The following is a 57671-nucleotide window of genomic DNA, read 5'->3' as shown; positions in this document are numbered from 1 at the left end:
GGAGAAACGTCATGAAATACATGCTATTGGCCTACGGAAACGAAGAAAAATTCAACCAGATGAGCAAAGACGAACTGGCCGAGGTTGGAGAGAAATGCGAGCGCTTTGACGCCGAAATGCAGGCGGCGGGCGAGGTCACGTGGGGCGGGAGCCTGAGCTGGGACTCAAAGTCGATGCGCCTCAAGGATGGCAAACTGATAGTCACCGACGGGCCGTTCGCGGAAACCAAGGAGGTTGTGGGCGGAGTGGTGATCATCGAAGCGCCGGACTTCGACGCAGCGGTGAAGCTCGCCTCACTGCACCCGGCAGCGCGTATGGGCGAGGAACTGGGCTGGGGCATCGAGCTCCGCCCGATGGACCACTGCCCCGCGATCCACGAAGCGGAGGCTGCGTGCATCAGTTAGCAACCCAATGGATTGTGGGGTTACTTAGAGAGCAGCGGGACCCGGGTTCCACTCGACATAGATTTTTCTCGCTACGCGACCTTACCTTTGATGGGTCTTGCGCTTCCCCTTATGCTGAAGGACGATCTAGTCCAGTATAAATCTGCGCTATCACGTCCAGTGGATCTCGAGGATATTCGTGCCATATGTGAACTAGAGGGAACTTCAAATGACTATTGAAACATGGGCTCTGTATGTTGGCACCGTACTTCTGTTCATGTGTACACCGGGACCGAGCCATCTGCTCATGCTCTCTGTAAGCACGTCGAATGGGTTTAAGAGGTCGCTTGCCACGGCCGCAGGTGACTTAACAGCAAATGCTATTCAAATAGTCTTGGCGGGGCTTGGTTTAGCGGCGGCTTTGAACGCTTCCAAATACGGGTTCACCATTATCAAATGGCTCGGCGTGAGCTACTTGGTCTGGTTAGGCACTCGTCAGATCATTAACTCTTTCAAAGCTCATGGTTCAGCGACACCTGCCAAGAGGGCATCTTTGAAAGCTTTATGGGCTCGTGGTTTCATCACATCCGCTGCCAATCCCAAAGCGGTTGTATTCTTTGCCGCCCTGTTCCCACAATTTTTAAGCTCTACTCATAGCTTGTTCCCGCAAATTCTCGTGTTGGGTTTTACCTACATCGTGATCGACGGGATATTTCTCAGCGCTTACGGTAAAGGCGGGAGCTGGCTTGCGACCAAATTGAGCAACAAAACACAGGCATGGGTCGAGAAAGCTTCAGGGGCGGGAATGATTGGTGCAGCATTCTTACTTGGGCTCAAGTCCCAACGCTCGTAGCTTCTTACGCTCGTCTTCAGAAGTAAGGCTGATCCAGCTATGGCAGAATTAGTGGAATTTCAGACCGAACGACTACGCTTGCGCCAATGGCGCGACAGCGATCTCGAGCCGTTCGCCGCTCTGAACGCAGACCCAAAGGTAATGGAGTTCTTCCCTGAGCCGCTGATTGGGCATGCAAGCAACGAAATGGCAGATAAAATTCGTTCGCTCATCAAACAGCGCGGTTGGGGGTTCTGGGCGGTAGAGGTCAAGGGCGTCGAGCCCTTTATTGGTTTTTGCGGGCTACACATCCCAGTTGTGACGCTGCCTTTTTCTCCGTGTGTGGAAATTGGTTGGCGCCTATCGTTCGCCCACTGGGGAAATGGCTATGCGTCAGAAGCTGCTCGCGGTGCCTTAGCTGTCGGGTTTCAACAGCTGGGGCTTTCTGAAATCGTCTCCTTCACCACCGTTGGTAATCAGCGATCACGCGGTGTCATGGAGCGCATCGGCATGACGTACAGTGGCAAGTTTGAACATCCCGGTTTGCCCGAGGGTAGCCTGTTGCGGCCACATGTACTTTACCGGTTGCGACGAGAGCAGTGGGAAGTAGAAAAGCCTGACCATTAGCCCCGGTTTGTACTGGACTTACCCTGGAGCACGCCATGTCAGAAATCGCCAACACCCCCAAGCCCCCCTACTACGCTGTTATTTTCACCAGCCACCGCACTGACGGCGACAACGGCTACGGCGAAATGGCTGCGCGAATGGCTGAATTGGCGGCACAACAACCCGGCTACCTGGGTATGGAATCCGCCCGGGAGGGTCTGGGCATTACAGTGTCCTATTGGGAAAGCCTTGAGGCTATTCGCAACTGGAAGCAAAACGCGGAGCACCAGGAGGCCCAGCGGCTTGGCCATCAGCAATGGTATTCCAGTTTCCAGGTGCGGATTGCGAAGGTTGAGCGGGAATATGGTATCTAACCGCTGAAAGCTGCAAGGGTGACTCTCCGATGCCATGGCCATAATTCGCATGGCTGCTTGTCAGCAGGCCGCCCCCATGCTTCACTTTCCTGACTTCCATCCACCTCCCAACCGGAGATATGTGTTATGCCCCACTCAGTCACTGCCAGTTCAATAATGCCATCCATCGCCCGGCGGCTGTGGCTGGTGCTGCTCAGTGTCGCTCTGCTGGGTGGATGTTCCTCGCTGTACTACAACACCATGGAAAAATTCGGGTATGAGAAGCGCGATATCCTGGTAGATCGGGTGGAAAACGCGCGGGATAGCCAGAACGACGCCCAGGAGACGTTCCGCTCATCCCTGGAGCGCTTCCAGAGCGTGGTGGATACGCCGGATACAGAGCTCAAGGACCGTTACGCCGAGATCAGCGATGCTTACGAAGACAGTAAATCGAGCGCGGAAGACGTCCGCGACCGCATCGATAAAGTCGAAGAGGTGGCTGAGGCCCTTTTTGAGGAATGGGAGGATGAACTGGGTGAATACCAGAGCGACTCTCTGCGCCGTAGCAGTGAACAGCAGCTTGACGAAACTCGCGCGCAATACAGCCAGTTGATCCGCCGTATGCACGACGCCGAGGAGCGTATGGACCCTGTGTTGCAGGCGTTTCAGGACCAGGTGCTGTATCTCAAGCATAACCTGAACGCCCAGGCGATTGGCTCACTGGAAAACGAGTTGGTGGGCATCCGCGAGGACGTAGACGCACTGATTCGCAATATGGAGCAGTCGATTGAAGAGTCCGAAGCGTTTATCCGCCGTTTTCGTGAAGGTGGGTAACCGCGTCCAATGAAAAGCTCTAAGGAGTTCTGGGACAAGAGCGCACAGCGCTACGCCAAAAGTCGGGTACGGGATGAGGCAAGCTATCAGAAGAAACTGGCCATCACTCAGGGGTATTTCCAGCCCAACTGGTCGGTACTGGAATTTGGCTGCGGCACAGGCAGTACCGCCCTTGTACATGCGCCTCATGTAAAAGAGATTCTCGCGACCGACATTTCCGGCAAGATGCTGGAGATCGCCGCACAGAAAGCCCGCGATGCCGGCGTTGAGAACGTGCGCTTTCAGCAGGGTACGCTGGATAGTCTGGACTTGGAGGCGGAAAGCTTTGAGGCGGTGCTGGGACTGAATATCCTGCACCTGCTGGAGGATGCGGAAGCAGCGATTATCCGGGCTCACGAACTGCTGAAACCCGGTGGCGTTTTTGTTTCCAGCACCGCCCTGGTGGGCGAACTGATGGTGCTCTGGCGACTGTTGATTCCAGCCATGCAGGCGGTGGGATTGGCGCCGTTTGTGAACCGCTTTAGTCGGCAATCACTGGTGACGATGCTGACCAATGCAGGGTTCAGCATCGATTATGAGTGGCAACCGGATAAAGCATCGGTTTTCCTGATCGCCCGGAAGTGACTCGTTAACTTCAATCATTGCTCAAAGTGAAAATGACAATGTGATGTCGATTTCACATGCTCCGGTTCGACTTAATTAAGAACCCATCGAACAAACGGTGCCCACGCATCGGAGGAGCAGGAAATGCTGAAATTATACGGAACACCCCCAACCCGAGCCCTGCGCGTAATATGGTTACTCAATGAACTGGGCCTTGAATACGAACTACACCCGGTAGACCTCTTACAGGGTGAACACCTGCATCAAGACTTTCTCTCCCTCAACCCCGCCGCCAAGGTGCCCGTGCTGGTCGACGGCGATCTGGTTTTAACCGAGTCGGCCGCGATCCAGATTTACCTCGCCGAGAAACACCCTCAGGCGGGCTTTATCCCGGAATCCTTGGAAAACAGGGCCCAGATGTATCGCTGGATCTTCTTTCTGGTAACTGAGATTGAACAGCCTCTCTGGCGCATCGCGCGGCATACGTTCCTTTACCCGGAAGAAAACCAACTGCCGCAGGATGTGAAACTGGCGACGAAGGAATGCATAGACATGCTCGCCGTGCTGGAGAGGCACATGGCGGAGCGCGAGTTCATAGTTGGCGATCTTCTCAGTGTGGCTGACTTCAACGCCGCGTACACCCTCGACTGGGCGAGCGAAGAGAATATGTTGGCGGGCGCGCCCAGGTTGCGGGACTACCTCAAGGCAATGTATGCCCGGCCTACGGCTCCCATCACCATCCGTGAAGCGTTCGCCGCGATGGAGAGCGAAGCTGCCAATAGCCCCTTTACTGGGTGAATTCCATCAGGATGACGACAGCCGCGCTTCAATAGCACCATCGTGAATCAATTCCTGCTACTGTTGGTGATAGCTCACGAGGATTATGCATGAAAGAAGTACCCCAAAAGCAGTCTGGAACCAGCGGCTACTCATGGAAACTGTCTGCCGTGGCGGCCGTAGCGTCTGTCATTGGCGCGTTAGTCTCGTTCGGAGAGGTGTCACCAATCATCACCGGGTTGATTCTCCTTGCCGCCGTTGGCTGGGGCTTTACCGCACGGGACAACAGACGAGCGGCGGAACAGGCAAAAGACTCACAATAAACGACATTCCTGATAATTTTTCCTTCCCCTGTCGATTTCCACCCGCTCCGTGCGACTAACCAGTGAAACCACCAACAATCACTGGAGAACGACGACATGAAATACATGCTGATGCGCAAGGCCGATGCCGACACCGAGAATGGCGTAATGCCCACGGATGACCTCCTACAGGCAATGGCGGACTACAATGAGCGGATGACGCAGGCCGGCGTGTTTACCGGTGGCGACGGTCTGTGGCCCACCCGGGAAGGTTGCCGCATTCAGTTCCGCAACGGTGAGCCCACCGTTATCAACGGCCCCTTCGAGCAGACCAGCGAGCTGTTGGCCGGCTACAGTGTGCTTGAGGTGGATTCCTTCGAGGACGCCATCGCCTGGGCAAAACAGTGGCCAAAAGAAGATGCCGACGGCAACGTTACCCTTGAGTTACGCCGTTACTTCACGCTGGAGGATTTCGCGCCCAGCCCCGCACTTGAGAAGCATCGTTCGCAGGAAAAACTGCCACGAGAGATGAACGTGCACGTGGCGTTTGGCGGCAACTGCCGGGAAGCCATGGAATTTTATGCAGAGGTGACCGCCGGCACTCTGGAAGCCGTGATTACCTACGGCGAAACGCCAGCGGCAGAGGATGTGCCGAAAGAGATGCACGATCGAGTTATCCATTCCTCCCTTAATATTCGCGGCCGCCGGTTGATGGGGGCGGACATGTCGGGAGACGGTTATCAAGCGCCCCAGGGTACGCAGATCCACCTTGAATATGATGATACCGAGCAGGCGGAGAGGGTTTTCCAGGCGCTTTCCGAAGGGGGCGCAGAGATCATGCCGTTCGAACAGACCTTCTGGGCGCATCGGTTCGGAATGGCCAAGGACCGTTTTGGGGTCCAGTGGATGATCAGCAGCGGGCTCGAGCAGTGCCAGTAGGTCTTTAAATCGAACGCCGGAGGTAATCCCGGTAACGGGGGCGCCAGAAATGGCGTTCGATGGTCTGGTGAATGGTGTCGTCATCGGAGCGCAAGGCGACACCATCCGCCTGCGCTTGCCTGGCGACATCGAAGGCGATATTGCGACTGATTTCCTGAATACGGGCCAGGTCCGGCAATAGCCGCTCGCCGGTTTGCTGAACGATGGGCGCCTGTTTCGCCAACCCATTGGCGGCGGCCATCAGCATGGTATCGGTCACCCGGGAGGCGCCGGCGGCGATCACTCCCAGGCCAATGCCCGGGAAGATGTAGGCATTGTTGCATTGCGCGATGGGGTGGGCTTTGCCATTCAGCTCCACCGGTTTGAAGGGGCTACCGGCCGCCACCAGGGCTTCGCCGTGGGTCCAGGTCAGGATCTCTTCGGGCGTTGCCTCGACTTTGGAGGTGGGGTTCGACAGGGGCATCACCAGTGGCTGGGCACAGGTGGAGTGCATGGTTTTTATAACGTCTTCGCTGAACAGGCCGCGCTGGCCGGAGACGCCGATCAGTACCGTCGGCTTCGCCTGCTTCACCACATCGATCAATGCCCGGCCTGACCAGCCTTCGAGCCGGGCCGGGTCCTGGGCTAGCGACAACTGGAAATCCTGCAGGTCGGTCATGTCGCTGGTCAGCAGCCCGGGACGGTCAATCATATAAACCCGTTGGCGCGCCTCGGGTTCCGGCAACCCTTCGTTCGTCATCGCCACGATGATCTGTTCGGCAATGCCGCAGCCGGCGGAACCGGCGCCCACAAACGCAACTGTCTGGTCGCTGATCTTCTCATCCTTGGTTTTACACGCCGCCAGCAAGGTGGCCAGGCACACTGAGGCGGTGCCCTGGATGTCGTCGTTGAAGCAGCAGGCGTCGTCGCGGTATTTCTTCAGCAGGCGCATGGCGTTGTTCTGCGCGAAATCCTCGAACTGCACCAGCACCTTGGGCCAGCGGCGCTTCACCGCCGCCAGGAATTCAGCCACGAAGGCGTCGTACTCCTTCTGGCCTATGCGCTTGTGGCGCCACCCGATGTACATGGGGTCATCAAGCAGGGTCTGGTTGTTGGTGCCAACATCAAGCGTGATAGGCAGCGTATTGGCCGGGCTGATACCGCCGCATGCGGTGTAAAGCGACAGCTTTCCGATAGGAATGCCCATGCCGCCGATACCTTGATCACCCAATCCCAATATGCGCTCGCCGTCGGTAACTACAATGACCTTGACGTTTTCCTTGGTGGCGCTGCGCAGGAGGTAGTCCATGTGTTCCCGGTCGGGCCAGGACACGAACAGCCCGCGATGGTTGCGGTAGATGTTGGAAAACTCCTCGCACGCCTCGCCCACGGTGGGGGTGTAGATAATCGGAAGCATTTCTTCCAGGTGGTCTTCCAGCAGGTGGTAAAAAAGGGTTTCGTTGTCGTCCTGGATGGCGCGCAAGGTGATATGTCGGTCCAGGTCGGTCTGGCATAGCTGGTATTGCTTGTAAGCGCGTTCTGCCTGCTCCTCGATGGTTTCCACGTTCTGCGGCAGAAGGCCAATCAGGTTGAAGTCCAGGCGCTCCCTCTGCGTGAAGGCACTGCCCTTATTCAACAACGGCATCTCCAGCAAGGTGGGGCCGGCGTAGGGTATATACAGAGGGCGCTTTTTCGCGTTGCTCATAATCACCTCGTAAATCGGGCGGGCTACGAACCAAGCAGGATCCTGGCTACGGAACGATGGCAAACTACGTCTATAAAAAGAGTAGCTGATGTCGGGCTCGTTCGCAGGCCATGTCGATTTCCGGAAACGCTGAACGACTAACTACTATCCTGTAAACCAACAAATGGAGAAACGGTATGACGAAACGCGCAAAAAACACCATTTGCCTCTGGTACAACGGCGACGCCGAAGAGGCGGCGAACTTCTACGCCCGGACTTTTCCCGATTCATCGGTGGATGCCGTAAATCATGCACCGGCAGACTATCCATCAGGCTCGGAAGGGGATGTGCTGACGGTGGAGTTCACCGTACTGGGCGTTCCCTGCCTCGGGCTAAATGGCGGCCCCATCTTCACGCACAGCGAAGCGTTTTCGTTCCAGGTGGCCACCATGGATCAGGAGGAAACTGATCGCTACTGGAACGCGATTGTGGGCAACGGCGGCGAAGAAAGTGCCTGCGGCTGGTGCCGGGACAAGTGGGGCATTTCCTGGCAGATCACGCCGCAGATTCTGTCAGACGCCATTGCCGATCCGGACCGTGCAACCGCGAAACGGGTGTTCGAGGCGATGATGACGATGGGTAAAATCGATGTTGCGGCTATTGAGGCGGCACGTCGGGGATAATAGCGACGATCTCCGTGACGGAATTGTGATCGAAAGTTTCAGCTTCATTGAACCATTCGCTGGCATGCCTCTGACATGCTGGGACTGTGATTCATGACAACGATGCTCTGCGGAGACGCGGAGCGTCGGGAAACTGAGAACTGTCACCTGTGGAGATCGTTATGAGGCGCATGCTGATACCTGCGTTAGTTCTGTTCCCCCTGCTCGTCCACGCCGAACAGTGGCAAAGCAGTAACACGCAGACCGATGTGATTGAACTGTTTACGTCGGAGGGTTGCAGTAGTTGCCCACCGGCTGACGCCTTCCTCAGTTCCCTGAAAAACCGCGACGGCGTTTTCAGAACGTTCATCCCGATGGCCTTTCATGTTGACTACTGGAACTATATTGGCTGGAAAGACCGCTTTGCGAGCAGCGAGTACAGCCAGCGGCAGCGCCGATATGCCAGGGATGGCAACATCAGCCAAGTGTACACACCGGGTTTTGTCATTAACAGCCAGGAATGGCGGCCATGGTTCCGGGGCAAGCGCAACTGGGAAACGTCAAACGAACAGGTCGGCAACCTGACCGCTGACCTTCAGGGCAACCGGCTGAAAGTCAACTTTGCGGACAAGACCCGCAATCACCTTCACGTCGCTTACCTGGGCATGGGCATCGAGACTCAAGTGAAAGCGGGTGAGAACCGAGGCAAAACACTCACTCACGATTTTGTGGTGCTTGATGTCACAACCCTACCCGGTGAAGGCGAATGGCAACTAAAACTGCCGGCAGCACCGGACAAAGGCCAGCAGCGCACGGCATTGGCAATCTGGGTCTCCCCTACCGATTCACAGCAGGTGTTACAGGCGGTGGGGGGTTACCTTGAGTGACCGACCCGGCGCCTAAACCACGTCCGGTAAGGTCGATTGCAGATAATCCACCAATGCCCGCACCTTCGGCGTCACGAATTTCCGGGTGGGATAGACCGCGTATACGCCCAGTTCGTCGGAGCGGTAATCCGGCATCAGTTCCACCAGCCGGCCTGCGTCCAGGTCATCCTGCACCAGGAAACTGGGCTGGTGGATCACCCCCTGACCGGCCAGGGCGGCGGCACAGCAGGTTTCACCGTTGTTGGCATGCATCCAGGGGCGTATTCGCGTGCTCAATGGTCCATCCGGACCGTCAAAATGCCAGTCGTTACCCGTGGCCAGGTTGCTGTAGGCGACGATCTTGTGATGGATCAGGTCCCCGGGATGTTCTGGCGTGCCGTGGGCGCTGAGGTATTCGGGAGAGGCGCAGACAACAAGCCGCGTGGTGGTGAGACGCCGGCTCACCAGGGTGGAATTTCTCAAGCTGGCAATTCGGATCGCCAGATCAAAGCCTTCCTCAACAATATCCACAATGCGGTCGGACAGGTCGATGTTGAGTTCCACATTCGGATATTCACCATGAAATTGCCCCCACAGGGGCGCCAGGTGGCGAATGCCAAAACTCACCGGGGCATTAATGCGCAACACACCCTTGGCGACGCCGCTGCGTGAGGTCAGTTCAGCTTCGGCCTCTTCCACCCCCGCCAGCAACTCTCGACAACGTACGTAGAACACTTCCCCTTCTGCCGTCAGGGACAGTCGCCGGGTAGTGCGATGAAGAAGTCGCACCCCAAGCCGGGATTCGAGTTCACCAACATAGCGGGATACAGCGGCTTTCGACACCCCCATTGCCTCCGAGGCGGCCACAAAGCTGCTCTCATCCACAACGGTGCAGAAGGTCTGCATCTCCAGTAATCGATCCATTTAATTATTCCATTTTCCGAGACAGTCAATTCAGTAATCGCATGTTTATCCCAAAAAAAGATACTCGTAAAGTATCTTCATGCTCAACACACGACTCATACACAAGGAAACCCGATCATGAACAACGCATTCGTCAACAAACTGCTCAACACCAACGCTGGCTGGGGAGCCCTCGCGCTGCGTATTCCCGTTGGCATCATCTTCGTGGCTCACGGCGCCCAGAAGCTGTTCGGCTGGTTCGGCGGCTACGGCCTGGAAGGCACCGGGCAGTGGATGGACTCCATCGGTCTGAGCCCGGGTTACCTCATGGCCCTTCTGGCAGGCGGCACCGAGTTTCTGGGCGGCCTGGCATTGATCATCGGCCTGCTGGTTCGTCCCGCGAGCGCAGCGCTGGCCTTCGCCATGTTGATTGCCATCTTTAGCGTGCATATCCAGAATGGCCTGTTCATGAGCAACAACGGCTATGAATTCGGGTTGGCATTACTGGCGGCTTCGGTGTCCCTGCTGTTTAGCGGTGCCGGGCGCGCTTCCGTAGACCGTTTGGTAACGAAATAAACAGGAGTATCGCGCCATGACCAGTCTGTTCGTATCCCACGGCGCTCCCACCTTCGCACTGGAGCCGGGCCTTGCGGGCCCGGCTCTCTCGCAGCTCGGAGCGGAACTACCCCGACCGACTGCCGTGTTGGTGGTGTCACCTCACTGGATGACGCAAGAGGTACGGGTGGGTCTGTCAGAAGTACCGGCTACCGTCCATGACTTTCGAGGCTTTGAACCCGCCATGTACGAACTGAAATACCCGGCGCATGGTCATCCGTCGCTTGCCAAGAAGGCATTGTCTCTACTGGATAACGCCGGTTGGCAACCGGTCGCAGATGCCCAACGCGGCCTGGACCATGGTGCCTGGGTGCCACTGACGTACCTGTACCCGGACGCCTCGGTGCCGGTGTTCCAGGTGTCTCTGCCCGCAAACCTTGATAGCCAGTCCGCTTACCAACTGGGCCAGGTGTTGGCACCGCTGCAAGAGGAAGGCGTGCTGATCGTCGGTTCGGGCAGTCTGACCCACAACCTCTACGAGGTACGCTGGAGGGACAACAACAGTGCAGAGTACGCAAAGGTCTTTAGCCAGTGGGTTCGTGAAGCGGTTCTGGAAAACGACCAGGCACGCCTGATAAACACTCTGACTCTCGCGCCCCATGCCCAGCGCGCACATCCCACCACGGAGCATTTTCTACCGTTGCTGGTTGCACTGGGTGCCGCCGGCCCCGAGGCCCGTGGCTCAGTTATTGAGGGTGGTATTGAGCATGGCGTGCTGTCGATGGATTCCTTTATCTTTCGGAATGCCTGAAACCCGCAGCGTACTCATAAACATCTAACTCTCCCGGTCTGGCGCCACCAGCAGAAGAAACTGGCGACATCCAAATCAGTTGACAATCGCCTTCACTTTGTGATGTTATCACCAGTAACAATGTTACTGGTGATAACTTATGGCTGACAGCCCAACCCCGCTCAAAACCAATTACCACCACGGCGACCTGCCCCAACAGGCTCATGAACTGGCGCTGGAAGTCCTGCGTGAACATGGCGATGCGGCCATCAGTCTGCGAGCCCTGGCAAAGCAAATCGGGGTCAGTGCCCCTGCCCTGTACCGACATTTCATTGACCGGGACAGCCTGCTCGCAGAACTGGCCGTGACCGGATTCGAGGCTCTGCGGGAACGACTGCTCGCCGTCGATCAAAGTAACCCCAGGCGGGCACTGATTGATATCGGCCTGGTTTACGTATCATTCGCCCGGGACGAACCCAACCTGTACCGGCTGATGTTTGGCGGGCGGGTGCTGCCCAAAGGTATTCATCCGCGCCTGGACATAGCCGGCAAAGGGGCTTTCCAGGTCCTGGAAGACACCATTGCACAAGCGCAAGCGGCCGGTTACGTCAAACCCATTTCGTTATCACTGATGACCGCCGCCGCCTGGTCCCTGGTGCACGGCCTGTCCCAGCTGTCTATCGACGGGCACCTGCCCAGCACGAAAGCGGAACCTCACCTGACCGAAGGTGTTGTCACTCTCCTACTCGATGGCTCTATTGCTGAAAACAAACAACACAAAAAGGACACCACATCATGAGTAGCCCCAAACCCAGTACTATCCGTGTCGGGCGCCGCTATCGCGCCAATCGTCTTGACGGCCCCTACGACGCCATTGTTATCGGCTCCGGTATTGGCGGGCTGACCACAGCGGCCTGCATGAGCAAACTGGGCAAGAAAGTGGTGGTGTTCGAACAGCACTACACCGCCGGGGGCTTTACACACAGCTACGATCGCAACGGCTACGAATGGGATGTAGGTGTGCATTACATTGGGGATGTGGGTGCGGACCACACCCTGAGCAAACGCCTGTTCGACCACATTACCGACGGGCAGCTGAAGTGGGCGCCCATGGACAGCCACTTTGACCGCATCTTTATTGGTAATCGCCACGTGGATCTTGTCGCCGGCCCGGACGCATTCAAAGCGGAGTTGAAGAAGGAGTTTCCCGGCGAGGAGCAGGCCATAGACACCTACCTGGATTATCTGCGGCAAGTGGCCAAAGCCATGCCGGGGCTGGTGATCGGCAAAGTACTTCCGGACCTGGCCGCCGGGCCCCTGCGCAAGCTGGTCGACCGCACAGCACCCGCATTCCTCAACAAGCCCACACGAGAAGTTCTGGAAGACCTGACCAACAATCAGGAACTGATCGCGGTGCTTACCGGCCAATGGGGCGACAACGGCCTGCCACCCGAAGAATCCAGTTTCATCATCCACGCCCTGATTGCCCGCCACTACCTGTACGGCGGCTACTACCCCATCGGCGGTGCCTCGGAAATGGCAAAGACCATTATTCCAGTCATCCAGCAGAGCGGCGGAGAAGTGTTCACCTACGCCGACGTGAAAGAAATCCTGATCGAAAAAGGCAAGGCCGTGGGTGTGCGCATGGCAGACGGCGAGGATGTTCGTGCCCCGCTGGTGATCAGCAATGCCGGCGTGTTCAACACCTTCGACAAACTGCTGCCGGAAACCGCGCCCCACCGGGACTATTACCAGGAAAAGCTGAAAACCGTGGAACGCTCCATGGCCAGCAACTGCCTGTACATCGGCCTGGAAGATACCGCCGAGAACCTGAAGCTGCCAAAGACCAACTACTGGATCTATCCGGGTACCAACTATGAGAAACAGGTCAGCGACTTTGTGGCCTCGCCGGATGAACACGACATTCCGCTGACGTACATCTCGTTCCCGTCCGCCAAAGACCCAAGCTTTGCCGAGCGCTACCCAGGCCGCGCCACGATCGAGATCGTGGCCCCCGGGCCGTATGACTGGTACGAGGATTGGGCCGACGAGACCTGGGGCAAGCGTGGCGACGAGTACGAGGCGAAGAAAGAAGCCTATGCCCAGCGGCTACTGGCCAAGCTGTATGAGAAGTTCCCTCATCTGGAAGGCAAGGTGGATTACTCCGAGCTGTCCACGCCGCTGTCTACCGATTACTTCTGCCGCTACAGCAAGGGCGAGATCTACGGCCTGAACCACACTCCCAGCCGCTTTGAGCAGGACTGGCTGAAGCCCAAGACCCGCATTCCCGGCCTGTACCTGACCGGCCAGGACGTGATGACCTGCGGCGTGGCCGGGGCAATGATCGGTGGGTTACTGGCGACCGTGGCGGTCAGTGGCCTGAAGGGGTTGCCATTGGCGAAGAGGATGTTTGTGGGGTAAGTCCTCACTCACAACATTCCAGCAACCGCGTGGCATGCTCCCGTAACGCATCCTTGAGCCCATCCGGCTTGAGGATGGTAAATCGAAACGGAAGTTGCGCCAGCCACCAGGCAAACCACTCGAAACTGTCAGTCTGAGTGGTCAGCAGCAGGCCATCATCACGCTGTTCGAACCCCTCCGCACAGGAGGAATGAAAACCAAACACGGCTGAGGCCGATTCACGGTCCGTATGGAGCACCAGCGACACCTCGTGGGTGCGCCCCCAGGACAGGAAGCTCTCACTCAGGAAATCCGCCGCATCGAAATCCGGTGGCCGCTGAAAAGTGGCCGTTAACAGGTGGACATGGCTGATGCGGTCCAGCCGGAACGAGCGCATGGCCTGGCGGAGATGGCAAAAGCCAGTGAGGTACCAGCGCCCCTGACGGAACACCAGACCGTAGGGATCAACGCTGCGGTCGATCCCGCCATGATCCGGAGAGTGGTAGGTAAACCCCACCGAGCGCATCGCTTCCGTGGCAACGGTCAGGGTTTGCAGGGCACGGTCGTCCAGGTTGGGCTCGCCCCGCGGCAGGATCACCCGGGTGGTGTCGCTGACGCCGCGTACCCGTTTTTTCAGGTTGGCAGGCATCACCCGTTCCAGCTTCGCCTGTACGCTGGCAATGGCCGGCGCGGCATCCGCCAGCCCAAGCTGTCGGGCCGCCAGCAGCCCGAGGGAGATCGCCAGGGTTTCCTCATCGGTGAACATCATCGGCGGCAATTTGAAGCCGGCCACCAGCCGGTATCCACCATAACGCCCCTGCTCGGTCATCACCGGAATGCCCAGTTCTTCGAGCACCGTGATGTAGCGCCGGATAGTGCGCCGATCCACACCCAGCCGCTCCGCCAGCTCGGCTCCGCCGATCTGTCCGTGGGTTTGCAACAACTCCAGCACGGTTAACACGCGGGTCGTGGGACCAGACATCGTGACCATCCTCCTGGCAGTTTTTCCGATTTTTTACATTAAAAATGCATCTTCCCATTTATATAGGACAGATATTCACCTATTTCCACATTAATCTGATCTCGCAGTAACCCATCCCCTTGAAAACACAAGCTTGAAAAGGAGATCAGCATGTCGGAACTCACCTTTTACACCCACCCCATGTCACGCGGCCGTGTTGTGCGCTGGATGCTGGAAGAAGTTGGTATTCCCTACACCGTCGAGACGATGGACTTCGGCCCGGACATGAAAACCCCGGAATACCTGGCCATCAACCCGATGGGCAAGGTGCCCGCCATCAAACACGACGGTACCATCGTGACTGAAGTGGCGGCCATCTGCGCTTACCTCGCGGACCAGTTCCCGGACAGGAAGCTCGCCCCACCGTCAGGCTCTGCGGAACGCGGCGCCTACTATCGCTGGCTGTTTTTCATGGCGGGCCCCTTCGAGATGGCCACCAGTGCCCTGGCCCACGGCTGGAAGATCGACAGTAGCAACGCCCAGTCCGTCGGTTGCGGCCACGTGGAAAACAGCATCAATACTTTGGAGAAAGTGCTGGGCAGGACTCCGTACATCTGTGGCGATACGTTCAGTGCGGCGGATGTGCTGGTCAGCAGTTACCTGTGGTGGGAAACCATGCAGAAGAACATTCCGCCAAACAGGGTGTTCCAGGAGTACATCCAGCGCACGGAAAGCCGGCCAGCGGCCAAGCGTGCCAATGAGTTGGATGACGCACTGTTGGAGTCAATGAAATCCGCCATAGCCTGACCCTCAGGCGGTAGCAGTCGGCGATACTGAGCACAATCCACCGGGTACGTTCAGTACCCAATCGCGGATGGCCAGTATCGTCGGGTCCTGCCGGCGGCTTTCCGGGTACACCAGATAGAAAGGCTTACCTTCAAGCTCCGGGCCGAAGGGCTGCACCAGCCGCCCTTCGGCTAACTCATCCTCGATCAACGGCCGGCTCATCAGTGCCACGCCCTGGCCACCCACGGCAGCGGAGATCGCATGGGTTTCGTCTGAAAACACCAATCCAGCGCTGACATCCAGGCCGGATAGCTCCGCCAGCTTCTGCCAGCCGGCCCAATCCAATGGCGTTATCGACGCATGTTGGGGACGGAAATGAATCAATGGGTGGTTTCGCAGGTCTTCAGGCCGTTTCAGCCCAAGGTGGGGGCTGCAAGCTGGTATAAACGTGTTATCGAACAGTTTCTCCGCGACTAAACCCGGCCAATGGCCATCCCCATAGCGAATGGCAAGATCCGCCGTCACCCCGTCCAGAGCCACCGGTTCGTGGGAAGCGTGGATGCGCAGGTCAATGTCCGGATGGCTGTCCCGCAACATGCACACCCAGGACAGTAGCCAACGCACCGCTACAGCCGGCGTGGTCGACAGAGTAACTGCCTGGCGCGACGGCACTGCCTTCAATCGCTCGATGGCGTTGCCGATGTTGTCGAAGGCAGCTCCCAGAACCTCCTGCAATTCTCGCCCTTTAGGCGTCAGCAACAGTTGCCGGGGTTTGCGAACGAACAGTTCCACCCCAAGCGCTTCCTCAAGCCCACGAATCTGATGACTAATCGCCGTGGCGGTCACCGACAATTCTTGAGCAGCCTGCTTGGCACTCTCATGGCGGGCAGCCGCCTCGAAGGCTCGCAAGGCGGACAGCGAAGGCAGGCGCCGGGGATTCATGGATGAATACACCTCATCTATAGGCACAAAAAATCATCGTTTGTGAGCCTGAAAGTATGGATTTAGGCTTAATTATCTGTCAACCACAGATGAATTTATCTCACAACAGACTGGAGCCCGATATGACTCACATCCTGCAACTCGACGCCTCTGCCCGCCCTGGCCGCGCCGGCACCCACGAACACGGCTCCCACAGCCGCAGCCTGACCCACCGGTTCGTTTCCCGGTGGCAGGCCCGACGCCCCGGCGATACCGTGACCCACCGAGATATCGGTGACACACCGCCTTCCTTCATTGATCAGCGATGGATACAGGCGGCCTTTGCTCCACCCGAAAAGCACGAGCCCTGGATGAACGACACACTGGCGGAAAGCGACCAACTGATTGATGAACTGGTCGCCGCGGACATCCTGGTCATTGGTGCGCCGCTCTATAATTTTGGTATGCCCGCGGCTCTGAAGGCCTGGGTGGACCAGATCGTTCGCATGGGCCGGACCGTGGAGTACGACCCATCCACCCCCGAAGCCCCTTTCACAGCACTGCTGGCAGACCGCCCCCGCCATGCGGTTATCCTGTCTTCCCGCGGCGGGGTTGGATTTGAACCTGGGGGCGAGCTGGCACATATGAATCACCTGGAGCCAAGCCTGACCACCGTGCTTGAGTTTATCGGTATTACCAACCTGCACAGCATTGCTGTTGAAAATCAGGAGGAAGGCGGTGATGTGTTGGCGCAATCCGTTGCTGAGGCAGAACGGCGGGTGGATGAATTGGTGATGCAGTTGCAGGGGTCACTCACAAAGGCCGCACCTGCAATGACATCATCATCACTGGTAGGCTCTGTGTAATCGCCAACAAGGACATTCCATGCTCTGCTTCAGCTATGGCTCCAACATGTCGCAACGACGACTCAAGGCCAGGGTTCCATCGGCCCGGTTCATAGCTGTGGCAGAACTCCCCGCTCACCGGCTCCGCTTCCACAAATCCGCCGGGGACGGTTCTGCCAAATGCAACGCGTAGGAAACCGGCCCGTCGGGAAAACGGCCTTCCGGCAGACTACATTGCGCAGATTGAAGCCGTGGAGTCCATAGATGATCCGAAGCCCGAACGACACGCCCGGGAGCTGTCGATTTACAGCAACCCATAAGTTGCTGTTTGCTTATACCCCCTACCGATCCGGCAATGCGTAATACCAGGCCCAATCCAGCCTCTTCCACTGTAGTGCCCTGAATGTTCGAGGCAAAGATTCAACGTTCCTTTGTCGAGCTTTCCTGGCCATTTGACGAGACAGGCAAATACCGTATCAATTTTCGGAAGCTTCGTTTCTCGATCGAGGGGGACTACACTGGCCTCTATAACTGCCCTCGACGCGCCTGTTGTTAAATCCATTACCAGGCAGCGTATACGACGGAATCAGGGAAAACGGAAAAGGAGCTGACCATTGGATCTCGCCCAGGCTTCATTGCAACTTGATGCCGCCCTGGCAGACTTTGCCCGCGCCCGTAGTGCGTCGCCACAAGCCTCCAGCCTGGGGTTGTTGGAACGTGCGCGTCTTTTGATGACCCTGCCGGGGGGCTTCGATGTCCTGTACCGCCGGGTTCGCGCTCTGGAATCAGCTGGCATCTTCGGCGCCAGTGACTGGTCAAAACCCGCCATTCTACAACCCGCCCTGGCCAAGCACTCACTGCGTGAAGCCGGCGCCGTCACTACGGTTGTCGAGGCCATCAGTGAAATTCGCCTGCTGGCGGTGGTGCGCGGCGACTATTTTCACCCGGGTATTTCCTCAGAGCAGGCTCGGCATTTCCTCACCCAGGTGATGGCCCTGAACCTGGATCTGCTGTCTGGCAACCTCAATGAAGCGGACCGCGAACGGCCCAAACAACTCGGCCCCCTCGTTCTGGGGCTATACCAGTACCTGATATCCCACCTTGGCTACGAAAACCTGCTGGACAGCCTGGTGGCTGAGGTGTGGCGGCTGCTGGAACAAGGACCTGTGCAGGTGGACAGCATCTGCGACATGATTGGCCAGATCGCCAAATGCCTGTATGACCCGGAACTGAAAACCACAGGCACCGCCGACGCCACCCGCCTGGTGAGGGCGCTGTTTGCACCCACGCCCGGTAGCCGTGAAGATCCCGGATTGGACCTGTACCAGCTACGCCTGGCCAAAATGGACGACGTTGAGCTGTCCGCGGAAGCCAGCGAGTTTGCTCGCAACATGCACGATACCGGGCTGGCGTCGCCCTATCACGCGGTATTTTTGCGGTTTCTGCGCACCAGCGACGAGGAAGAGCTCATCCCCACCGCCCTGGGGCTGACGATGACCGGGCTGGATGATTTCTATTGTTACAACCAACTCGTGGATGCGCTGATTGATGAAGCCATCCATCCGGAAACCTGTCAGGCGGTCTACGGGCTGACCATGATGTTGGAGCGGGGTTCGTTGTTCACCCCACCCGTCGCTCAGGCCCTGTGGCGGCAGATCAAGCTCAAATTATCGGCGGAAACCGAGCAGGCGCTGTCAGAAACGTTCGGTGATGAGATTCCACCAAGAGTTTTCCTGTTGGCCGGCGTGCTCAACCTGTTGGGCCAGCCACTGGGCGTTGGGCAGGGCAACAACCCCAGTTGCCAGTCCGCCATCGGGCTATCCATGTGGGCCGCCAACGAGGCTGACTACCTGCTCCAGGTACTGACCTGGGCCGCCCGCGACAACGAGGTGCTGAGCCGATTTGAAGGGTGGGAAGTGTCGTCCAAGAATCTGGAACCGGGGTTGATCAAGGACACCCCCGTCGACGTAGACCCGGTATCACTGATCCTGATTCCCCACCTGGACCGGATCTATGGTGAGATGTGGCGGCGCTGTGAAGACCGGGACGATGACGCCCATCGCTGGATCAACCCGGAATTCTATGGCTGGTGGGTAAGCCATGGTTTCAAGGTGGTAGCGGACATCCATACCGGGGAGGTGCAGGACTACGAGGGCTTTGTTCGCCATTTCTACGCGAGCTACCATCCTTATTACAATGGCAACATACCCGTTATTCATCACCAGCCTGCCGGAATTGCCGTTACAGACAGCGCCGCCCGATTTGTGGGGCGACATGCCATCACCATCCTGCGGGTTGCGCTCAGCCCCAGCAACGAGATGCGGGTGTACTTCTTCAATCCCAACAACGATAGCGGGCAGGACTGGGGCCAGGGCATCACCTGCTCAACGCGAGGACACGGAGAAATCCGGGGTGAGGCATCCCTGCCCGTGGCAGAATTCACGTCCCGCCTTTACGCCTTTCACTACGACACCCTCGAACTTGGCGACCTGGCGGCCATACCCGAGACCGAAGTGGCCCGGGTCATGGAGCTGGGATATGGCAGTTGGGCGGCCAGTGACGACTAACTCATGTTCTTGCGCATGAAGTTCTGGATTTCCCCCACAATGCCCGAGCGGAAGGCCATCACCGTCAGCACGAAGATACCGCCAAGGATGGGGTCTACCCAGTCACCCAACGGCCCCTGGGCCAGCTGATATTCCAGGTTCACCACGAAGGTGGCACCGACCACCGGGCCCAGCAACGTGCCAGTGCCACCCAGAAGCGTCATCAGGATGACTTCGCCGGACATGTGCCAGTGGGCGTCGTTGAGGGACGCGAGCTGGAACACCACGGTTTTCACCGATCCGGCCAGGCCGGCCAGGCTTGCCGAAATCACGAAGGCGAGCAGCTTGTAGCGATCCACGTTGTAGCCAAGGGACACCGCCCGTGGCTCGTTCTGCTTGATCGCCTTGAGCACCTGCCCGAAGGGGGAACCGACGATGCGTTGCACCACCAGATAGCCTCCCAGGAAGACAGCCAGCACGAAGTAGTACATGGCGTAATTGTTACTCAGGTCAACGAGGCCGAAAAGATGACCGCGGGGTACGCCATGCATGCCGTCCTCGCCACCGGTAAAGGGCGCCTGCACGAAGAAGAAGTAGACCAGTTGCGCCAGCGCCAGGGTGATCATCGCGAAATAGATACCCTGACGGCGTATGGCTACAACTCCGAAGCCCAGCCCCAACACCGTCGCCGCGACTGTGCCCGCGATAATCCCCATTTCGGTTGTCAGACCGGAGAAATTCGAGAGCAGGTAACCGGTGGTGTATGAACCCGCAGCCAGGAACGCTGCGTGCCCGAATGACAGCAGGCCGGTGTAGCCCAACAGAAGGTTGAACGCCACTGCGAACAGGGCGAAGCACAGGATTTTCATCAGGAACACGGGGTACATCACCGCCGGTGCCAGCAGGAGCAGCACCAGCAGCACAAGATTCAGTATCTGTTTCTTGCGTTGCTCGGACTTCTGTTGCTGAACGATACTTTGCTGGATATCTGTCTGCGTGGTTGCGTTCGCCATGACTATGCCTCCTTACCAAACAGGCCCGACGGGCGAATCAACAGGACAACCACCATCACCAGGAAGATCACGGCTGCCGACCCTTCCGGGTAGAACACCTTAGTGAACCCTTCCACGACACCCATCATCAGGCCGGTAATTACCGCGCCGGCGATGGAGCCCATGCCGCCGATGACGACCACGGCAAACACCACAATGAGTATGTTGGAACCCATCACCGGCGACACCGAGTAAATGGGTGCGGCAAGCGCACCGGCGAACGCGGCGAGCATGACACCAAAACCGTAGGTGAGGCTGATCAGCAGTGGCACATTGATGCCAAACCCCTGCATCAGTTGGGAATCTTCCGTGCCTGCCCGCAGGTAGGAGCCAAGCCGGGTTTTCTCAATCATGAACCAGGTTGCGAAGCACACCAGCAAGGCTGCCACGATGACCCAGGCACGATAGTAGGGAAGGAACATGAACCCGAGGTTCATACCACCTCTGAACATCTCCGGCATGGAATAGCGCAGGCCGGAAACGCCATAAATATTGGTCAGAACACCTTGAAGGATCAGCGCAATCCCGAAGGTCAACAACAGGCTGTAGATGTGATCCTGGCCCGCGATGCGGCGCAACAGGAAGTATTCCAGCAGAATGCCGAAACAGCCCACGATCACGGGCGCGACGAAGAGCGCTACCCAGTAGTTGACGCCGAAGGCATCAAAAATCAGTACGGTACACATGGCACCGAGCATGTACATGGCGCCATGGGCGAAATTAATAATTTTTAGCAGGCCAAATATAACTGCCAGGCCGAGGCTCAGCAGAGCATAAAAGGCGCCATTGATCACCCCGAGCATCAACTGGCCAGACAGCACGGCCACGGGGACTCCCAAAATCTCGGTCATGTTACAAACTCCAAAAGCAGCGCAACGGATCGTATTCGCAAGTTGCGTGTCTGCAGGTCAGTGGCCGCCCCGCCGGTACTGCCGGATAGCGCGGGACGGCCCAGTCGGTCAGAACATCAGTTTTGGGTTACGAGCTTGCACTTGCTCTCAGACAGCGGGCGATACGCCTCGTCCCCTGGGATGGTGCGTACGATGTCATACAGGTCCCACTCGCTCTTGGACTCTTCGGGCGTTTTCACTTGCGCCAGGTACATGTCGTGAACCATGCGGCCGTCCTCACGAATGAAGCCGTTCTTGGCAAACATATCGTTGATCGGCGTATCCATCATCTGCTTGCGTACCGTTTGGGCGGCATCCGATCCGGTGGCCTTGACGGCGTTCAGGTACTGCATGGTGCTGGAGTAGATACCAGCGTGAACCATGGTGGGACGAACGCCGGTTTTCTCCATGAAACGGTCAGACCAGGCACGGGTTTCGTCGTTCATGTTCCAGTACCAGCCGGTGGTCAGCTGAATGCCCTGGGCAGACTGAGCACCCAGTGCGTGAACGTCGGTCAGGAACAACAGCAGCGCTGCCAGGGTCTGGCCGGACTGGGTCAGGCCGAATTCACCGGCGGTGGTGATGGCATTGGTGGTGTCTGCACCGGCGTTTGCCAGGGCCACCACGTCAGCACCTGAGGACTGCGCCTGCAGGATAAAGGACGAGAAGTCAGAGGTCGGGAACGGGTGACGTACCGCCTGCATCACTTCACCACCATTTTCTTCCACCACACGGGTTACGTCGCCTTCCAGCGCGTGACCGAAGGCGTAGTCAGCGGTCAGGATAAACCAGCTCTTGCCACCTTCTTTAACCACCGCGCTTGCGGTACCGTTGGCCAGCGGGTAGGTGTCGTACACGTAGTGGATATGGTTCGGCGTGCAGTGCTCGTTGGTAATGCTGGACGCGGCAGAACCGGAGACGATGCCCAGCTTGTCGTTTTCTTCCAGGATGTTGCTGACGGCAATGGTGACCGAAGAGGCAACCAGGCCGGCAATCAAGTCAACGTTCTCGTTCTCCACCCAGCGCCGGGCGGTGCTGGAAGCTGAGTCCGGGCTGTTCCGATCATCCGCGCTGACCACTTCGATCTTGGCGCCATTGACCGTGCCACCGAAGTCAGCGATAGCCATTTCGAGGGCGGTCTGGCCATTTGGTCCGGCCAGGTCACGGTAGGTGCCGGACATGTCGGCCAGGTAACCGATTTTGACGGTGTTGTCGGATATCTCAGCCTGGGCAGCACCCACAAACATGGCTGATGCAATCGCTGATGTCAGAAGCTTTTTGGTGATTGTCATTGTTGTTTCTCCGCTACTGTCGTTGCGTTGGTTTTCGGGTTTCGTTCTTATTGCTCTTGTTGCACTCTCGTTTTCACTCTCTGGCCTGAGCGTTATACACCCAGGTACTTGTCCAGCATCGACTGCTTGGCCTCAAGCTCGTCGGCGCCGATCTCCTCCACAATCTGGCCGTGTTCCATCACGTAGTGACGGTCCGCCAGGGGTGCGGCGAAATGGAAATTCTGCTCAACCAGAACAATCGTCAGGCCTTTCTCTTTCAGCTTGACCAACACCTCGCCCAGTGTTTCAACGATCACCGGTGCCAGGCCTTCGGTGATTTCGTCCAGCAACAGCATGTTGGCACCGGTTCTCAGGATCCGGGCCATCGCCAGCATCTGCTGCTCACCGCCAGAAAGTTTGGTGCCAGGGCTGGTACGGCGTTCGTACAGGTTGGGGAACATGGAGAAAATTTCCTCCAAGCCCATGCCGCCACTTCGGACGACGGGCGGAAGTGTCAGGTTTTCCATGACATTGAGCCCGGAAAAAATGCCCCGGTGTTCGGGGCAATACCCTACTCCCAACCTTGCAATGTGGTGAGGCGCACAGGACATGGTTTCCTCACCGTTGATCATGATGGAACCGGTACGCCGGCCCACCATATTCATAATCGCTTTCAGGGTTGTGCTGCGGCCGGCACCATTGCGGCCCAGCAGCGTGACCAACTCCCCGCGCTGAACTTCCATATCAATGCCATGGAGAATGTGTGATTCTCCGTAAAACGCGTGTAGCCCAGAGATTCGAAGCTGTTCGTACTCTTTTGGATGCGCCTGTGTCATTCCGCCGCCTCCTGCTTTTTAGTGGCGGTGCCACCCATATACACTTCGCGAACTCGTGGGTCGTCGGAAACCTGCTGGTAGTCCCCTTCGGTCAACACAGAACCCTGGGCCAGCACCGTTACCCGATCGCATAGCTTGCTGACCACACCCAGGTTGTGCTCCACCATTAACACCGTGCGGCCTTGAGCGGCTTTGCGTACCAGTTCAACGACCCGATCCACGTCTTCACTGCCCATTCCCTGGGTGGGCTCGTCCAGCAACAGCAACTCCGGCTCCATGGCCAGGGTGGTAGCCAGTTCCAGGGCACGCTTACGACCATAGGCAAGTTCGACGGTGGTGGTGTTGGCAAATTCAGTCAGCCCGACACTGTCCAGCAGTTCCATACAACGCTCATTGAGCTTGTTAAGGGATTCGCCGGATTTCCAGAAGCGGAAGGAGTTGCCTTCAAAACTCTGCAGGGCGACGCGAATGTTCTCAAGCGCCGTCATATGGGGGAAAACCGCCGAGATCTGAAAGGAACGGACCACGCCTTTGCGGGCAATAGCCGCCGATTTCATCGAGGTGATGTCCTCACCCTTGAACAGGATCTTGCCGCGTGTGGGAATCAGGAACTTGGTGAGCAGGTTGAATACCGTGGTCTTGCCCGCGCCATTGGGGCCGATCAGGGCGTGTATGTGGCCACTCTGCACCTTCAGGTTAACGTCGTCGACCGCCACAAAGCCCTTGAACTCTTTGACGAGGCTTTGGGTTTCCAGAACGAACGGGTCACTCATGAGCCATTCTACCTTTTGTTATTTTTGTGCGTTTATACTGACTACAGGTTAAATTGACGTCTACGTAAACGTCAACTAAAAATCGTACTTTTTTGATCACCGTCTATTCGCAAAAATTCGCTGATCAACGCCAGCACCCGGTCAAGCTGCTGAATGTGGGGCGAATGTCCCGTTTCAGCCATGAACACCGGTTCGGCCCGATGTCCGATGCCCTCCACAATCCGGGTCACCTGTTCCGGAACCCCGTATTCATCATCATCCCCTTGAATGATCATAGCCGGGCAACGAATGGCGTCCAGCCAGGGGCCAAAATCCATGGACTCCTGAAAACCTTCATCCAGCCAGACGTCCTGCCAGGCGTAGAATAATGCATCGGTGCGCTCGCCGTGATGGCGCAGCAACTTCTCGCGAATGCCTTCTTCCAGGTAGCGCCGACGCATGTCACGGATACCTGCCAGGGTCAGGTGATCGGCCCAGGTATGGGCGGCCATGGTGATCAATCCCTTTACCCGCGCCTCCAGCGCTGCTGCGGCAATCAAGGCGATGGAGCCACCATCGCTATGGCCCACCAGAATCACCTCGTCAATCGCCAGCGCATCCAGCAACCGTGGCAACCACACAGTGCCTTCCTGCTCCAGGTAATCGTAGGGACGCGGCAGTGGCTCGTCACTGGAGGCACCGTAACCACGGCGCTCATAGATCAGCGCATCAAGGCCTGTGGCCTCTGCCAACTGGCTGGGGAACTGCTTCCATAAGGTAATGTTGCCCAAAGATTCATGCAGGAACACCAACACCGGCCCGGCACTGTCACCATGGCACAGGCGCTGGGCCTGAACCCTGACGCCCTCCCCCAGGGAAACCGAAAGATTGCTGACCTTCATGCCGTCACCGCTGTGCCGGAATCGCGTAGGTGATGGTGGCATGGGCAACCGGATCTTCCAGGCCATCGGAGAGAATATAGACTTCACCCACCCCGCTGGTCTTGCCGATTCTCAGCATGCTGGCCCGCGCCCGGATCGGGCTGTGGGCCACCGGCTTGCGCAGGAAGTTGATATTGAGGTTACTGGTCACCGCCAGCGGCACCAGGCCGATTTTACCCAGCAGCGCGGCATACAGGGCCACGTCCGCCAACGCCATCATGGCGGGGCCGGACACCGTGCCGCCGGGGCGCAGATGTTCTTCAGCAACCTCCAGCTTCATTTCAGCCCAGCCGTCGCCCAGCTCCTGCAAGGTGCCGTAGCGGGCACCCTGGGGAAACTGTTCGGCGAGGAAGGCCTGCAGTTCCTCGAAGGTCACCATCATCCCTGTTTCTCTTCCTTCGCCTGGTTGCGCAGAACAAAGCGCTGGATCTTGCCACTGGGGGTTTTTGGCAGCTCGTCCACGAATTCGATTTCACGGGGATAGGCGTGGGCAGAGAGGCGATGACGCACCAGTTCCTGCAATTCATCTTTCAACGCGTCTTCGCTTTCAGGCTCCTGATCACCCTTGATCACCACGTAGGCCTTGATGATCGAGCCGCGCTTTTCATCGGGCTTGGCGACGACACCGGACTCGGCCACTGCCTTGTGCTCCAGGAGGGTGCTTTCGACATCGGCAGGGCCCACACGGTAACCAGCGGTGGTGATGATGTCATCGTCACGGCCACTGAATGAGAAACAGCCGTCACCGTGACAAACCGCCATGTCGCCGGTCAGGTAATAGCCTTTTACGAACGGGTCTTTTTCACCCCAGGTGTAGCCGTCGAAGTGGAACAGCGGTGAGGCCTTTACATCGACCGCCACCTGTCCGATTTCGCCTTCGCCGACCTCTTCATTCTTTTCGTTCAGGGCGACGACCCGGTGTCCCGGCGAGGAATAGCCCATTGAGCCCTGGCGTACCGGGTGATCAAGACTGTGGAAATTGCAGCAGGTCATGCCGGTTTCGGTCTGACCATAGTGATCCTTAACCGGGCAGAAGTGACGCTTTTCAATCCAGCTCACTACTTCCGGGTTCAAAGGTTCGCCGGCACTGCTGGCGACTCTGAGCCCGAGATTTTCACCCTCCGGCAGTACATGGTCGTTGGCCTTCAGCAAACGGTAAGCCGTTGGTGCAGCCGCCAGATTGGTGATCTTGTACTTGCGGATCATGTCGTAGGTGGTTTCCGGGGTGAACGCGCCCGGATTGAAGTGGGTGGCATGCCCCATCAGCAACGGGCCCACCACGGCGTAATAAAGACCGTAGGCCCAGCCCGGATCAGCCACGTTCCAGAACACGTCATCGTCCCGCAGGTCGATGGCATATCTCATGTACACGTAAAACGCCAGCAATGCCTTGGCAGGAACCGCAACGCCTTTGGATTTACCAACCGTACCCGAGGTAAACATCTGCAGGAACGGATCACCACCTTTGATCAATACCGGCTCGAACTGGCCGGATTGCTCTGCCAGTGTCTTCTCAAAGTCCGGGATATCGCCACTGACTTCGGCGGCATTCACGCACACCACCGGCGCACAGTCCTTGACCTCGGTAAGTTTCGGATAGTTGACAGGGTCAGTGACTACCAGCTTGGTGCTGGCGCGCTCGAAACGATACTCGATGGCACCGGGACCGAAGGCGGTGAACAGTGGTTGATAAACGGCGCCAGCGCGTAGCGCGCCGGCAATGACAATCAGCAGCTCCGGGCTGCGGGGCAGCAGGGCGGCAACCCGGTCGCCCTTGCCGATACCCTTGGAGGTGAGGTAGTTCGCAAAACGGGCGGATTGCTCCTTCAGCTCGGCGAAGGTCAGCTTGCCGGAACCGCCGTCAGCTTTCTCGTAATAAAGCGCAACCCTTTGAGGGTCCTCCGCCCACTTGTCACAGATTTCCGTGCAGACGTTCAGGCCATCTTGCAGGTTACCCTCCAGGATCTCGGCTTCGAGGCTGGCAGGGTCGAAATTGTCATAGACCGATTGGTAATCCGGGAGACTCATAATCCAGTCCTTTTATTGTTGTGGAAAATTCTGACTTCAATGTTTATCACAGGCTATAGTTTACGTAAAGGTAAACTTTAAGCTAAAAATAAACGCCCTCAAAACCCGTCGACATGAACGAAATGTCCAACCAGACGTTCTGAAGGCGCTGGTACTCAGCCCTACCCGCGATAATAGAACTTCTGGATACTGGAGAAGTCCAGCCCGCCGTTACCCTCGTTGGCATGGAGCGCAAACAGGTTACGGGCCAATGATCCCATGGGAATGGGCGCCTGATTCTTAACCGCATTGTCGAAGGCCAGCCCCAGATCCTTATTCATCAGGTTTACCAGGAAGCCGCCCTCATAGTCACGGGACGCCGGCACACCCTCCATGACCCCCGGCCAGGGGTTGTAGACGTTCAGTGCCCAGTTACCACCGGAACTCTGCTTCATGATCTCCGACAGCACCGCAGGGTCCAGGCCGTTCTTCACGCCGAGGGCCAGGGCCTCGCTGGTACCACTCATCAGAATCGCCAGCAGCATGTTGTTGCAGATCTTGGCAATCTGTCCGGCACCATGTGGGCCGGCGTGGAAGATGTTCTTGCCCATGCACTCAAGAACGGGTTTAGCGCGCTCGAAGGCGTCCGCTTCACCACCGCAGATAAAGGTCAGGGTTCCCGCCTTGGCGCCACCGACACCGCCGGAGACCGGCGCGTCCATAAAGGTAATACCGGCAGCAACCGCAGCCTCAGCCACACCTTTCGCGGTTTCCGGCGCAATGGTGGAAGAATCGATCACCAACGTTGTGGATGGCAGGTTTTTCAACAGCCCGTTGTCACCGAGGTAAACCGCTTCCACGTGCTGACCCGCAGGTAGCATGGAAATCACCACCTCGGCACCTTCCACCGCCTCCTGGATTGTCGCCGCGGATTTTGCGCCTTCGCTGGTGAGCGCCTTGACTGCCTCGGAAGACAGATCAAACACGGTCAGGTCATGGCCTGCCTTGACGAGGTTGGCGGCCATGGGACCGCCCATGTTGCCAAGACCGATAAATGTGATAGTCGCCATATTGTTGTTCTCCATTATTTGATCAGTGTTGGTCTGTTCGGTTCAGGGCTCAATAAAGAACCGGTCGATCCACTCAGGGTCCACGCTTTTCAGTGTTGGGAAATGCCAGCGTGGCTTCAGGTCCTTGTCAATCAACAGTGCCCGGACGCCCTCGGCAAATTCACCCATTTTCAGGCAGCGTTTGGATATTTGAAGTTCCTTGTCGAAAACCTGGGACAGGCTGTCATGCAAGGTGTCGTGATAGTGTTGCCAGGTCAGAGTCAGAGAAGCTGGCGACGCCGCCGCGACCGTCTTGACCGCCTTGATCAACCAGGGATCTTCGCCGGCGTACTGGCCCAGGTTGTCCACCACTTCCACCAGCGAATCGCCGTCGGTAAGGGCCTGGATCACATCGAAGTGCTCGCGCACCACGGCCTGTGGCATTGCCTCGCGGGAGCCCGCTTCAAACCGTCGCAACACTTTGCTGACAGCGGCATGGGCGCCACCCTCAAGGCCACCAAAGCCAGACTGCTGCAGGGCCTGTTTGACCTCGTCACGCATATCGTGGCGAATAAACCGGTCCGCCAACCCGGTAAACAGCGCATCAGCGCCGTTCATCCGCGCCCCTGTCAGCCCCAGGAACAAACCGATCCGGCCCGGCATTTTATTGAGGAACCAACCAGCGCCTACATCCGGGTAAAGGCCGATACTCACTTCCGGCATCGCGACCCGTGAATGCTCCGTGACCACACGATGGGAACCGCCGGACATCAGGCCGATGCCGCCGCCCATCACCACTCCATTGCCCCAGACGATTAAAGGCTTGGGATAGGTGTGAATCTGGTAGTCCAGTTCGTATTCGTCGGTGAAGAATCTATCCCCTTCACTAACAGAACGACTGTCGGAGCGCGGCTCCGTCATGTCGCGATACAGCGCCACAATATCTCCGCCGGCGCACAGAGCCTTGTCGCCCTCGCCTTCCAGCCATACGGCGCCGATCGTGTCGTCTGCAGCCCACTGGTCCAGCTTTGCCTTCAACAGGTGGATCATCTCCAGCGACAGTGCGTTCATGGCACGTGGCGCGTTCAGTCGCGCCACACCAATGCGGCTGCCGCCAGCGGCTTCCAGTTCCTCAAAAATGACTACTTGATCGCTCATACCATTCACTCAGTAATCCGGCCGGGTTTATCGATGCTTTATATCGGTGCTTTTTACCGGTTCTTCCATTCCGGGGTGCGCTTTTCAAGGAACGCATTCACCCCTTCGCGCTGGTCTTCGGTGCTGAACAGTTCGATAAACAGTTCCCGCTCCATTCTCCAGCCGTCGTCGTGGCTGCGGCCATCACGGGCGCTCATCACCAGGGTCTTGCAGCGGGCAACGGACGAAGGGCTCTGTTTGCCGGCCATTTCCGCCAGCTCCAGCGCCTTGTCGAGAGCTGCGCCCTGCGGCACCACTTCTTCCACCAGCCCGATGCTCAGAGCCTTGTCGGCCTTGATACGCTCACCACACAGAATCATCCGCTTGGCCCAGCCTTCGCCGACCAGCCAGGGCAGGTTCTGCGTCCCACCGGCACAGGGCAGCAGGCCAACGGTGGCCTCTGGCAAGGCCATTTGGGCGTGTTCCTCGGCAATGCGGATATCGCAGGCCAGGGCGCACTCCAGACCACCCCCCATGGCATAGCCGTTCACCGCAGCGATAGACACGCCACGGAACCGCACCAGGGCATCGAAAGCCTGGCCAAACGCCTGAGCCATGACACTGGCATTACCAATGTCGCCGTCGGCGAAGGCCTTGAGGTCGGCGCCGGCGGAGAAAAACTTCTCGCCCTGGCCAGTCACCACCAGCGCAAAAATATTACGATCTGCATTCAGCGCTTCGATGGTTTCTTCCAGCGCTTTCAGGGAAGCCTTGGTCCAGGTATTGGCCGGAGGATTGTTAATGGTGATGATCGCGGTGTGGCCGCGTTTTTCCAACTGAATCAATTCGCTCATATGAATTCTCGCCTTTTGTTAGTTGGCTGAGGCTTTTTTACCTGATGGGCTGAGGCTCTTATTGGATAGCTTCAGCGACACCAGGCTCCAGTAACCGGCGGGCTACGATCAGCCGCATGATTTCGTTGGTGCCTTCCAGAATCTGATGCACCCGCAGGTCGCGTACGTAGCGCTCCAGCGGGTACTCGCGGATATAGCCGTAACCACCGTGAAGTTGAAGTGCCTCGTTGCACACCTCGAAACAGGCATCAGTGGCGAAGCGCTTGGCCATGGCGCAATGCAGCGTGGCTTCGGTATCGCCCTGATCCAGCCGGTAGGCCGCCAGGCGAACCATCTGCCGCGCGGCTACCAGGTTGGTTGCCATGTCCGCCAGCTTGAACTGCAGCGCCTGGAAACCTGCCAGGGCCTGGCCGAACTGCTCGCGCTCGTGCATGTAATTGCGGGCACGCAATAGCGCCGCCTGGGCGCCCCCCATGGAGCAGGTGGCAATGTTCAGGCGCCCGCCGTCCAGGCCTTTCATGGCGATCATGAAGCCCTGACCTTCTTCACCCAGCCGGTTATTGGCCGGCACGCGCACGTTCTCGAAGGTAATCTGGCGGGTGGGCTGGCTGTTCCAACCCATTTTTTCCTCGGCCTTGCCGTAGTGGATACCGTCACTGTCAGCAGGCACCACGAAGGCACTGATCCCTTTTGGGCCGCTGCCGGGTTCGCCGGTACGAGCCATCACCACCAGCATCTGGGTGGCGCCGGCGCCAGAAATAAACACCTTGCTGCCGTTCAGCACGTAGCTATCGCCGTCCCGTGTGGCCTTGGTACGCAGGTTACCGGCGTCAGAGCCGGCGCCCGGCTCCGTCAGACAGTAGGAACCCAGCCACTCGCCGCTGGCCATTTTCGGGGCGATCTGTTGCTGGATATCGGCATTGCTAAACTGCGCGACCATCCATGTCGCCATGTTGTGGATGGTGATGTAGGCAGCCGTGGAAGGACAGGCAGCTGCCAGCTCTTCCACGATCACGCTGGTATCCAGTCGCGACAGCCCCATGCCACCCTGGGCTTCCGGCGTGTAAATACCGCAAAAGCCCATCTCACCGGCCTCGCGAATCACTTCCACCGGGAACACATGCTCGGCATCCCATTTGGCGGCGTGAGGAGCCATGGCCTTCTCCGCGAAGGCCCTGGCGGCCTCGCGGAAGGCCAGCTGATCTTCGGTCAGATCAAAGTTCATGGGCTCTCCTTACCGCATGCGGATGGAGAAGTTGGTTTCAGCCACCGCGTCGCTGCTGAACCAGCGACAGGTAATGGTCTTGGTCTCGGTGTAGAATTTCACCGCCTGCTTGCCGTAGGCGTGCTGGTCACCGTAGAAGGAGCCTTTCCAGCCAGTGAAGGAGAAGAACGGCAGGGGCACTGGAATGGGCACGTTGATACCCACCTGACCCACTTCAATCTCATGCTGGTAGCGGCGTGCCGCACCACCGGAGCTGGTGAAGATGGATGTACCGTTACCGTACGGGCTGTCGTTTACCAGATTGATGGCATCTTCCAGGGTGTCCACTTCCATGCAGGCCAGCACCGGGCCAAAGATCTCTTCCTTGTAGACATCCATCTCCGGCTTGACCCCGGCGAACAGCGTCGGCCCAACCCAGTTGCCGTCAGGCAGACCATCAACGGTGCAGTTGCGGCCATCCAGCAGCAGCTTGGCGCCTTCTTCCTCACCGCGGGTAATCAGTGATTCCACGCGCTGCTTCGCCTGCTTGCTGATAATCGGGCCATAGCTGGCTTCCTTGTCGTTCCAGGCACCGGGTCTGACCGCAGCCAGGGCTTCCTTCACTTCTGGAATCCACTCCTGGGCCTCGCCCACGAACACGGCCACGGAAATCGCCATGCAACGCTGGCCGGCCGCACCCACCGATGCGCCCACCAGAGCTTTGACCACCTGATTCTTGTCCGCATCCGGCAGGATCACCATGTGGTTCTTGGCACCGGCGAAACTCTGTACACGCTTCATGTTACGGGTGCCGGTTTCGTAGATATAACGGCCCACCGGTACGGAGCCAACGAACGACACGGCCTTGATGGCCGGATCGGTCAGCAGCACGTCTACCTGTTCTTTACCGCCGTGGACGACCTGCAGCACACCCTTGGGGGCGCCTGCTTCTTCAAACAGTTCCGCCAGACGCATCGGGGTCAGCGGGTCCTGCTCGGACGGCTTGAGAATGAAGGTGTTACCGGAAGCAATGGCCATCGGGAACATCCACAGCGGGATCATGGCCGGGAAGTTGAACGGCGTGATACCGGCACAGACACCCAGCGGCTGGGTGTAGGAATAGGTGTCGATTTCACGGGCCACGTTCTCAACGGTTTCACCCATCATCAGCGAGGGGATGTTGGCGGCGTGCTCCACAACCTCGATACCACGCCATACATCGCCTTTGGCATCCTCGAAGGTTTTGCCGGTTTCGCTGGACAGGATCTCGGCGATTTCATCATGGTGCTCTTTCAGCAGCGCCTGGTAACGCATCATTACCCGGGCACGCTCGGAGACCGGTACTTCTTTCCAGGTCTTGAACACTTCGCCTGCGTTGTCGATAGCGCGACGCATCTCGGCGTCTGTGGTGCAGGGCGCACGGGCAATCACTTCGTTGGTGGCAGGATCGGTAACGTCAATCCACTGGTCGGTCTGGCTCTGGACGAACTCACCGGCGATATAAAGGGGTACGTTTTTCATAGCGATATTCCCTGTCATTGTTGTAGGTAGTTGGGCCTGAGCCCTAAGGTTGATACCGATCCTAGCACAGCCTTCTACCGCTTAATGATTGACTAAGTTTCGACCATGATGGACTATCTTTCGATATCACAGGAAAGAAGACACCCACAATGACCAAGACGTCCCAGTGGCCTGTACCGCCAGACAGCATTCGATATGTCATTCCTGACCCGGTTATACGCGGCTTGTCACGACACCCCCTGACCCGTGACCTGTACCCGCTCGCCTTCGGCCACTACCGCCGCGCTGCAGGCCACCACATGCACCGGGAACACCATAACGACGATCTTTTGATCCATTGCACTGAGGGAGAAGCTTACCTGAGCGTTGAGGACGAACCCTGCCTGATACGGGCGGGCGACCTGGTGCTGATACCGGCCGGCGCCGCACACCGATACACCGCCGCACCGGAGAACCCATGGACAATCCATTGGGTTCACTACGCGGGCCCGCTGACGGAACATTTTCGAGAGCACATGGGGTTTACCGAAGGCATCTACGTTCAGCACATCGGGCGACAACCCAGGTTACTCGTGGATTTCAACGGCCTGCTTTCGGTAAGGCAAACCGGCTTCCGCACCCCCGGCCTGGTGCATGTGGCCAACCGCCTGCGCCAGCTGCTGGCGGCCGTCCCCCTGAGTGTCGGCGAAGCGGGCCACGCGCAGCAGCCGGACCTGGACATCATCCATAACTTCATGCGGGAGCATCTGGATGAGCGCATCACCCTCCATCAGCTGGCGGACCTGACGGGGCTCTCACCCGCGCACTTTTCCACCCGTTACCGGGCCCTGACCGGCGTCTCCCCGATTCAGCACTTCCTGCACCTGAAAGTGGAACAGGCCTGCCAGTTGCTGGACACCACGGATCATTCCTTTACCCAGATCAGCAGCCTTCTGGGTTATGACGACAATTACTATTTTTCCCGACTGTTCAAGAAGGTCATGGGCCAATCCCCCACCGACTACCGCCACACCCATCGCCATTAACTCTTCATGATATTCCTTTCATGAAAGGGGCTTGCGGTTGAAAAACTGACTCACACCCGGACTTACTGCGTACAGGTTTTAACATTTACCGACAAAGAAGGAACACGGACCATGGCGAATGCGAAAGGCTACGCAGCCGAATCAGCCGACTCCGAGCTGGCCCCCATCAGCTTTGAACGGCGTGAACCGCGCCCGGACGATGTCTCCATCGAGATTGACTACTGCGGGGTCTGCCACACCGATATCCACTTTGCCGAGAATGATTGGGGTGTTACTCAGTTCCCGGTGGTTCCGGGACACGAGATTATTGGCCGTGTCACCGCCGTCGGCTCCGACGTGACCGATTATAAGGTGGGCGATACGGTGGGCGTAGGCTGCATGGTGGACTCCTGCCGCACCTGTTCCGCCTGCGAAACCGGTCTTGAACAGTATTGCCAGGAAGGCATGACTGCTACCTACAATGGTGAAGACCGCCATGACGGCTCTATCACCTATGGCGGCTATTCCGACAGGGTTATCGTCAGCGAGCGCTTTGTGGTGAAGGTTCCGGAAAAGCTGGATCCGGTCTCCGCCGCCCCCATTCTCTGCGCTGGCATTACCACCTACTCACCCCTGCGCCACTATGGCGTTAAAGCCGGTGACAAAGTGGGCGTGATCGGCATGGGTGGACTCGGTCACATGGGCGTGAAATTCGCCAAGGCCCTGGGTGCGGAGGTCACCATTTTCACCCGCTCAGAGAGCAAGGTGGCTGAAGCGAAGCAGCAGGGCGCCGACCATGTCGTCGTTTCCACCGACGACCATCAGATGGAAGCGGCCGCCGAGTCCTTCGACTTCATGCTGGACACCGTGCCGGTTCAGCACGACCTGAACCCTTACCTGAACTGCCTGACGTTCGACGGCACCCACATCCTCGTGGGTTTGCTGGAATCGGTCGCCCCACCCCTGGAAGCCGGCAATCTGGTGTTCAAGCGCCGCGTATTAGCAGGTTCTCTCATCGGAGGCATGCCTGAAACCCAGGAAGTTCTGGACTTCTGTGCCGATCATGGCATCACCTGCGACGTGGAAATGATCGACATCAGAAACATCAACGAAGCCTACGAGCGCATGAAGAAAGGCGATGTGAAGTACCGTTTTGTGATCGACATGAAGACACTGAAAGCCGCTTGACCCAAAGGCGAGCCGCCAGTCGCGCTTCAACGGCGCTGGCGGCGCCGTCCTGGCTGTCTCTGTACCATGAAACGACACACAAAGCTTACTGACCGTAACGTCCCTGTGACGTACTCTGTAATACTGCGAAAACCCGTTACCAGGGATGCCTATGGGATTTACCGTTCACCTGCCGACTTTGCTGCTGTTGTCAGTCGCGATCAATCTATTGATCGGCGGGTTGCTATGGGCCATTTTCAAGCTTCGCTCCCGCCAGCATTGTTTCCGGTTGTGGGCGCTGGCGTGCATGGCCTTCGCGGCAGGCACCCTGTTTGCAGGCGCGCGCGCCTTTATCGATGCTCCCTGGATCACCGTTTTCCTGGCCCACGTATTTCTCGGCTTTTCGCCTTTTCTGGTCTTGGCCGGCCTGCAGCGCTTCTCCGGCAGAGCATCGCGTAAAACCCGCCGGTTTCGCCAGGTCCTGCGCTTCTCCGCGGCCGGCTATTTGCTAATTCTTCTGCTCTCCTTCCAAGGCGACCCGCTGAATGCCCGCCTGCTAACAGCTCTCTTTTCTGCCGCCCTTTTCAGCTTTGCAATCTACACTCTGTCGAAACTGGACACCACGCCGTCGTTGCCTGTCAGGATTCTGAAGGTACTTTTTACGGTACATGGGGTATTGATGATGTCCCAGGCACTGGTGATCGGTGTGGATTGGTTGGGTCTGAACCAGACCAACACCGGTTTCCTGCTGCGCCTGATCCTCATCAACCATATCCTGCTGGCCTCCGCAACGACCCTGGCACTTCCGTTGCTGGCCTTCACCCAGTCCGAACAGCGCCTACGCATTATGGCTGAACGGGATGGCCTTACCGGACTCTTTAATCGCCGGTCTCTGTTCCGGGAGGGAATACGGGCCTTTGATAACGCAGCGCAGTCCCAGGCACAGCTGGCCGTTCTGATGATGGACCTGGATCACTTCAAACAGGTCAACGACCGCTGGGGGCACGCAGCCGGAGATGAAGCCCTCCGCCTGGTCAGCCGCACACTGAGACACGAATTGAGGGACGACGACATCATTGGCCGCGTCGGAGGAGAAGAGTTTGCAGTGGTTCTTCGCATCACCGGCGATGACGACGTGCGCATCATCACCCACCGCCTGCTGGAAGCCATCGCCACCAATGGCCAGGAAATACAGGGTTTACCGCTGTACATCTCTGCCAGCATTGGGGGGGTCGAAAAGGCCGACCGCCACAAAACCTTCGCAGATATGATGATCGAAGCCGACTCGGCGCTATACAATGCGAAAAACAAGGGACGGAACCGGGTGGAATTTGAACAGCTACCCCCGGAGACCACAACTCCCTGAGCGGCTCGACCACAACAATCCTCAGGAGGCTACTTGACGCAACCGCCGGTATACACCGAGTCCAATGGTGCTGTGCTGACCATCATTCTGGCCCGCCCCGAAAAACGAAACGCCGTTGACCGCAAAACGGCCAACGCCCTGCACGAAGCTTTCACTGATTTTGAAGCCGATGACAATCTCAAGGTGGCGGTGCTCTGGGGCGAAGGCGGCAACTTTTGCGCTGGCGCTGACCTGGAGGCCGTCGGCGACCCGGAGCGTCGCAACGAGATTGAGGCAACTGGAACAGCGCCAGGCCCTATGGGCCCGTCCCGCATGGATCTCTCCAAACCCGTGATTGCTGCCGTATCCGGTTATGCGGTGGCGGGCGGCCTGGAGCTGGCCCTGCTGTGCGATATGAGGGTGGTCGAGGCATCCGCCACCTTTGGCGTATTCTGCCGCCGGTGGGGAGTCCCGCTGATTGATGGCGGCACCGTGCGCCTGCCTCGCATTATCGGCCACGGCAATGCGATGGACATGATCCTGACCGGGCGACCGGTTGGCGCCGACGAAGCCAAAACCATGGGGCTGGCAAACCGGGTTGTGCCCGACGGGCAGGCTCGTTTCGCCGCCGAGGCCCTGGCGGCAGACATCGCCGGATTCCCTCAGAAATGCCTGCGCGCCGACCGACATTCCGCCATTCATCAGTGGGATCTAAAACTGTCCAAGGCATTGGCTGCCGAAGGAGCTGGCGGTTATCCTGTGGTGTTTGAAGAGGCCATTGAAGGCGCCGGCCGATTTGCTGGCGGCGCCGGACGCCATGGCTCTTTTCGCGAGCCCAACGAACCCAAACCCAGCGAGCCTGAATGAGACTGGTCTGTATATCGGATACCCACAGTATGCATCGTCAGGTTTCCGTACCCGACGGTGACGTGCTTATCCACGCCGGTGATTGCCTGGGAGTGGGCACCCTTGAGGAACTCGAGGATCTGGACAACTGGTTTTCCGAACAGCCCCACCGCCACAAGATCCTGATTGCCGGCAACCACGACTGGTGCCTGCAGGATGAGCCTGCCGACGCCGAGGCATTGATCAGGAACGCCATTTACCTTCGGGACAGAAGTATCAACATCGAAGGAGTAAAATTCTGGGGCAGCCCCTGGACACCGATCTTTTTCGACTGGGCATTCAACCTCGAGCGTGGAACGGCCATTGCGGAGCGCTGGGCACAGATACCGTCGGACACTGATGTTTTGATCACCCATGGTCCGCCAGCAGGCATCCTCGACCAGGTGAACGAGTCACTGGCTGTAGGCTGTGGCGATCTGGCCTGGGAGCTGGAACGGCTCACGCTCAAACTCCACATCTTCGGCCATATCCACGAAAGCTATGGCCAGCAGACGCTGAATGACTGTCGGTATATCAACGCCAGCACCTGCACCGGCCAATACAAGCCGCTGAATCCACCGATTGTCGTGGATATCTGACGCCCAGCCATGCTCCCCGCATCAGACCAGCAAACTCACATTCCCGGCACCGCAGACCTGGACAATCCGCTGTACTATCTCGAGAACTTCGAGACAGTGGTGCGCTGGGTACGGCACTATCACAGCGATTTGCTGACGGTCGATGAAATCGGGTACATAGACAACCTGCTGACACTCGACCAGCCAGCAAGGGCGCTGCTGGCTCGCATGGTCATGCGTACCGGCGAACTGTTCCGTGTTGAGAAGCTTCGCTATCCAGAGCTTGGAGCCACGGTGGCCGAAACCACCAACACCCTGCTGAACGCCGGATGGATCAACGACACCCCGGAACTCCCCCTTGCCGACCTCTTTCGCCTGTACACCCTCGGCGAACTGCGACCCGCATTGGCCGACAGGATCACCGCCGCCGGACTGCCAATGGGGACAAGCAAAGCAGTGCTCAAGGAAACCCTGCTGCCACTGCACCCCGACCCCACACCGATCGGGCTTTGGCTACCGGGCGTATCCACACAGGTTATACAGTTACGGAACATGGCCCTGTTCGACCGCCTGCGGCTGATGTTCTTCGGCAACCTGCGCCAGAGCTGGTCCGATTTCGTACTGGTGGAGCTGGGCCACCAGCAGTATGAACAGATACCTCTTTCTGCCGAGTCCCGGGCATTTGACGAACGTGACGACGTGGATCGCTACCTGGTGATGCATCACTGCCGTGAACGCCTGGATCAGGGCGAGCCGCCAGAAACCGTATGGCAGGACATCCCCACGGCCAACAAGAACGCCTGGCTGGAAAGCCGGCGAGGCCGCTTGCTGTTCGAACTGGGCAAGCTGGCGGAGCGCGGCGGCAACACAGAGCTGGCGTTGAAGGCCTATCGCCTCAGTGGACATCGCGAATCACGGCTGCGCCAGCTACGCCTTCTGGAACGGCTGAAGCAACACCACGAGGCCTGGAAGATTGCCCTGGCCGCCACCGCCGAACCCAGGTTTGGCGCTGAGGAACGCGGGCTCGAACGTATCCTGACGCGATTGGCGAAAAAACTGGGAGAGGCATCGCCCCAGCAAGGCGAACGCCCGCAACTGACGGCGTTCACCCTGGAACTGGACAACCCCGATGGGCATTCCGTGGAATGGGTAGCCATGCAACACCTGACCGAACCCGACAAGCCCGTTGCCTATGTGGAAAACACCCTTATCAATGGCCTGTTTGGCCTGCTCTGCTGGCCTGCCCTGTTCGAACCTTTGCCCGGTGCGTTCTTCCATCCGTTCCACACCGGGCCCGTGGATCTGTACCGGGAGGATTTCGTGGAACGCCGGCAAGCACTGTTTGACGACTGTCTCGGCACGCTGACCTCTGACGATTACAAAACCCGAATCCGCGATACCTGGCAGCGAAAACACGGCATCGCGTCGCCATTCGTGATCTGGCCGATACTCTCGGAGGAAATGCTCGAACTGGCGTTGGCGTGCATCCCCGCCCAACACCTGGAGCTTATGTTCCGGCGCCTGTTGGGCAACCTGCGTGAACACCGCAGCGGCTTTCCGGACCTGATCCGCTTTCGGCCCGACCACAGCGATCCGAACCGGCGCTATGAAATGATCGAAGTCAAAGGCCCGGGCGACCGTCTGCAGGATCATCAGACCCGGTGGCTGGAGTTCTGCGTTGACCACGGCATTCCCGTCTCCGTCTGCTATGTGCGCTGGACCAGCCAATGACCGATCTCAACGTTGCGGTACGAACGCTGTGCGAATTCGCCGCCCGCAAGGGCGATCTGGACCTGCGCTACACCCCGGCGCCGACGTCGGAAGAAGGCATTGCCGGCCACAGTGCGGTGCAGGCCCGTCGCGGCCCGAGATATCAAAGCGAAATGGCCCTGGCTGGCCAATGCGGCAAACTGATGGTCAGCGGGCGGGCCGACGGTTACGACCCGATCGCCGGCCGGCTGGAGGAAATCAAGACCCACCGCGGTGATCTGTCCCGGGTACGGGAAGCCCAGCGCAATTTACACCGTGCACAATTGCGGGCCTACGGAGCGTTGTTGTGTCGACAGGAAAACCTGAGTCAGATTGATCTCGCCCTGATCTACTACGATGTCGGCAAGGACAAGGAAACCCCCATCACCGAAACGGCCCTCGCAGAGGAACTGTGGCGGGAGCTGGTACAGCTCTGTGAACAGTACAGCGACTGGGCTGAACAGGAGGCCAGCCACCGGCATGAAAGGGATCTGGCGCTGAAAAACCTGACCTTTCCCTTCCCTGACTTCCGGCCACAGCAGCGCGCCCTGGCGGAAACCGTTTACAGGAACAGCGTCCGCCAACAGACCTTGCTACTGGAAGCACCCACCGGCCTCGGCAAGACGCTTGGCACCCTTTTTCCGGCCCTGATGGCGATGCCCGCGGCCAGACAGGACCGCCTGTTCTACCTGACCAGCCGCAATACCGCCCGGCAACTGGCCGTCGATGCCGTTCACCTGTTGCGGAAAAAGCAACCCGGCCCATTGCCCCTGCGAACCCTGGAACTGGTGGCCAAGGACCATGCCTGCGAGCATCCGGACAAGGCGTGCCATGGGGACGCCTGCCCGCTGGCAAAGGGCTTCTTTGACCGATTGCCGGCGGCCCGCAAGGACGCTGCCAATCACACCGGTGCCCTGACCCAGGGGGTACTGGCCGACATCGCCCGCCAACACGGTATCTGCCCCTATTTCCTGGCGCAGGAAATGGCCCGCTGGTGCGATGTGGTGGTGGCCGATGTCAACCGGATGTTCGATCAGTCCGCCCTGCTCCATGCCCTTGTCCGGCAGAACGACTGGAAGGCCAGCCTGCTGGTCGACGAGGCCCACAATCTGGTGGATCGCGCCCGTGGCATGTATTCCGTGGAGCTGAGCCAGGCACGTCTGCTGCGGGTGCGGAAACAGGCCCCCAAAGCTTTGAAATCAAAACTCGATGGCGTGTCCCGGGCCTGGCAATCAGTCATCCGCGACCATTGCCCCGACATCAGCCGCGAGCCGGTGATGCTGGACACTCTTCCGGGTTCCCTGACCGGCGCTCTGAACCGGCTGGTCTCCGCCATTACCGACTACCTGGCGGACCATCCGCCAGACCTTGCCCTGCAGGAACTGATGTTCGAAAGCCTGGCCTTCACCAAACTGGCGGAGGTGTTTGGCGATCATTCCCTATGCGAGCTGATCCGGCCGGCAAGGGGCAAGGCCAGACTCAGTATTCAGAACCTGATCCCGGCGGACTTCCTGGCCCCGCGCTTCGAAGCCGCCGACAGCACGCTGATGTTTTCCGCAACCCTGTCGCCTGGCGTCTATTACCGGGACCTTCTGGGCATGCCGGAGGACACCTGCTTCCGCTCCCTGCCAGGCCCCTTTACCCGCGACCAGCTTGAGGTGAATTTCACCCCGGACATCAGTACCCGGCAGCCGGACCGGGAACGCTCACTGACGCCCATCGCGGAACTGATCCACCGACAATACCAGCAGCGGCCCGGCAACTACCTGGCGTTTTTCAGCAGCTTTTCCTACCTCAACCGGGTGCGGGAAACTCTGCAACAAAAGGCGCCTGACCTGCCGCTTCGAGCCCAACGCCCTGGCATGTCTGCCGATGAGCGCACGGCGTTTCTTGACGATTTCAACGAGGACAATGCCGGCGTCGCCCTGGCCGTACTCGGGGGCGTATTCAGTGAAGGCATCGACCTGCCCGGCGACCGCCTGATTGGCGCATTCGTGGCGACGCTCGGCCTGCCGCCCTTTGACCATTGGCATGACATCCTGCGCCAGCGACTCGAGCAACGCTTTGGTGCCGGCCACGCCTACACCTACCTGATTCCTGGCCTTCAGAAAGTCGCCCAGGCCGCCGGCCGGGTTATCCGCACGCCGGAGGACACCGGCGTAATCTGGCTGATCGATGACCGCTTCCTGCAACCGCAGATCCGCAACCTGCTGCCAGCCTGGTGGGCCTGACCCAGCCCATTAGAACGAACACCCTCACCCCGGCCGGCTTTTTCACGGGCCGGTTTTTGTTATGCTGCCGGATAGTTCAAACCCGGAGCATTCAATGTCGCAGAATTCCAGCGCCCAATTCCCTGCCTATTCCCTCCTTGAGCTGGCCTCCGTTCGCGAAGGCGATTCCGTGGGGCAGACCCTGGCCAACAGCGTCGCCTACGCACGCCATGCGGAAAGCCTGGGCTTTAACCGTTTCTGGCTGGCCGAGCATCACAACATGGAAGGCATCAGCAGTTCCGCAACGGCCGTACTGGTGGGACACATTGCCGGCGCTACCAGCACTCTCCGGGTAGGGTCCGGAGGTATCATGCTGCCCAACCATCCGCCGCTGGTGATCGCCGAGCAGTTCGGCACCCTGGAAAGTCTCTATCCCGGCCGAATTGACCTTGGACTGGGCCGCGCCCCTGGCACCGACCCCGTGACCAGCCGGGCGCTGCGCCGGGACGGCCTCGGGGCAGAACAGTTTCCCGAGGATGTCGCGCGTCTGCAGTCTTTGCTGGGGCCACTCCAGCCGGGCCAACCGGTCAAGGCCATTCCCGGCGCTGGCACCCATGTGCCCATCTGGCTGCTGGGCTCCAGCCTCTACAGCGCACAACTTGCCGCCATGCGAGGTCTGCCCTATGCCTTTGCCGGTCACTTCGCGCCCCGGCTTTACCGCGAGGCGATCCAGACATACCGGGACAACTTCCAGCCTTCGCATCAACTGGATAAACCCTATGTGATTCTGGCCGTTCCGGCCGTGCCAGCGGATACCGACGAAGAGGCCCAGTTCCTGGCCACCACGAGTTATCAGCGCATTCTTTCCCTGTTCCGAGGCCAACCGCTGTGGATGCGGCCGCCGGTCAAATCCATGGACGGTTTATGGAGCAGCGGTGAACAGGCAGGCGTGAAGGACTTCCTGTCCCTGCAGTTACTGGGCAGCGAGAATACTCTCCGGGAGCAGCTGGAACGGTTATTGCTGACTGTGGAGGTGGACGAACTGATGTTTACCGTGGATCTGTACGACCCCGAAAAACGGCGGCACGCGCTGGATATCCTGGCCGCGACCCGACACTGAAGCCCAACCGGAGACAACCATGGCTACGCCCGAATTTCATGTTTTCCTGTCCCACGGCCTGGAGAGTGGCCCTGGTGGCACCAAAGTACAGGCTCTGAAAGCCGAGGCAGAAACCTTTTCTGGTGTGAGCGCGATTGCCGTGGATCATCGCAGTACGAAAGATCCTGCCGAACGTCTTAAGCAGATGAAAGAAGCCATGGCTGAGGCCGGTGCCGATCCAGAAAGAACCATTCTGGTCGGTTCCAGCATGGGAGGCTGGGTGTGCGCCCGCACCAGCGCAGAAACGCCGGTACTGGGGTGCTTTTTGCTGGCTCCGGCTCTGGCGCTGTCAGCCTATCCGCAATCCAGCCCCCGTATTCAGGCCCGGCAAACCCAGATCATCCATGGCTGGGACGATGACGTCGTGCTGCCGATGCCGGTGATTGAGCTGGCACGGGAACAGAAGCTATCGCTGCTGGTACTTCCGGACGGACATCGTCTGGAAAATAGCCTTGAGCGGCTGGTGATTGAGTTCAGGGGTTTCATGACCGACTGCCTGTCCAACGACTGACCACCGGTGCCCTATTTCATCCGCGAGGCTTCGAACACTGCCAGTTCCTGGCCGTTTTCACCCAGCAACCGAAGCTCGATGCCTTCGAGATTGACACCAACGGTCTTGGCCAGGGCCGCGAACAGCAATTGTTCCGTCTGGTTATCCGGGCAGGCCCTGCGGGTGCTGGCCATGGAATCAAACAACAGGTTCTCACCCCTGACCTGATAGTCACCCATGTATTGGTTGCAGCCACTGAAGCCGCTCACCCGGCCGTCGTCCAGAAACAGAATGTGGGGTTTCTGGTCGGCGTTGGTTTCCGACACCGGCTCACCCGCGATGCTCAGCAGCTGCCAATAGGTATTGGTCAACGGCATCGCCACGATATCATCGGCCGAACGGCTGGTGGCAGGTGACCCGACGCAACCGGCCACAAAGAGCAGAGCAAACAAAATTGCCACATGCCCGGATACCGACACGACTCCTCTCATGTGTTTTCTCCCTATACGGGTTAACAAAAAGCGCTTCAAGCCAACAACCCTGCCAGCCCCGACGCCCTGATTACGCTACGCCCCACCGCCTCTTTCAGCACACCTTCCTGGCATACCGCCAGGCTAAGCCAGTGGCGTGCCCGGGTAATGCCGGTGTATACCAGCTCCCGGGTCAACACCGGGGTCAGGCGGTCCGGAATCACCAGGCAGGCGTGGGTAAATTCCGAGCCCTGGGACTTGTGCACGGTCATGGCGTAGACCGTTTCCATTGATTGCAAACGGCTGGGCGATATCCACCGGACACCTCCGCTTCCGTCACCGGACGGAAAGGCGACCCTCAGGGTCTCAACCGGCTCACCCTCGTCGTTACGATCCCAGGGCACACTCAGGGTGATACCGATATCGCCATTCATCAGGCCCAGATTATAGTCGTTTCCGGTGATCAGTACCGGACGACCGGCGTACCAGCCTTCGGTGCGCTCGATCAAACCGGCACCGTGTAAACGCCCGGCAATGTCACGGTTAAGCCCTTCTACTCCAAACGGCCCCTGACGCAACGCGCAAAGCACCTTGAAGCGATTGAACGCCGCGAGCACCTCGGTTGCCCAGGCGTCCCATGATTCACGCCCATTCGCCTCGACGTCGGTGGCAGGTTTGCGGTCACGAATCAGCTTTAGATAGTGACCATAGCCAACCGGAGGCTCGACCGGCGTAGTGCCGACCACGCGCTGCTCACCTTGATTGTGGAAGCGTTCCGGACTGCCGGTCAGGGCATGGCTTGCCAACCATCCCATGTCAATCTCACCAGTCAGCCAGGCCACATCCTCAAAGCCCTGGTTACGGCACTGGCCGATCAGTTCCCTGCTGAGCTGGCCCGCATTGGTGGCCGACGCCAGCACGCCGATACCGCTATGCTCGTCAAACCGATAGCTCTTTCGCAGCATGGCAACCGCCTGATCCAGGGCAAGGCCTCCGGAGTCCAGCAGCCCTGATGGCAATTGACATCCGGTCACCGCTTGCAGCCATTGCGCCGTTTCAGGCAGGTAGTGAGCGCCTTCGGCGCGCTGGCAGAGCTCCCCCAACACCGCACCAGCGTCCACCGACGCCAGTTGATCCTTGTCCCCAAGCATGATCAGCCTCGCCTTGTCAGGCAGGGCTGCAAAAACTGATGCCATCAGGTCCACGTCCACCATGGACGCTTCATCGATCACCAGGATATCCAGTGGCAACGGATTGTCCTCGTTGTGACGAAAACTCCGTGAACCCGGGCGACTGCCCAACAGCCGGTGCAACGTGGTGACCTGGGTTGGAATGGCGGCTTTCTCCGGTGCACCTGGAAGGCCTTCCAGCGGCAGACGGTCGACGGCACCACCGATGGACTCGCTGAGCCTTGCGGCCGCTTTTCCGGTTGGCGCCGACAGGCGGATGCGCAGGTAAGGGTTGTCACCGGCGGCCTCCGCAGATTGACAGGCCATCGACTGCAAGGCCGCCAACAGGTTGACAACGGTGGTGGTTTTACCGGTGCCGGGGCCGCCGGTAATGACACTGAAGCGGTTCCGTGCCGCCAGGGCACAGGCCACTTTTTGATAATCCGGCGGGCCATCGGCATTGCTTTCCGTGCCGAACAGGGTATCCAGTGCCGTTTTCAACGGAGCGGTATCCGTCAACGCCACACGGTTATCGAGACGTGCCCGAATACCGGCGGCAATGGCCTGCTCATAACGCCAGAATCGACGCAGGTACAGCCGCGAGTCATCCAGCACCAGCGGTGCTGCCTGCTCGCCGTTACTGACAGCGCAGCTTTGCCCCAGCAGACCAATCAGTTGGTCAGCGCCGACACCGGCAAACAGATCCGACGGCCTCGGGCTGTTTTCAGGTAGAGAACCGACGCCTTCCGGCGGCAGTACCAGCGTTGGTTCCGTGGCACGACAGAGATGACGCACATCCAGGCAAACGTGCCCCCGTCCCACCTGGTGTGACACCATGGCTGACAGCAGCGCAAGCATGGCCGTCGGCTGTTCGCCCTGTTCACGAACCATCGTGCAAACAAACGTCGCAAAGGCATGATCGAGAGCACGAATCCAGTCGCGCTCTACCCACGCGTCCAGCAGAGCCAGAGCATCGTCGGCGGTTTGGGGCAACCGTGGTGCCGGTTCGGGTTCAACGGCATCGAACAGGTCCGCAATGGTTCCGCTTTCTCCGGTCATGCTGCCTTCTCCCCCTGGCCGCTGAACAGCCGGTCCAGTTCCTCGATCAGGGCTCTGTCCGGTCGTTCGGTAAAAGCGCCGGCGCCCGGTGCATCACAGCCGCGGAGGAACAGGTAGACGGCCCCTCCCATGTGGCTGTCGTAATCGTAATCCGGCAGGCGCGTTTTCAACAGGCGGTGTAGCGCCAGCAGGTAGATGACGTACTGCAGGTCGTAACGCTTCTCAAGGATTTTCTCTTTCATCACGTCCGGTATATAGGCCTGATCATCCTCCCCCAGGAAGTTCGACTTGTAGTCCAGCACGTAGTAGCGGCCTTCGTGCTCAAACACCAGATCGATAAACCCTTTCAGCATGCCGTTAAAGGTGGCTTGGTGGGCCTCGGGGCGCGGATCACCACCCAGCGTATGCCGGCGGACCAGCCTGTCCATAGTAAGGGTGTTCACTTCGTGGCTTTCAAACCAGAACTCCAGTTCGGGCCGGAAGGTATCAAGGCCGGCCAGGGAGCATGTCCCGCTGCTGCCCGGAAGGAGGATGTCCATGGTGATCAGGGTGTCGATCCAGGTTTTCAGGGTGTCAGCCCAATCACCCCAATTGCGTAACTGGCAACGGCGTTCCAGCAGTTCGTGGAGATCCTCCGGTGCATCAGCCACCTGCTGGAAACCCTCTCTCGCGCACCACTCCAGAATATCATGCAGGAAGGTGCCGGGGCCGGAGCCTTTCGGGAAGCCATGCTGGTTGGCCGGTTGCGGCCCTTGCCGGTCGGGAGCCATCGCGGCAAGAGTATCGGCCACGACGGGCTCGTCCTCGTCGCGCAGATTCTCTTGCTCCGCATCTTCACTGGCCGGGGCGAAGTCGTTCCCGTAACTACCGCGGGCGCCATAGGTGATCGCGGAATAGCTGGCGATCCACCAGTGTTCCCGGGCTTCCCGCACGGGCTCCAGGGCATTGCCAAGCTCCGGTTCCTCATCGCCCGCGTATACGTCGTCTCCCGGCTCAGGCATCGGCACCACATCGATTGCGGGTTCGCCGGTGGCCACGGACTGCAGGAAGGGCATCAGGTCGGTGTCTTCATCGCAGCCAGAGCGGCCAATCAGGTGCCCCAGGCCGCTCTGCCGCCAGCCTTTGATGCCGCTGGCGCCAACCCAGGTGGCGTGACGGGATCGGGTCAGGGCAACGTAGAGTTTGCGAATATCCTCACCCAGTCGTTCGCGGTCGGCCCTGGCCAGGGTGTCTTCATCCGGCTCCAGGGAAATCTGCAGCCGGCCTTCGTCGTCGTGGTACTTGATGAACGCCTGGTTCGGTTTTTCCTCGCGGAATTCGGTAGCAAACGGCAGGAACACCAACGGGTACTCCAGGCCTTTGGATTTGTGGACAGTAACCACCTTGACCAGCCCGGCATCACTTTCCAGGCGCATGGTGCGGTGTTCGTCCTCATCGTCGGAATCCTGCAACATCTCGGTGTAGTGATGAATGAGCGCGTGTTCGCCGTCCAGTTGCTGGCTGTCCTGCTGCAGCAGTTCGGCGATATGCAGGATGTCGGTCAGGCCACGTTCGCCGTCGGGCCCGGACAGCAGCTTCGCCGGCACGTCATAGTCCATGAGCAGGCGCCGCAGCATCGGCAGTACGCCCTGTTGCTGCCAGAGCTCACGGTAACCCTGAAAACGGTTGATCTCGCGGTCCAGCGCATTTTCGTCACTGAACAGGCGGTCCAGCTCCTGATAAGCCAGGCCCATGGTGGGCGTGGCGAGTGCCGCGCGAATCAGCGGTAGCTGGCCGGGTTCGGCACAGGCCTGCAACCACTGCAGCATCTCCACCGACTGCACCGACTGAAGCACGGAATTACGGTCTGACAGGTACACACTGCGCACGCCCCGGACACCCAACGACCGCCGGACGGCATTCGCCTCGTCACGCTTGTTGACCAGCACAGCCATATGCTCCGGTCGCACGGGCTCAAACGGCGTGCCCTCGGCGCCAAAACCCGCTTCGCCGCTCTGACCCAGATTCAACAGCCGGGCAATCTCCGCCGCACAGGCCTCGGCCATGGCCTCCCTGCCGGTTTCCTTGGCGATAGGGCGTTCATCGCTCAGGGTCCAGAACGTCAGCGGTGGTAGCGGCTGCCCGTTAACAAGCCATTGCTGGCTGGTACCTTTGGCCTCCACCGGGCTGAAGGGCAATGGGTTGTCGTCTCCGGCACGAAACAGGAACGCCCCTTCGGGCAGGGACGCATCGGCCTGGGAAAATACCCGGTTGACGCCGTCTACCATGGCAACAGCGGAGCGGTAGTTGGTGCCCAGCGTGTAGGTTCGGCTGCTGACCGCCCGACGGGCATCCAGATAGGTGTAGATGTCGGCGCCACGGAAACCGTAAATCGCCTGTTTGGGATCGCCGATCATCAACAGGCTGGTGTCCTGGTCGTTGCTGGCCACCCGGTATATACGGTCGAAGATCCGGTACTGCACCGGGTCGGTATCCTGGAATTCATCGATCATTGCCACCGGAAACTGGCGACGAATGGTGGCTGCCAGGCGTTCTCCCTGGGGGCCGCCCAACGCAGCATCCAGTCGTGTGAGCAGGTCGTCAAAGCCCATACTGGCCAGGCGCTGCTTTTCGCTGTCCAGGCGACGGGCGATCCAGCAGGCGGCATGGTTGAGGATGTCCGCTTTTGCCACCGGCATGGTTTTCAATGCCGGCTTGAGTTCGGTGATGGCGTCCATGGCAGGATGATGAGGCGGCTCATCCTCGCCGGTCCATTTTCCGGCAAACGCTTCCGCCTCCAGGGTGTCGAAGCCCTTGGTGCGTTTACTCGACAGGAACTCATGAGGTTCAGCCGCATCGGTAGTGGCCCACTCCCGCAGGTGTTCTATGGCTTTTTGAAGGGAGTTTTTGGTGGTGCCGTGCAGCGGTTTGGGCTTTCGCTTCGCGGTTTCCGCCAACAATTCTTCCAATTCTTCGCACCAGGCCGGCCAGGGGGCTTTCAGAGTCTGCAGTTTCACCTCCCGCAAGCGTTTCGCTTCCTCCGCAGCGGCCAGTGGATCACGCTCCGGCGCCGGCAGGGCATCCACGTGAGGCAACAGGTTGCGCACGGACTGGCGCAGGCTTTCCGGGGTTTTCCAGGTATCCAACACCTCGCCCATCAACTCCGGTGGCATGGGGTATATAAAGGTACGCCAGTAATCCCTCACAACGTCATCCAGTAGGTCCGTCTGACTGGTCTCCAGGGTCTGACGGAACAGGCTGCCGCTGTCGAACGCATGCTCGCTGAGCATGCGGTTGCACCAGCCGTGGATGGTGGACACGGCTGCCTCGTCCATCCATTCCGCGGCCAACAGCAGTTTGCGGCGGCAGGCCGGCCAGTCGGCCACTGGGCAGGCATTGCGCAGATTCACCAGCGGGTCTTTTGACATCGCAGTGGTATCGACGGTGTCCGGTTCAGCGGCGAACAACGCTGCGGCTTCGGTCAGGCGGGCACGAATCCGGTCCCGGAGTTCCTTGGTGGCGGCTTCGGTAAAGGTCACCACCAACAGGTTGGGCGGCATGAAGCCCTCACCAAGGGGTTCTTCCACGGCACGATGGCCCAGTACCAGGCGCACGTATAGCAAAGCCAGGGTAAAGGTTTTACCGGTACCGGCGCTGGCCTCTATCAGTTGGCTTCCACGCAATGGCAGTGTGAGAGGATCGAGTTTGCGGATTGCTTCGGTCATTTCGCCCGCTCCCGGCCCGCACTGGAGGGCTTGGCCCGGCCGGCCTGTTCCGCGTGCCAGAGCGGCTCATACAAAGCCGACACCAACAGCGGGAATTCGTCATTCTCCAGCAGTTGTTCTACCTCCGGATAGGCCCTGCGCAGGTAACCACTGTCGCGCTCCAGAGCCTTTCCGTAGGCGTCCGTCGCCTTCAGCAGTGCTTTGTCCTCACTTCCCTCGCCCCTGGCGGGATAAAGGCCCCGCAAATAGCCGAAGGCCGCACCCGACTCTATCGGCAGCGGCCGCATCTGGCCCTGAATCCAAAAGCCCAGGATGCTGGTCAGGTATTCCCTGGCGCGGGCGGTGTCCATGGGCAACAGGTTAACGACCCGCTTTTCCTCTTTGGCAATCACCAGGGTGTGGAAAGCTTCGTAGCGAACATTACCTGCCAGATGCGCCACCCAATGCTCCAGCAGAGACGGGAACCGCAATTGGCGAGAGTTCGTCGGCCCTTCCAGCAAGTTGCCGCTGGCAATCACCACCCGGCAGAGGTCACCGCCCGGGCGGGTACGCAGGTTGCCCAGCCTGTCGTTAACGGTTACCGCCGCGTCGCCATGCTCATGGCGGTACTCAAAGCCTGAAATATCTTCCACCGGCTCAGGCCAAAGCACCACGGCCTCCTGATAACGCCGGTACAGGTCTGGCATGCGGCTCTCCAACTGCCGCGTCAGGGCGGTTTCCGTCACTCCCATGCCCAGCTCGCCTCGCCGGGCCATGCCCGCCAGAGCGCCCTCCAGCCGCTGATGCAGTTCGTCCTCGGTGCCCGACTTCAATACGGCATGACGAATCAGTTCGTCCTCCAGACGCCAGTGATGCAAGCCGTCCATGGCGAATGCCTCGTTGTCGGTGTCCAGGCTCTCCACATCGGTAAACCGCACCTGCAGCCGGCGCTGGTAAAAGATGTCCACCGGTCGCTTGAGGAAGGCGCCAATATCGGCAATCGTCAGTGGCTCCGCTGGTGGCAGGAAAGGCAGTTCAACGCCCACCACGTCTGTTTCCCGTTGCTGATGCGCACTGAGCCATTCGCTGTCATAGGTGAACAGGCGCCGTGTTGCCAGCACCGCGTTCACATCTGGTGAGCCATTTTGCCCAGCTCCGCGATTCCCGGTGGGAAAATACTCGCGGCTGAACGGTTGCAGCGGGTGTTTGATTGTGAGGGCCGGAGAGGCTTTCCGGTCCGACTCCTCCACCTGCCACACCGCATCAAGATGGTCACAGAGCTGGCTGACCAGTACCGAGGGGGGCCGTTCCGAATCATCACGGATGCTGCGCCCCACCCAACTGATGTAAAGCTGCTCCCGCGCGGAGAGCAATGCCTCCAGAAACAGATAGCGGTCGTCCTCCCGGCCGGAGCGGTCGCCCGGTCGGTAATCCACGGCCATCAGGTCAAAATCCACCGGCGGTCGCGAGCGCGGGTAGTCACCGTCGTTCATACCCAGCAGACACACCCGCCGAAAGGGAATAGCACGCATGGGCATCAGGGTTGCAAAATTGACCTTGCCGGCCAGGAAGCGCTGATTGAGGCCGCCCTCTTCCAGCCCTTCCAGCAGAATGTCCCGCACGATGCTCAGGGGCAGTTCCACGTCTTCCATACCGGCACTGTTGCAATCCTGGAGCCACTGTTCTGCCTGCCGACGCAGCCGGTTCACCAGCAGCAGGTCGTCATCGGACAGTTCAGCGAAGAAGCGCTCGAGTATGGACTGCAGCCGGTCGAGCCAGCCGGAAGGCGTCGCAGAGGATCTGAGTTCGTACCAGAGCTCTTCCAGCCGATCAACAAAGCGGTAGAGATTGCCTGCCACACCCGCCTGCAGGCCGCCGATTTCCTCGAACGGTTCGATGCCCTGCCAGGGATCGTCGCGGCCAGCGCCATAGCCCAACAGCATCCGCCGCAGACCCGCCTGCCAGGTGTTGCGTTCCAGACCCTCTGGCAAGTCGAGACTGCTGCGATGGTCGCTGTGCAGCCCCCAGCGAATGTTGGCGCCGTCCACCCATTGGCGTACCAATGGGAGATCGCCCTCGGCAATACCAAACCGACTGCGTACGGCCGGCACTTCCAGCAGGCTGATGATCTCGCTGACGCCAAAACGGCTTTCGGGCAATGCCATCAATGTGTCCAGCGCAATCAGCACCGGCTGACGATGCCGCTGACCCTGGTCGGAAATGGTATACGGGATGTAGCGACGGGACGACGACGGGTAACGACCAAACACCGCCTGGATGTGAGGCGCGTAAGTATCGACGTCTGGCACCATGACAATCAGGTCGCGGGGCCGAAGTTCCGGATCGCTGTTGAATGCCGCCAGCAACTGGTCGTGAAGGATTTCCACTTCCCGTTGCGGGCTGTGGGCATTGTGGAACACCACGGAATTATCCCGGAACGGATCGAGAGCCCGGGCCTGCCCCAGCATCTCCGACTGGGAGGTGAGCGAGCGAATGTCGTTCTGGATCTGGTGCAACAGCGCTGGCTTTTCCGGATCTCCGTGGGGCGTAAAAATATCGATCCGGCCCTCTGGAGTCGCCACGCGGCCCTGGTATGTCTCGGGGTTGTCGAATTCGTCCAGCAGGCGAATGTAATCCCGTCCCTGTTTGCCCCAGGCCGCCAGCAACGGGTTGGCATGCTGGTGGAGGGCATCAGGGTCGGTCAACGCAGCCAGTTCAGGGTGGGTCTTGCCGCGCTTGCGGTCCGCCGTCAGCAGGTCACGGTCACTGATGATGTCGGCCCAGTAAAATTCACTGGGGTTGTGGACACAGAGCACCACCTGACTGACCCGACTCAGAACGGACAGGGCTTCCAGCGCCTGCTTCGGCAGGGATGACACGCCAAAGACCACAATACGACGGGGCAGGTTTGGAGGCCTGTCTGCGGTTGTCAGTGTCTGCCCTTGCTCCATGAACCGGGTGTGGATGCGTGAACGGCTGGTACCCGCGAGTTCACCAACATCAGCCACCAGCCTGCGCCACAGCACGGCCTGCCAACGCAGCTCATCGCCCAGCTCGCGGTATTCTCCACGGGCCATCCGCAGGCGGTCGTGGCCAGCCTCCCAGTCGGCCAGCCAATCGGCGCGAAAAACCTGGTACTGATCGAACAGGTCCGCAATCTTGCCGGCGAGCTGGTAACGGCGGGTTTCAGTATCCGTTCCGGCCATGAATCGTCGCAACGGCGCAAAGACGTCGTCATCGGCGATCAACTCCGGCAGTAATCGGAACAGGCGCCAGACCAGGCGGGACTTGTCGAACGGGGATTGCTCCGGCACGCCCTCCGAGGTCAGTACCGCACGGTAGGCCTGCCAGATAAACCGGGCGGGAAACAGAAAATCCATGCCAGCCGCAATACCCAGACCGCCGACTCCGACATCTGCACCATCCTCGGACGGGTCCTCAGCCAGTGCCAGCTTCAGCCACTGGGCAATACCATTGCTCTGAACCAGAAAGGTCTCACTTTCCAGCGGTGGCAGGGGGCTTTGCCGGCAGATCCAGACCACAGCCCGGCGCAGGTCTTCCAGATGATTGGCGTGGATGGCGTGAAAGCCGGGCTCAATGGATGGCGTCGCTGGCATACCTGCCCTGTGTTTTGTTTCCGGTAAGAAACAAAAGCTTATCACAACTTGTACGAGCCACCCGAACGCGTCGCTTCCGGCACCAGGTAAATTTGCCAATTTCTTGCGAAATCGGGATTGTTTTGCCAGTCTAAATAAATGTAACAGATCATTTCAGCAAAAAAATAAGCGGAGACAACGCGATGAGCACCACGAGCAAGTTCAAGAAACTGGCAGGGCTTTCAGCGTTCGCCTTTGCCGCAATGACAGCGGCAAATTCGGTGAATGCTGCCAACTGGCGCTATGCGCACGAAGAATACGAAGGTGATGTCCAGGACGTATTCGCTTACGACTTCAAGGAATACATCGAAGACAACTCCGACCACACCGTGCAGATTTATCGTTTTGGTGAACTCGGCGAATCCGACGACATCATGGAGCAGACCCAGGCTGGCATCCTTAACTTCGTCAACCAGTCCCCTGGCTTCACAGGCTCGCTGATTCCGGAAGCTCAGATTTTCTTCATTCCGTACCTGATGCCGACCGACATGGAAACGGTCATCAAGTTCTTCCGTGAAAGTGAGGCCATCAACGAGGACTTCCCCGAGCTGTACGCCCAGAACGGCCTGGAGCTTCTGCAGATGTATCCGGAAGGTGAAATGGTCGTGACGGTGGACGAGCCCGTCAGCAAGCCGGAAGACTTCAACAACAAGAAGATCCGTGTCATGACCAACCCACTGCTGTCGGAAACCTATTCCGCGTTTGGCGCAACGCCCACGCCGCTGCCCTGGGGTGAGGTTTACGGTGCGCTGCAGACCAACATGATCCAGGGTCAGGAAAACCCGATTTTCTGGATTGAGTCCGGCGGTCTTTACGAAGTTTCCCCGAACCTGGTCTTCACCAGCCACGGCTGGTTCACCACTGCCATGATGGCCAACAAGAACTTCTACGACGGCCTGTCCGACGAAGACAAAAAGCTTGTTGAGGACGCCGCTGACTACGCGTTCGAGAAAATCATCGTGCACATTGACGGTCTCGCGGAAAAAGCGCTTGAGAAAATCCAGAAAGCCAGCGACGAGGTCACCGTCACTCGCCTGAACGACGAACAGATCGAAGCCTTCAAGGCCCGCGCGCCGCAGGTTGAAGACAAGTTCATCGAAATGACGGGTGAAGGTGGTAAAGAGCTGTTGAACCAGTTCAAGGAAGACCTCAAGGAAGTTCAGAGTAACTGAACCTGAAGGAACCATTCCCGCCGGCCCTGCCCGGCGGGAATCTGTTTTAACCCCGCCCCGCCGGGGACCTCCTGCCGGCTGGGAGCGATATGTTCTGGAGCAACCCCCATGTCCGAGAACTCCCCGGATCTAGAAGACGATACCGGCACCTACGAGTCCGGCCTCCCCGGGTTTCTGGGAACCATTGACGAAGTTATCGCCAAAACTGAAGCCGTCATGCTCGCCGTTGGCGTAATTCTTATGGCCGTCAATACATGCATCAACGTTATTGCGCGCTTTGTCTTCGGTGAAGGCCTGTTTTTCTCTGGTGAGATCAACCGAATTCTTATCATCCTGATTACCTTTGCAGGTATTGGTTACGCGGCCCGCCATGGCCGTCATATCCGCATGTCTGCGGTTTACGATGCGATCCCCCCCAAAGGGCGCAAAGTCCTGATGATTTTCATTGCCCTGTTTACATCTGTGGTGATGTTCTTCCTCTGCTATCACTCTTATGGGTACGTCGAGACCCTCTATAGCCGCGGACGCATCCTTCCGGCGCTGGGTTTTGAGATTTGGTGGATTTACGTTTGGGCGCCAGTGGGCTTTGCAATCACCGGCATTCAGTATTTCCTTACGGCCATCAAGAATTTCACCAGCAAGGATGTTTATCTCTCTACTGGTGTGATCGATGGTTATGCGGACAGTGAGTCGGAAGTCTGAACCTGCAGCTGCTTTAACAAAGGATAGAAACTCATGGCGACTATAATGATGGTAATCATGATCGGGCTGCTGCTCCTGGGCTTCCCGATGATGGTTCCGCTGATCACCGGCGCGGTGGTCGGTTTTGTAATGATGTTTGATGGCTTCGGCCAGATGGGCACTTTTGTCCAGCAAATGATGGGCGGTATTCGCCCCGCCTCCCTGATCGCGGTGCCGATGTTCATTCTGGCGGCGGACATCATGACCCGCGGCCAGTCCGCCGACCGCCTGATCCATATGGTGATGGCGTTCATTGGGCACATAAAAGGCGGGCTGGCAATCAGCACCGCGACCTCGTGCACTCTGTTCGGCGCTGTTTCCGGCTCTACCCAGGCGACGGTGGTCGCTGTCGGCTCCCCCCTTCGTCCGAAACTGCTCAAAGCGGGTTATTCCGACTCATTTTCATTGGCGCTGATCATCAACTCCAGTGATATTGCGTTCCTGATCCCCCCAAGTATCGGTTTCATTATTTACGGGGTAATCTCCGGAACCTCCATAGCCGAGCTGTTCATCGCAGGCATCGGCCCCGGCATCATGATTCTGGCCATGTTTTCCATTTACTGCCTGATCTATGCCTACATTAACAAGGTTCCAACTGAGGAAAAGGCCGGCTGGAGAGAGCGTGGTGTCGCCGTCCGTGAAGCGCTGTGGCCGCTGTTCTTCCCGGTCATCATCGTCGGCGGTATCTATGGCGGCATATTCAGCCCCACGGAGGCGGCGGCTGTGTGCGTGCTTTACGCATTCCTGCTCGAGTTCGCGGTTTTCCGGTCACTCAAATTGCCGGACGTCTATCGCATTGCCAAGTCCACTGGTCTGATTACGGCCGTGGTTTTCATACTGGTGGCCGTCGGAAACGGGTTTTCCTGGATTATATCCTTTGCACAGATTCCACAGGCAATACTGGAGTCCGTCGGCGTTAATGAAGCCGGTCCCGTCGGCGTGTTGATTGCGATCTGTGTGGCTTTCTTCGTCGCCTGCATGTTTGTTGATCCTATTGTCGTCATTCTGGTACTAACGCCAATCTTTGCACCAGCGATCGAAGCCACTGGCCTGGACCCGGTACTCGTCGGGGTTCTGATCACACTTCAGGTGGCCATAGGCTCGGCAACGCCACCGTTTGGCTGCGACATTTTCACTGCCATAGCCATATTCAAGCGTCCTTATTGGGAAGTGATCCGTGGTACGCCGCCGTTTGTCTTTATGCTGGTGGCGGCAGCGGGTCTGATCATCGCATTCCCGCAAATTGCGCTGTTCTTGCGTGACGTAGCGTTTCGCTAACGGATAGAGACTGATTTCATGGAGAAGAACATGTTCAAAAAAATCCTGGTGGCTGTTGACGGTTCCAAGTCGTCCTTCAAGGCCATGGACAAGGCTATTGAACTGCAGAAACTCATGGACACCGAGATCTATCTGATGTGTGTTTACAAGCACCACAGCCTGTTTGAGGCATCACTGTCGATTGGGCGCCCCGACAGCATGGATATCCCAGACAAAGTGCTGTCGGAATACGCCAAGGAAATCGTCAACCACGCCAAGGAACAGGCGAAGAAAAAAGGGGCGGTAAAGGTCCGGGGCTTCGTCAAGGCCGGTCGGCCGTCCAAAATCATCACCAAATTCGCCGAAGACAAGGACGTTGATCTTATCGTCGTTGGCTCTCGGGGCACGCACGGCGACAAAGACGGCATGCTGCTGGGCAGCGTGTCGCACCGGGTGGCTTCCCGTGCAAAATGCCCCGTCCTGGTAGTTTAACGACAACTGTTTAAGGAAGAACTATGACCACTATCGTAGATTCACTGAACTCCATTCTGTGGGGCTACGTTCTGGTCTACGGCCTGCTGGGCGTTGGTGTCTTTTTCACCATCCGCCTGGGCTTTCTGCAATTCCTCAACTTTGGGGAAATGATCCGCGCCATTCGCGGCTCCCGTGACAGTGATGTCCACGGCATATCGCCGTTCCAGGCCCTGTGCACCAGCCTTGCCTCTCGAGTGGGCACCGGTAACCTCGCTGGTGTGGCGGTAGCGCTGTACCTTGGCGGTGCTGGCGCCATCTTCTGGATGTGGATGGTCGCCCTCGTCGGTATGGCAACCGGCTAT

Annotated in this window: 53 protein-coding genes (1 of these 53 only partly in view); 32 read left to right on the top strand and 21 right to left on the bottom strand. The window is 58.7% G+C overall.

Features of this window, described 5'->3' with window-relative positions:
* The first annotated feature begins 11 nt into the window (after positions 1-11).
* From AC13D2_RS18240 to AC13D2_RS18200, 9 genes are all read left to right on the top strand, one after another.
* On the top strand, positions 12-404 hold the full coding sequence (locus AC13D2_RS18240) for a YciI family protein (RefSeq protein WP_482939003.1): 393 nt from the start codon (positions 12-14) through the stop codon (positions 402-404).
* Between the two features lie 208 nt (positions 405-612).
* Positions 613-1236, top strand: coding sequence for a LysE family translocator (locus AC13D2_RS18235; RefSeq protein WP_482939002.1), 624 nt, complete (start codon positions 613-615; stop codon positions 1234-1236).
* A gap of 39 nt (positions 1237-1275) precedes the next feature.
* Positions 1276-1842 (top strand): GNAT family N-acetyltransferase, encoded by a 567-nt coding sequence (locus AC13D2_RS18230; RefSeq protein WP_482939001.1) that lies wholly within the window; start codon positions 1276-1278, stop codon positions 1840-1842.
* A gap of 35 nt (positions 1843-1877) precedes the next feature.
* A complete protein-coding gene (locus AC13D2_RS18225; RefSeq protein ID WP_482939000.1) occupies positions 1878-2195 on the top strand; it encodes an antibiotic biosynthesis monooxygenase family protein in 318 nt (105 codons plus the stop codon).
* A 126-nt stretch (positions 2196-2321) separates the two neighbouring features.
* Positions 2322-3008 (top strand): DUF2959 domain-containing protein, encoded by a 687-nt coding sequence (locus AC13D2_RS18220; protein WP_482938999.1) that lies wholly within the window; start codon positions 2322-2324, stop codon positions 3006-3008.
* 9 nt (positions 3009-3017) lie between these two features.
* Positions 3018-3632, top strand: coding sequence for a class I SAM-dependent methyltransferase (locus AC13D2_RS18215; RefSeq protein ID WP_482938998.1), 615 nt, complete (start codon positions 3018-3020; stop codon positions 3630-3632).
* A 123-nt stretch (positions 3633-3755) separates the two neighbouring features.
* On the top strand, positions 3756-4409 hold the full coding sequence (locus AC13D2_RS18210; RefSeq protein ID WP_482938997.1) for a glutathione S-transferase family protein: 654 nt from the start codon (positions 3756-3758) through the stop codon (positions 4407-4409).
* Positions 4410-4498: 89 nt separating this feature from the next.
* Positions 4499-4711 (top strand): hypothetical protein, encoded by a 213-nt coding sequence (locus AC13D2_RS18205; RefSeq protein ID WP_421911917.1) that lies wholly within the window; start codon positions 4499-4501, stop codon positions 4709-4711.
* Between the two features lie 96 nt (positions 4712-4807).
* Positions 4808-5629 (top strand): YciI family protein, encoded by an 822-nt coding sequence (locus AC13D2_RS18200; RefSeq protein ID WP_482938996.1) that lies wholly within the window; start codon positions 4808-4810, stop codon positions 5627-5629.
* A 4-nt stretch (positions 5630-5633) separates the two neighbouring features.
* Here the strand turns inward: AC13D2_RS18200 and AC13D2_RS18195 are convergent, their stop codons facing one another.
* The gene (locus AC13D2_RS18195) at positions 5634-7313 is read right to left on the bottom strand and encodes an NAD-dependent malic enzyme (protein WP_482938995.1); all 1680 of its coding nucleotides are present in this window, start codon (positions 7311-7313) and stop codon (positions 5634-5636) included.
* 176 nt (positions 7314-7489) lie between these two features.
* Between AC13D2_RS18195 and AC13D2_RS18190 the strand changes: the two genes are divergently transcribed.
* Both AC13D2_RS18190 and AC13D2_RS18185 read left to right on the top strand, forming a co-directional pair.
* A complete protein-coding gene (locus tag AC13D2_RS18190; RefSeq protein ID WP_420390233.1) occupies positions 7490-7975 on the top strand; it encodes a VOC family protein in 486 nt (161 codons plus the stop codon).
* A gap of 161 nt (positions 7976-8136) precedes the next feature.
* Positions 8137-8841 carry a DUF1223 domain-containing protein gene (locus tag AC13D2_RS18185; protein ID WP_482938994.1) on the top strand — a complete coding sequence of 235 codons (705 nt, stop codon included), beginning with the start codon at positions 8137-8139 and terminating at the stop codon, positions 8839-8841.
* A 12-nt stretch (positions 8842-8853) separates the two neighbouring features.
* On the opposite strand, the gene AC13D2_RS18180 is transcribed toward AC13D2_RS18185, so the two are convergent.
* The gene (locus AC13D2_RS18180; RefSeq protein WP_482938993.1) at positions 8854-9744 is read right to left on the bottom strand and encodes a LysR family transcriptional regulator; all 891 of its coding nucleotides are present in this window, start codon (positions 9742-9744) and stop codon (positions 8854-8856) included.
* 117 nt (positions 9745-9861) lie between these two features.
* Here AC13D2_RS18180 and AC13D2_RS18175 point away from each other — a divergent pair, with 117 nt between their 5' ends.
* From AC13D2_RS18175 to AC13D2_RS18160, 4 genes are all read left to right on the top strand, one after another.
* The gene (locus AC13D2_RS18175; RefSeq protein ID WP_421911913.1) at positions 9862-10299 is read left to right on the top strand and encodes a DoxX family protein; all 438 of its coding nucleotides are present in this window, start codon (positions 9862-9864) and stop codon (positions 10297-10299) included.
* Between the two features lie 16 nt (positions 10300-10315).
* Positions 10316-11089: a DODA-type extradiol aromatic ring-opening family dioxygenase gene (locus AC13D2_RS18170; protein WP_482938992.1), complete on the top strand. Its 774-nt coding sequence runs from the start codon at positions 10316-10318 to the stop codon at positions 11087-11089.
* Between the two features lie 139 nt (positions 11090-11228).
* On the top strand, positions 11229-11867 hold the full coding sequence (locus AC13D2_RS18165) for a TetR/AcrR family transcriptional regulator (RefSeq protein ID WP_420390228.1): 639 nt from the start codon (positions 11229-11231) through the stop codon (positions 11865-11867).
* Entirely contained in the window at positions 11864-13489 is a 1626-nt protein-coding gene (locus tag AC13D2_RS18160; RefSeq protein ID WP_482938991.1) for a phytoene desaturase family protein, read from the top strand. The genes AC13D2_RS18165 and AC13D2_RS18160 overlap by 4 nt, the downstream gene beginning before the upstream one ends.
* Before the next feature lie 4 nt (positions 13490-13493).
* Here the strand turns inward: AC13D2_RS18160 and AC13D2_RS18155 are convergent, their stop codons facing one another.
* On the bottom strand, positions 13494-14450 hold the full coding sequence (locus AC13D2_RS18155) for a helix-turn-helix transcriptional regulator (protein ID WP_421911908.1): 957 nt from the start codon (positions 14448-14450) through the stop codon (positions 13494-13496).
* Positions 14451-14600: 150 nt separating this feature from the next.
* On the opposite strand from AC13D2_RS18155, the gene AC13D2_RS18150 reads away from it, so the two are divergent.
* Positions 14601-15236 (top strand): glutathione S-transferase family protein, encoded by a 636-nt coding sequence (locus AC13D2_RS18150; protein ID WP_300493774.1) that lies wholly within the window; start codon positions 14601-14603, stop codon positions 15234-15236.
* Positions 15237-15239: 3 nt separating this feature from the next.
* Here the strand turns inward: AC13D2_RS18150 and gcvA are convergent, their stop codons facing one another.
* Positions 15240-16157, bottom strand: coding sequence for a transcriptional regulator GcvA (gene gcvA / locus AC13D2_RS18145; RefSeq protein WP_292046434.1), 918 nt, complete (start codon positions 16155-16157; stop codon positions 15240-15242).
* Between the two features lie 122 nt (positions 16158-16279).
* Here gcvA and AC13D2_RS18140 point away from each other — a divergent pair, with 122 nt between their 5' ends.
* Entirely contained in the window at positions 16280-17002 is a 723-nt protein-coding gene (locus AC13D2_RS18140; RefSeq protein WP_300493773.1) for an FMN-dependent NADH-azoreductase, read from the top strand.
* A 593-nt stretch (positions 17003-17595) separates the two neighbouring features.
* A complete protein-coding gene (locus AC13D2_RS18135; RefSeq protein WP_292046438.1) occupies positions 17596-19548 on the top strand; it encodes a hypothetical protein in 1953 nt (650 codons plus the stop codon).
* Here AC13D2_RS18135 and AC13D2_RS18130 read toward each other — a convergent pair.
* The 13 genes from AC13D2_RS18130 to AC13D2_RS18070 form a co-directional block, all read right to left on the bottom strand.
* The gene (locus tag AC13D2_RS18130; protein WP_482938990.1) at positions 19545-20540 is read right to left on the bottom strand and encodes a branched-chain amino acid ABC transporter permease; all 996 of its coding nucleotides are present in this window, start codon (positions 20538-20540) and stop codon (positions 19545-19547) included. The genes AC13D2_RS18135 and AC13D2_RS18130 overlap by 4 nt on opposite strands.
* A 2-nt stretch (positions 20541-20542) precedes the next feature.
* Positions 20543-21430, bottom strand: coding sequence for a branched-chain amino acid ABC transporter permease (locus tag AC13D2_RS18125; RefSeq protein WP_007154552.1), 888 nt, complete (start codon positions 21428-21430; stop codon positions 20543-20545).
* A gap of 116 nt (positions 21431-21546) precedes the next feature.
* A complete protein-coding gene (locus AC13D2_RS18120; protein WP_300493766.1) occupies positions 21547-22761 on the bottom strand; it encodes an ABC transporter substrate-binding protein in 1215 nt (404 codons plus the stop codon).
* A gap of 92 nt (positions 22762-22853) precedes the next feature.
* Positions 22854-23576, bottom strand: a complete 723-nt coding sequence (locus AC13D2_RS18115) for an ABC transporter ATP-binding protein (RefSeq protein ID WP_300493763.1) — start codon at positions 23574-23576, stop codon at positions 22854-22856.
* Complete coding sequence (locus AC13D2_RS18110; RefSeq protein WP_288076263.1) at positions 23573-24349, bottom strand: ABC transporter ATP-binding protein; 777 nt, start codon at positions 24347-24349, stop codon at positions 23573-23575. Before AC13D2_RS18110 ends, AC13D2_RS18115 begins: the two co-directional genes overlap by 4 nt.
* A 71-nt stretch (positions 24350-24420) precedes the next feature.
* A complete protein-coding gene (locus tag AC13D2_RS18105) occupies positions 24421-25230 on the bottom strand; it encodes an alpha/beta fold hydrolase (protein WP_292046446.1) in 810 nt (269 codons plus the stop codon).
* 4 nt (positions 25231-25234) lie between these two features.
* Complete coding sequence (locus AC13D2_RS18100) at positions 25235-25651, bottom strand: PaaI family thioesterase (RefSeq protein ID WP_292046447.1); 417 nt, start codon at positions 25649-25651, stop codon at positions 25235-25237.
* On the bottom strand, positions 25648-27297 hold the full coding sequence (locus AC13D2_RS18095; RefSeq protein WP_482938989.1) for an AMP-binding protein: 1650 nt from the start codon (positions 27295-27297) through the stop codon (positions 25648-25650). The genes AC13D2_RS18100 and AC13D2_RS18095 overlap by 4 nt, the downstream gene beginning before the upstream one ends.
* A 161-nt stretch (positions 27298-27458) precedes the next feature.
* Positions 27459-28346 (bottom strand): 3-hydroxyisobutyrate dehydrogenase, encoded by an 888-nt coding sequence (gene mmsB / locus AC13D2_RS18090; RefSeq protein ID WP_292046449.1) that lies wholly within the window; start codon positions 28344-28346, stop codon positions 27459-27461.
* 42 nt (positions 28347-28388) lie between these two features.
* On the bottom strand, positions 28389-29483 hold the full coding sequence (locus tag AC13D2_RS18085; protein WP_292046450.1) for an enoyl-CoA hydratase/isomerase family protein: 1095 nt from the start codon (positions 29481-29483) through the stop codon (positions 28389-28391).
* Between the two features lie 53 nt (positions 29484-29536).
* Complete coding sequence (locus AC13D2_RS18080) at positions 29537-30316, bottom strand: enoyl-CoA hydratase (RefSeq protein WP_036202464.1); 780 nt, start codon at positions 30314-30316, stop codon at positions 29537-29539.
* A gap of 58 nt (positions 30317-30374) precedes the next feature.
* Entirely contained in the window at positions 30375-31541 is a 1167-nt protein-coding gene (locus tag AC13D2_RS18075) for an acyl-CoA dehydrogenase family protein (protein WP_300493741.1), read from the bottom strand.
* A gap of 9 nt (positions 31542-31550) precedes the next feature.
* Positions 31551-33041 (bottom strand): CoA-acylating methylmalonate-semialdehyde dehydrogenase, encoded by a 1491-nt coding sequence (locus AC13D2_RS18070; protein WP_482938988.1) that lies wholly within the window; start codon positions 33039-33041, stop codon positions 31551-31553.
* Between the two features lie 149 nt (positions 33042-33190).
* Here AC13D2_RS18070 and AC13D2_RS18065 point away from each other — a divergent pair, with 149 nt between their 5' ends.
* From AC13D2_RS18065 to AC13D2_RS18025, 9 genes are all read left to right on the top strand, one after another.
* Complete coding sequence (locus tag AC13D2_RS18065; RefSeq protein ID WP_300493737.1) at positions 33191-34066, top strand: AraC family transcriptional regulator; 876 nt, start codon at positions 33191-33193, stop codon at positions 34064-34066.
* A 111-nt stretch (positions 34067-34177) separates the two neighbouring features.
* A complete protein-coding gene (locus AC13D2_RS18060; RefSeq protein WP_482938987.1) occupies positions 34178-35233 on the top strand; it encodes an NAD(P)-dependent alcohol dehydrogenase in 1056 nt (351 codons plus the stop codon).
* 151 nt (positions 35234-35384) lie between these two features.
* A complete protein-coding gene (locus AC13D2_RS18055) occupies positions 35385-36578 on the top strand; it encodes a GGDEF domain-containing protein (RefSeq protein WP_420390213.1) in 1194 nt (397 codons plus the stop codon).
* Between the two features lie 33 nt (positions 36579-36611).
* Positions 36612-37424, top strand: coding sequence for a crotonase/enoyl-CoA hydratase family protein (locus AC13D2_RS18050; RefSeq protein WP_292046458.1), 813 nt, complete (start codon positions 36612-36614; stop codon positions 37422-37424).
* Positions 37421-38041: a metallophosphatase domain-containing protein gene (locus AC13D2_RS18045; RefSeq protein ID WP_292046459.1), complete on the top strand. Its 621-nt coding sequence runs from the start codon at positions 37421-37423 to the stop codon at positions 38039-38041. Before AC13D2_RS18050 ends, AC13D2_RS18045 begins: the two co-directional genes overlap by 4 nt.
* Before the next feature lie 9 nt (positions 38042-38050).
* Entirely contained in the window at positions 38051-39751 is a 1701-nt protein-coding gene (locus AC13D2_RS18040) for a VRR-NUC domain-containing protein (protein WP_482938986.1), read from the top strand.
* Positions 39748-42000: an ATP-dependent DNA helicase gene (locus AC13D2_RS18035; RefSeq protein ID WP_482938985.1), complete on the top strand. Its 2253-nt coding sequence runs from the start codon at positions 39748-39750 to the stop codon at positions 41998-42000. Before AC13D2_RS18040 ends, AC13D2_RS18035 begins: the two co-directional genes overlap by 4 nt.
* 94 nt (positions 42001-42094) lie before the next feature.
* A complete protein-coding gene (locus tag AC13D2_RS18030; protein WP_482938984.1) occupies positions 42095-43099 on the top strand; it encodes an LLM class flavin-dependent oxidoreductase in 1005 nt (334 codons plus the stop codon).
* A gap of 19 nt (positions 43100-43118) precedes the next feature.
* Positions 43119-43649, top strand: coding sequence for an alpha/beta hydrolase family protein (locus AC13D2_RS18025; RefSeq protein WP_292046465.1), 531 nt, complete (start codon positions 43119-43121; stop codon positions 43647-43649).
* A gap of 11 nt (positions 43650-43660) precedes the next feature.
* Here AC13D2_RS18025 and AC13D2_RS18020 read toward each other — a convergent pair whose 3' ends face one another.
* The 4 genes from AC13D2_RS18020 to recC are packed head-to-tail and all read right to left on the bottom strand — an operon-like array spanning position 43661 to position 53626.
* Entirely contained in the window at positions 43661-44119 is a 459-nt protein-coding gene (locus tag AC13D2_RS18020; RefSeq protein WP_292046466.1) for an META domain-containing protein, read from the bottom strand.
* Between the two features lie 35 nt (positions 44120-44154).
* Positions 44155-46326, bottom strand: a complete 2172-nt coding sequence (recD, locus tag AC13D2_RS18015) for an exodeoxyribonuclease V subunit alpha (protein ID WP_482938983.1) — start codon at positions 46324-46326, stop codon at positions 44155-44157.
* Positions 46323-50030, bottom strand: a complete 3708-nt coding sequence (gene recB, locus AC13D2_RS18010) for an exodeoxyribonuclease V subunit beta (RefSeq protein WP_482938982.1) — start codon at positions 50028-50030, stop codon at positions 46323-46325. The genes recD and recB overlap by 4 nt, the downstream gene beginning before the upstream one ends.
* The gene (gene recC, locus AC13D2_RS18005; protein ID WP_482938981.1) at positions 50027-53626 is read right to left on the bottom strand and encodes an exodeoxyribonuclease V subunit gamma; all 3600 of its coding nucleotides are present in this window, start codon (positions 53624-53626) and stop codon (positions 50027-50029) included. The genes recB and recC overlap by 4 nt, the downstream gene beginning before the upstream one ends.
* 182 nt (positions 53627-53808) lie before the next feature.
* Here recC and AC13D2_RS18000 point away from each other — a divergent pair, with 182 nt between their 5' ends.
* The 5 genes from AC13D2_RS18000 to AC13D2_RS17980 all read left to right on the top strand — a co-directional run.
* A complete protein-coding gene (locus AC13D2_RS18000) occupies positions 53809-54837 on the top strand; it encodes a TRAP transporter substrate-binding protein (RefSeq protein ID WP_300493714.1) in 1029 nt (342 codons plus the stop codon).
* Between the two features lie 108 nt (positions 54838-54945).
* Positions 54946-55539, top strand: a complete 594-nt coding sequence (locus tag AC13D2_RS17995) for a TRAP transporter small permease (RefSeq protein ID WP_482938980.1) — start codon at positions 54946-54948, stop codon at positions 55537-55539.
* 33 nt (positions 55540-55572) lie between these two features.
* Positions 55573-56856 carry a TRAP transporter large permease gene (locus tag AC13D2_RS17990; protein WP_292046476.1) on the top strand — a complete coding sequence of 428 codons (1284 nt, stop codon included), beginning with the start codon at positions 55573-55575 and terminating at the stop codon, positions 56854-56856.
* A 30-nt stretch (positions 56857-56886) separates the two neighbouring features.
* Positions 56887-57327 carry a universal stress protein gene (locus AC13D2_RS17985; protein WP_292046478.1) on the top strand — a complete coding sequence of 147 codons (441 nt, stop codon included), beginning with the start codon at positions 56887-56889 and terminating at the stop codon, positions 57325-57327.
* A gap of 23 nt (positions 57328-57350) precedes the next feature.
* A protein-coding gene (locus tag AC13D2_RS17980; RefSeq protein ID WP_292046479.1) for an alanine/glycine:cation symporter family protein crosses the window boundary here: on the top strand, positions 57351-57671 show its 5' end (the start). Its footprint extends 1092 nt past the window's final position; the window shows 321 of its 1413 coding nt (coding positions 1-321); its start codon is at positions 57351-57353; its stop codon lies off the right edge, out of view.

This window comes from Marinobacter sp. B-12 (assembly GCF_056857915.1).
Note: the sequence above shows the minus strand (reverse complement) of the source record. Positions and strands in the feature narration are given on the sequence as shown.

Bases quoted from the DNA above. Each gene is read 5' to 3' on its own strand.
- AC13D2_RS18240 (WP_482939003.1), top strand. From the start codon at position 12: ATGAAATACATGCTATTGGCCTACGGAAACGAAGAAAAATTCAACCAG.
- AC13D2_RS18235 (WP_482939002.1), top strand. From the start codon at position 613: ATGACTATTGAAACATGGGCTCTGTATGTTGGCACCGTACTTCTGTTC.
- AC13D2_RS18230 (WP_482939001.1), top strand. From the start codon at position 1,276: ATGGCAGAATTAGTGGAATTTCAGACCGAACGACTACGCTTGCGCCAA.
- AC13D2_RS18225 (WP_482939000.1), top strand. From the start codon at position 1,878: ATGTCAGAAATCGCCAACACCCCCAAGCCCCCCTACTACGCTGTTATT.
- AC13D2_RS18220 (WP_482938999.1), top strand. From the start codon at position 2,322: ATGCCCCACTCAGTCACTGCCAGTTCAATAATGCCATCCATCGCCCGG.
- AC13D2_RS18215 (WP_482938998.1), top strand. From the start codon at position 3,018: ATGAAAAGCTCTAAGGAGTTCTGGGACAAGAGCGCACAGCGCTACGCC.
- AC13D2_RS18210 (WP_482938997.1), top strand. From the start codon at position 3,756: ATGCTGAAATTATACGGAACACCCCCAACCCGAGCCCTGCGCGTAATA.
- AC13D2_RS18205 (WP_421911917.1), top strand. From the start codon at position 4,499: ATGAAAGAAGTACCCCAAAAGCAGTCTGGAACCAGCGGCTACTCATGG.
- AC13D2_RS18200 (WP_482938996.1), top strand. From the start codon at position 4,808: ATGAAATACATGCTGATGCGCAAGGCCGATGCCGACACCGAGAATGGC.
- AC13D2_RS18195 (WP_482938995.1), bottom strand. From the start codon at position 7,313: ATGAGCAACGCGAAAAAGCGCCCTCTGTATATACCCTACGCCGGCCCC.
- AC13D2_RS18190 (WP_420390233.1), top strand. From the start codon at position 7,490: ATGACGAAACGCGCAAAAAACACCATTTGCCTCTGGTACAACGGCGAC.
- AC13D2_RS18185 (WP_482938994.1), top strand. From the start codon at position 8,137: ATGAGGCGCATGCTGATACCTGCGTTAGTTCTGTTCCCCCTGCTCGTC.
- AC13D2_RS18180 (WP_482938993.1), bottom strand. From the start codon at position 9,744: ATGGATCGATTACTGGAGATGCAGACCTTCTGCACCGTTGTGGATGAG.
- AC13D2_RS18175 (WP_421911913.1), top strand. From the start codon at position 9,862: ATGAACAACGCATTCGTCAACAAACTGCTCAACACCAACGCTGGCTGG.
- AC13D2_RS18170 (WP_482938992.1), top strand. From the start codon at position 10,316: ATGACCAGTCTGTTCGTATCCCACGGCGCTCCCACCTTCGCACTGGAG.
- AC13D2_RS18165 (WP_420390228.1), top strand. From the start codon at position 11,229: ATGGCTGACAGCCCAACCCCGCTCAAAACCAATTACCACCACGGCGAC.
- AC13D2_RS18160 (WP_482938991.1), top strand. From the start codon at position 11,864: ATGAGTAGCCCCAAACCCAGTACTATCCGTGTCGGGCGCCGCTATCGC.
- AC13D2_RS18155 (WP_421911908.1), bottom strand. From the start codon at position 14,450: ATGTCTGGTCCCACGACCCGCGTGTTAACCGTGCTGGAGTTGTTGCAA.
- AC13D2_RS18150 (WP_300493774.1), top strand. From the start codon at position 14,601: ATGTCGGAACTCACCTTTTACACCCACCCCATGTCACGCGGCCGTGTT.
- gcvA (WP_292046434.1), bottom strand. From the start codon at position 16,157: ATGAATCCCCGGCGCCTGCCTTCGCTGTCCGCCTTGCGAGCCTTCGAG.
- AC13D2_RS18140 (WP_300493773.1), top strand. From the start codon at position 16,280: ATGACTCACATCCTGCAACTCGACGCCTCTGCCCGCCCTGGCCGCGCC.
- AC13D2_RS18130 (WP_482938990.1), bottom strand. From the start codon at position 20,540: ATGGCGAACGCAACCACGCAGACAGATATCCAGCAAAGTATCGTTCAG.
- AC13D2_RS18125 (WP_007154552.1), bottom strand. From the start codon at position 21,430: ATGACCGAGATTTTGGGAGTCCCCGTGGCCGTGCTGTCTGGCCAGTTG.
- AC13D2_RS18120 (WP_300493766.1), bottom strand. From the start codon at position 22,761: ATGACAATCACCAAAAAGCTTCTGACATCAGCGATTGCATCAGCCATG.
- AC13D2_RS18115 (WP_300493763.1), bottom strand. From the start codon at position 23,576: ATGACACAGGCGCATCCAAAAGAGTACGAACAGCTTCGAATCTCTGGG.
- AC13D2_RS18110 (WP_288076263.1), bottom strand. From the start codon at position 24,349: ATGAGTGACCCGTTCGTTCTGGAAACCCAAAGCCTCGTCAAAGAGTTC.
- AC13D2_RS18105 (WP_292046446.1), bottom strand. From the start codon at position 25,230: ATGAAGGTCAGCAATCTTTCGGTTTCCCTGGGGGAGGGCGTCAGGGTT.
- AC13D2_RS18100 (WP_292046447.1), bottom strand. From the start codon at position 25,651: ATGATGGTGACCTTCGAGGAACTGCAGGCCTTCCTCGCCGAACAGTTT.
- AC13D2_RS18095 (WP_482938989.1), bottom strand. From the start codon at position 27,297: ATGAGTCTCCCGGATTACCAATCGGTCTATGACAATTTCGACCCTGCC.
- mmsB (WP_292046449.1), bottom strand. From the start codon at position 28,346: ATGGCGACTATCACATTTATCGGTCTTGGCAACATGGGCGGTCCCATG.
- AC13D2_RS18085 (WP_292046450.1), bottom strand. From the start codon at position 29,483: ATGAGCGATCAAGTAGTCATTTTTGAGGAACTGGAAGCCGCTGGCGGC.
- AC13D2_RS18080 (WP_036202464.1), bottom strand. From the start codon at position 30,316: ATGAGCGAATTGATTCAGTTGGAAAAACGCGGCCACACCGCGATCATC.
- AC13D2_RS18075 (WP_300493741.1), bottom strand. From the start codon at position 31,541: ATGAACTTTGATCTGACCGAAGATCAGCTGGCCTTCCGCGAGGCCGCC.
- AC13D2_RS18070 (WP_482938988.1), bottom strand. From the start codon at position 33,041: ATGAAAAACGTACCCCTTTATATCGCCGGTGAGTTCGTCCAGAGCCAG.
- AC13D2_RS18065 (WP_300493737.1), top strand. From the start codon at position 33,191: ATGACCAAGACGTCCCAGTGGCCTGTACCGCCAGACAGCATTCGATAT.
- AC13D2_RS18060 (WP_482938987.1), top strand. From the start codon at position 34,178: ATGGCGAATGCGAAAGGCTACGCAGCCGAATCAGCCGACTCCGAGCTG.
- AC13D2_RS18055 (WP_420390213.1), top strand. From the start codon at position 35,385: ATGGGATTTACCGTTCACCTGCCGACTTTGCTGCTGTTGTCAGTCGCG.
- AC13D2_RS18045 (WP_292046459.1), top strand. From the start codon at position 37,421: ATGAGACTGGTCTGTATATCGGATACCCACAGTATGCATCGTCAGGTT.
- AC13D2_RS18040 (WP_482938986.1), top strand. From the start codon at position 38,051: ATGCTCCCCGCATCAGACCAGCAAACTCACATTCCCGGCACCGCAGAC.
- AC13D2_RS18035 (WP_482938985.1), top strand. From the start codon at position 39,748: ATGACCGATCTCAACGTTGCGGTACGAACGCTGTGCGAATTCGCCGCC.
- AC13D2_RS18030 (WP_482938984.1), top strand. From the start codon at position 42,095: ATGTCGCAGAATTCCAGCGCCCAATTCCCTGCCTATTCCCTCCTTGAG.
- AC13D2_RS18025 (WP_292046465.1), top strand. From the start codon at position 43,119: ATGGCTACGCCCGAATTTCATGTTTTCCTGTCCCACGGCCTGGAGAGT.
- AC13D2_RS18020 (WP_292046466.1), bottom strand. From the start codon at position 44,119: ATGAGAGGAGTCGTGTCGGTATCCGGGCATGTGGCAATTTTGTTTGCT.
- recD (WP_482938983.1), bottom strand. From the start codon at position 46,326: ATGACCGGAGAAAGCGGAACCATTGCGGACCTGTTCGATGCCGTTGAA.
- recB (WP_482938982.1), bottom strand. From the start codon at position 50,030: ATGACCGAAGCAATCCGCAAACTCGATCCTCTCACACTGCCATTGCGT.
- recC (WP_482938981.1), bottom strand. From the start codon at position 53,626: ATGCCAGCGACGCCATCCATTGAGCCCGGCTTTCACGCCATCCACGCC.
- AC13D2_RS18000 (WP_300493714.1), top strand. From the start codon at position 53,809: ATGAGCACCACGAGCAAGTTCAAGAAACTGGCAGGGCTTTCAGCGTTC.
- AC13D2_RS17995 (WP_482938980.1), top strand. From the start codon at position 54,946: ATGTCCGAGAACTCCCCGGATCTAGAAGACGATACCGGCACCTACGAG.
- AC13D2_RS17990 (WP_292046476.1), top strand. From the start codon at position 55,573: ATGGCGACTATAATGATGGTAATCATGATCGGGCTGCTGCTCCTGGGC.
- AC13D2_RS17985 (WP_292046478.1), top strand. From the start codon at position 56,887: ATGTTCAAAAAAATCCTGGTGGCTGTTGACGGTTCCAAGTCGTCCTTC.